Source organism: Akkermansia muciniphila, assembly GCF_018709685.1.
GTDB lineage: Bacteria > Verrucomicrobiota > Verrucomicrobiia > Verrucomicrobiales > Akkermansiaceae > Akkermansia > Akkermansia muciniphila_E.
Genome location: NZ_JABDHQ010000010.1, coordinates 55178 through 110658, shown reverse-complemented (window position 1 = coordinate 110658; position 55481 = coordinate 55178). Strand labels below are relative to the sequence as shown.

Here is a 55481-nt window from a genome sequence, read left to right as displayed (position 1 = left end):
TTAGAGTACGCCCGCGTCCTTTTTTGCCTTGGCATGTGTTTTGACTTTGTTCCCATTTCCGTATACACAGCATTATTTAACTGGACTGTTCTTTTTTTTGTGCTGTTTGCCGTATATCAGGCGGGAACGGGAGGCATCTATTCCCATTCCGCGGCCCGGCTGGACAGTATGGCCGGGATTTTGTTCGTGCTCGCCCTGATCCTGTACATGGGAGCGCGGCCCGTAAGCGGGGAGTTTGGAGACACCATCAATTACGCCGCGGAATTCCGGACCCTTCAGGAGGGGGAAGCCGGGGACTGGAAAGCCCAGCTGACGGGGATGAAGGGGGAATGGCTCTTTGCCGTCATCCTGCATGCATGGGTGCAACACGGCAACGTGCATGACTACTTCCTGACCTGTGCCGCGGTGTATGTGGGGGCGCTGGCGCTGGCCAGTTACAGGATTTTCGGCATCAGGTGGTTCATCCCGTTTCTGATTGCGTGCGCCATGTTCACCTTCTGGGTGTATGGCGTCAACGGCATCCGCAACGGCATGGCCGCCTCCGTGATGATTCTGGGCCTGACGTTCCGGAAAAACCTCAAGATGCTGCTGCTGTTCGCCGTGCTGGCCGTCAGCCTGCACAAGTCCATGATGCTGCTGGCCGCCGCGGGCGCCCTGGCCTGGTTTGTGACGGACACGCGGTATTACGTGGCGGCGTGGCTGTGCTGCATCCTCGCCGTCATTCTGGCCGGGCCCGCCATTGGGGAAATGATCGCCTCCTCCGGCTTTTTCGATGATCCGCGCCTGACCCTTTACATCAACCAGGCTGATGAACTGAAGGCTTCCTCCGCCTTGTTCAGCAGCGTCGGCTTCCGCTGGGATTTCCTGATTTACAGCGCTCTGCCCATTGCCTCCGGCTGTTACTTCCTGTTCAGGGAGGAATACCGGGACGTGATGTACACGTGGCTGCTGAACATTTACATTGCGGCCAATGCGTTCTGGATTCTCTGCATGTACGCGGCGTTCAGCAACAGGTTCGCGCAGCTCTCCTGGTTCCTGATGGGCTTTGTCTTCATCTATCCCTTTTTCAAGCAAAGGTTCTGGGCGGACCAGGAGAAGAAGCTGGCCTGCTTTATCCCGGCGATCTACGTCTTCACCTTTTACATGAATATTTACAACGCATGAAAAAGAAGCTCATCAGGGTGGCGGCGGCCTCCATCTCCCTGGACCTGCTGCTCAGGGGACAGTTGAATTACCTGAACGGGTTCTTTGACGTTCTTGCCGTGGCTTCCCCCGGTGAGGAACATGAACGCATCCGCCGCCGTGAGGGCGTGCCTACCGTGGAGCTTGAGATGGAACGGTCCATTTCCCTGTGGAAGGATTTGAAGAGCCTGTGGCGCCTGTTCCTGCTGTTCCGCAGGGAACGCCCGTGGGGGGTGCACTCCCTCACGCCCAAGGCCGGGCTGCTGAGCATGATGGCGGCGGCCTTTGCCCGTGTTCCGGTCCGTGTGCATACCTTCACCGGCCTGATTTTCCCCTACCGGAAGGGAGCCTTCAAATGCCTGCTGAAGCAGATGGACCGCCTCATCTGCCTGTTTGCCACGCACGTCATTCCGGAGGGGGAGGGCGTCAGGAAGCTCCTGATGGAGGAGAAGGTGACGGGCAAGCCGCTGGAAATCCTGGCCCACGGCAATATCAACGGCATAGATACGGACTATTTCCGCCGTTCCGGCTGCCGGAGGGAAATGAGGGAGCGGCTGGAATTGCCGGAGAACGCCGTGCTGTACGTTTTTGTGGGGAGGATTACGGGAGACAAGGGCATCCGTGAGTTGCTGGCCGCGTTTTCCGCCCTGCGCGCGGAGGAGAAGGGGGCGCCCGTTTTTCTGGCGCTCGTGGGCTGGACGGAGGATTATGCCGGGGAAGAACTGGATGTGCCCGGCGTGTTCCGCCCCGGTTTCCAGGAGGATATCCGCCCCTGGCTGGAAGCTGCGGATGTGTTTGTGCTGCCCAGCTACCGGGAGGGTTTCCCCAATTCCCTGCTGCAGGCGGGAGCCATGGAGCTGCCCTCCATCGCCACGGACATCTGCGGGTGCAATGAGATTGTGAAGGACGGAGTGAACGGCTTGCTGGTCCCGGCCCGGGATGAAGAGGCGCTGCGCTGCGCCATGGCCTCCCTCAGGGATGACCCGGAACGGCGCAGGAAGATGGGCGCGGAAGCGGCCCGGCAGGTGGAAAGCAGGTTTACCTGCCGGATCGTTTGGGAAGCCCTGCTCCATTTTTACGGGAGGGCAGCGGCATGATTTACGGGAAGTGCATCAAGAGGGCGCTGGATTTTCTCATCGCCCTGGCTGTCCTGGCGGTTCTGCTGGTTCCTTTTCTCGCGCTGATGGCGCTTCTGGCCCTGGCGAACCACGGCACGCCGTTTTTCCGTCAAACGCGGCCCGGTCGCCACGGCAAGTTGTTCCGGATTGTCAAATTCAAGACGATGACGGATGAAAGGGACGCCTGCGGGGAATTGCTGCCGGACAAGCAGCGCCTGACGCGCACAGGGCGGCTGGTGCGTTCCCTGTCCCTGGATGAACTGCCGCAATTGTTCAATGTGCTGGCGGGGCAGATGAGCTTCATCGGCCCGCGGCCCCTGCTGCCGGAATACCTGCCCCTGTACACGGCGGAACAGGCGCGCCGCCATGACGTGAGGCCCGGCATTACGGGCTGGGCCCAGGTGAACGGGCGCAACTCCATCAGCTGGGAGCGCAAGTTTGAACTGGACGTCTGGTACGTGGACCACCTGAGCTTCCTTCTGGATGTCCGCATCATCTTTTTAACGCTGGCGAAGGTTGTTCAACGCCAGGGAATCAGCGCTGAAGGAAGCGCCACCATGGAAAAATTCACAGGTTCCGGAAAATGAAGAAAAATATAGCGATTATAGGCGCCGGGGGCTTCGGCAGGGAAACGGCCTGCTGCCTCAGGGCAATCAACGGGGAGTCTCCCTCCTGGAATTTGATCGGCTTCTTTGATGACGGAGTTCCCGCCGGAACGGAAAACGAGTACGGCCGCGTGCTGGGCACGGTGGAAGAGCTGAACGCCTGGAAGGAGCCTCTTTCCGTCGTGATCGCCATTGCTTCCCCCAGGGCCCTGGAACGAATTTCCGGCCTGCTGGACAATCCGTTGCTGGATTTTCCCAACATCATTGCCCCGGACGTGAAATTCTATGACCGTGACCGGGTAGCCATGGGGAAGGGGAATATCATCAGCTTTGGTCACATCTTCAGCTGCCACGTAGCCATGGGGGATTTCAACCTGTTCAGCTGCGGCTCCCTGATCGGCCATGACGTGACGCTGGGGAACTGGAATGTGGTGGCCAACGGCTGCAAGGTATCCGGAGGCGTGACGCTGGGGAATGCCAATTTCCTGGGCGCTGCGTCCGTGGTGCTTCCGTGCCGTACGGTGAAGGAAAACGTGGTTCTGGGCGCCAATTCCACGCTGGTGCGTGACGCCCTGGAGGGCGGAACGTATGCGGGCTGTCCCGCGGCGCTGAAAAAGAAGCCGTCTCCGGCGCAGGAAAAGAAATCCACTATCTGGCTCTCCCTGGCCAGCACGGGGGAGGCGGAGGAAAAGTTCGTGCGTGAAGCCTTTGAATCAAAATGGGTGACGACGGTAGGGCCGAACGTGGACGCTTTTGAACGGGAGCTGGAGGAATACCTGCGGGAAACCCATGTGGTGGCCCTGGCGTCCGGCACCTCCGCCCTTCATCTGGGCCTGGTGATGCTGGGAGTGGGGCCGGGGGATGAAGTCCTCTGCCAGTCCATGACGTTTGCCGCCTCTGCCAATCCCATCATTTACCAGGGCGCTTCACCCGTGTTTGTGGACAGTGAGGAGAGTACCTGGAACATGTCCCCGGAACTGCTGGAGGAAGCCGTCCGGGACCGCATCAGGCAGACGGGCCGCACCCCTAAAGCCATCATTCCGGTGGACCTGTACGGGATGCCCGCCCGGATGGAGGAAATCATGGAGATTGCCGGGAAGTACGGCATTCCCGTGCTGGAAGACGCCGCGGAAGCGCTCGGTTCCGAGTACCGGGGGCGCAAGTGCGGAGTGTTCGGGACCTACGGCGCTTTTTCCTTTAACGGGAACAAGATCATCACTACCTCCGGCGGGGGCGCCCTCTGCTGCCCGGATGAGGAATCCCGGAACAGGGTCAAATTTTACGCCACCCAGGCCAGGGACCAGGCGCCGCATTATGAACACACGCACATTGGCTACAATTACCGCCTCAGCAACGTGTGCGCGGGCATAGGCCGCGGCCAGATGCTCTCCCTGCCTGCCTTTCTGGAAAAAAGGCGCGGCATCCATGAGGAATACCGCCGCCGCCTTTCCGGCGTGCCGGGGCTGGCCCTGCTGGAAAATCCGGATGCCCGCTACCATTCCAACCACTGGCTGACCTGCGTGCAGATCAATCCGGAGGAGGCCCGTTTTGACCGGGAGGAGCTGCGGCTGGCCCTCCAGAAAGCCGGCGTGGAGAGCCGCCCCCTCTGGAAGCCCATGCATTTGCAGCCCGTGTTCCGTTCCTGCCCGTTTTACGGTTCCGGGGTGTCGGACCGCCTGTTTGACCAGGGCCTGTGCCTGCCTTCCGGCGCTTCCCTGACCGGGGAGGACATGGACCGCATCATTCACGTTATTGCCACCCTTTAGATTTCATGCTTATGGACCAGACTAATCACAGTCCCATTGCGCGATTCCTCTATTACGCAAGACATTATTTGTTGAATTCCAGTGAAAAATTCGTTTTCGCGCTGGATTTGGCCGTTTCATCGGCAATGACGATGGCCGCCTGTTTCTACTGCCGTTTTCTATATAGAGGAAACTGGTTGATTCCCAATATTCAGTATGTCTTTTTCATAGATCTGGTGATCACCGGCGTTGTCCTTTGGCATTCGGGCATTTACAGAAGCATGATCCGGTTCACGACCCTGAAGGACATTCAGAAGCTGCTTGGGGCCATCCTGTTGGCATGCGTGCTCGTGAGCCTCACGTATTTTATCCTGTGGCCTTCCTATTACAAGGTGCACTTTGCTGCCGTAATTTTTAACTTCATGCTGTCCAGCCTGGCGCTGATCGGGGGACGGCTGGCCTGCATCGGCGGCAGGAACTGGCTGGAGAATTTCCATGAGGATAAGTCTATTTCTTCCATTACCACCTCTGGGCGTAAAAGAGTCGTTCTGGCCGGGAAGCTGGATGCCTGCCTGCTGAAAGCCTCTCTGATCAGGAGCCTGAAGAGTGAAAATTTTGAAATTGTGGGCATTCTGACGTCTGAAGAGCAGGCGGATGGGAAAGAGATCAGGAATATCCCCGTCCGTTTTGTACAAGATACTTCCGAGGTGGATAAGGCTCTAAATGTATTCAAGGCCTCCGCCATTATTTTTGTGGGGAAAGATGATCTGCTGAAAGATAAAAAACTGGCAGACGTGTGCCTGGAAAAAGGAATTGAACTGATGATTTCCCACGATCAGATCCAATCATTTCACGAGTATTCCGGTGTTGCCGTGGATGAAGTGCAGATTGAAGACCTGCTGGAGCGGGAGGAAATCAGCATTGATATGGAGAAGATTTCCGGAGGCATCAGGGACAAGGTGGTGATGGTGACGGGCGCGGCGGGGTCCATAGGCAGCGAGCTGGTCAGGCAGGTGTGCCGGTTTGCTCCGGGCCGGATCGTTCTGCTGGACCATGCGGAAACTCCCCTGTGGCTGGTGCGCCAGGAGGTGGAAAAGCTGTATCCCCGGATTTCCGTTGCCACTTCCATCACGAACGTCTGCCACCGCCGCCAGTTGGAGGAGTGCATGAAGCTGCACCGTCCGGAGTTGATTTTCCATGCCGCCGCCTACAAGCACGTTCCCCTGATGGAGGAAAACCCGTGCATAGCCGTGGTCAATAACGTGAAGGGAGTCATGCACCTTGCATCCCTGGCCGCCAGGTACGGGGTGCAGCGCTTCGTCATGGTCTCCACGGACAAGGCGGTGAACCCAACCAGCGTCATGGGGGCCACCAAGCGCCTGGCTGAAATGTACGTGCAGAGCCTGGGGGAACACCTGAGGCAGAAGTACGGGAAAGGCTCCACCGTGTTTATCACCACGCGGTTCGGCAACGTGCTGGGAAGCGCCGGTTCCGTGATTCCGCTGTTCAAGGAGCAAATCAAAAAGGGCGGCCCGGTGACCGTCACCCATCCTGAAATGATCCGCTATTTCATGACCATTCCGGAAGCCTGCCACCTGATCCTTCAGGCCAACGCGATGGGGAAGGGCGGGGAGATTTTCGTCTTTGACATGGGAGAGCAGGTCAAAATCGTAGAGCTGGCCAAAAAGATGATCCGCCTGGCCGGGCTCTCCCCGCTGAAGGATATCCGCATTGTCTTTACCGGACTGCGGCCCGGCGAGAAACTTTATGAAGAACTTCTGACGGACTATGAACATACGCTGGAAACCCCGCACCAGCGCATCCGTATTTTCGAGACCCGGAAATATGACATGTCCGAGCTGAAGGAAGCCTTTGAAGAACTGGTGCGCCATGCGGAATCCAACCACCTGGAGGAAACCATCCGCGCCATGAAGCAACTAATCCCCGAATACAAAAGCAATAACTCACCTTACCAGAAATACGACTACCTGGACCTGAAAAAGCCTCTCTCCATCTAACACCTACTCAATCCAATCCAATGAAATACCTTAATATGTTCCGTCATCCCGTCCTCTGGAGCCGCCTTCTCGCAGCGGGCCTCCTGCTGGGCGCGCTTCCCGCCTGCGTCAAGCCTGAAGAAGTCAACTACGTCCAGGACCTGGTGCTGGACCAGAAAGCGGCCATCGGGAAGGAATATAAGATCGTCATCAAAAAAGACGACCGCCTTTTCATTTCCGTCAGCAGCAAGAATCCTACGCTCGCGCAGATGTTCAACAAGGACAGCGGCAGCGTCTCCAGCCCCCGTGATGACGAGCGCGGCTACTTCGTGAATACGGACGGGGACATCGTGTTCCCCGTTCTGGGGAGGATCAAGGCTGCGGGCAAGACCTGCATCCAGCTGGCGACGGATATTGAAAACGAGATACTCAAGGAAGGCTACATCAAGGACCCGGCGGTCAGCGTGCGCCTGATGAACTTCAAATTCTCCGTTCTCGGGGAAGTGTCCAAGCCGGGCAGCTATGAAATCAAGGGGGAACGCCTGACTCTGCTGGAGGCGCTGAGTAAGGCCGGGGACCTGAACATGGACGGCAACCGTGACATTTACATCATCCGGGAGGCAAACGGAGAACGCATTGCGTCCAAGGTGGACCTGCGGAGCAGCAACCTGTTCCATTCCCCCTATTATTACATCCAGCAGAATGACGTCATTTACGTCACTCCGTCAGACAGGAAGGTGAATACCCGCAGCGAGCAACTCCAAATTTATCCCTACCTGATTTCCGGCACCTCCATTGCCATGGTCATTCTGGCCTTCTGCATTTAATCCCATGAAAGCCCTCTCTCAAAAAACGGAATCCCTGGACGGCGGCGGCAGTGCGCCGCCGTCCCTGCTCCCCAGCCCGAAGGTCATCATGGGCCGGATTGTCCGGAACTGGTACTGGTGCGTGCTTTCCCTGGCCGTCTGCCTGCCCCTGGCCTATCTGTACGCGGCCAGGCAGCCACAGGTTTACGGGAAGGCCACCACCATTCTCGTCAAGGAGGATTATCCGAAGGAATCCGTGGCCACCACGGTGCTGGCCTCCACCAATGGGATTGTGAATACGGCCACCACCAATCTGGACAATGAAATCTTCCTGCTCTCCTCCCATTCCCTGCTGGAAACCGTGGTCCGGAACCTGAAGCTGGACGTGACTTACTGGAAGAAGAACAAATTCCGCAAGGTGGAGATTTACCAGGACTCCCCCATTGCGGTGCGGTTCACGCAGGAGGGAGCGGCCCCTGACGCCAGGTTCCAGGTGGTTCCCGTGTCCGGAGAGGAATTCCGGGTGGAGAAAAATGTGGGCGATTCCGGGCATCAGGAGAAAACCGGCACCTTCGGCAAGGAGATTCAGTTTGACTCCCAGACGTTCACCGTGGAGAAAACGCCCCGGTTTAACGACGGCAGCCTGAACGTTCCCGTGATTGTCAGGAGAACTTCAGTCAGGCAGGCGGCGCTGGGCCTGGCGGGCGGCCTGACCGTTAAAAAGGCGAATGGAAAGAACAACCTGATCAATATTTCCATGCGCTGCAATAATCCGGTGAAGGCGGAGCGGATTCTGCACAGCATTGTCCATTTTTACAATGAGGCCTCCCTGAAGGAGAAAAACACGCGCGGAATGAAAACGAACCAGTTCATTGAGGAGCGTCTGGACGTCATCAGTGAGGAAATGCAGAAGAATGACCTGTCCATTGAAGACCTGAAAAAGGAGACCAATGTTCTGACGGACCTGTCCACTGCCCTCACGGAGGAATATGAGAACAGCATTAATGACAAGAAGGACCTGAGGGAGCTGGACCTGGAGATCAAGTCCATTGAATACCTGAAAGATTACCTGGAGCAGGAGGCGGAGCATGATTCCAGGCTGGTGCCCATCAATGCAAAGATAGCGGACATGGGCATCCGGGACCAGATAGGCGTTTTCAATGACACTCTGCTGAAAAGAACGAGCCTGAAGGTGAACGCCGGGGACAACAACCCGATTGTCCGGGAGCTGGAAGCCAACTTGAGCTCCCTGAAGGATGCGCTGAGGCGCTCCGTGAATAATTACTATACGTCCCTGCTGGTCAAGAAGAAGAACGTGGAGGACCAGCATGAAATGACGCGGGAGCATATCAGGACCGTCTCCAGCCGGGAACGGGACGTCAACCACATTGAACGGGAGCAGCGCGTCCGGGAATCCCTGTACGTCTTCCTGCTGAACAAGAGGGAGGAAAATTCCCTGGCCCTGGCCGCTACGGAAGACAATGCCCGGATGGTGGACGCCGTGCGCGGCGGGAACGGACCGCTGGAGCCGAACGTGGCTAAAATCCTGATGGTGGGTTTTCTGGCGGGGATGGCTATTCCGGTGCTCCTGTGCGTGATTGCGGCGGTGCTGGATTCCAACGTGAAGCGCCGGGAGGAAATTGAAACCCTGACCGCCATTCCCGTTTACGGGGAACTGCCCCGCAAGCCGCGGAAGCTGAAAAACCAGGAGATTGTGGTGAATCTGGAAGAGCCTTCCGAATTGTCCGAATGCTTCCCCCTGCTGGCGGAGCGCATGGTGTCCCTTTCCGACGAGAACGGCGGAAAGCCCCTCAGCGTCCTGGTTACCTCCTCCTGTTCCGGGGAAGGGAAAACCTACCTCTCCGTGAATCTGGCCGTGTCTCTTGCCGTGGCCGGAAAGAAGGTCCTGCTGATGGATATGGATTTGAGGAAGGGGACGCTCAGTTCCCTGCTGGGCGGGGCCGGGAAGCCCGGCATGGGCGATCTGGAACAGGCGGGGGAAGGCGGCTGGCGTTCCCTGGTGGAGAAGTCCTCCGTTTCCGACCATCTGGATTATCTGTTTGCCGGAACCCTGCCGGACCATCCCTCCCGGCTGCTGCTGCATGACCGCATCCGGAAGCTGATGGAGGAATTGAAGGAACAGTATGATTTCATCTTCATGGACTGCGTTCCCTATTCCTCCCTGGCGGATGCCCGCATTGCCGCCCGGCTGGCTGACGCCACGCTGTACGTCATGCGGGCCGGATGCGTGAAGAAGCGTGATCTGGCCGGACTCCAGAAGATATGGAAAAACGGGGAACTGAAACGCATGGGCATTGTCCTGTGCGACGTGGAGCCCCAGGGCCGTTCTTCCCGGAAGGCTGCCGTGTACAGGAGCCTGGATACTGCCTCCCCGTGCGAGGAAAATAATTCGCTTTAGGATACCGTTCATGCCGCGCGCCCGTTTAAAAGTCCTGTTTCTGGTGGAATCCCTGGCCGGGGGAGGGGCGGAGAAAATTCTCTCCGGCCTGGTGCGCGGCCTGGACCGGGACCGGTTTGACGTGACGGTGTGCACGGTGGTGGATTGCGGCCCGTACCGGGAGGAAGTGGGGAAGCATGCGCGTTACCGCTCCATCGTAGGGGGCCGGGGATTGCTTTACCGGATCAGGTACGCGCTGGTGTACCGCTTTTTGCCGGCGGCCTGGATTTACAAATGGGGCGTTGCCGGGGATTATGATGTGGAGGTGGCTTTCACGGAAGGGCTGCCTACGCGCCTTCTGGCGGCCGCGCCGGAGGGAAAATCCCGGAAAATCGCCTGGGTCCACGTGGACCTGGAAGCGCGGCCCTGGACGCAGGGGCTGGTATTCCGGTCGCTGGAGGAGGAAAAAAAGGCGTATGCCCGTTTTCAAACCGTGGTGCATGTGTCGCAAACCGTCCGGGAGGCGTTTGAACGGCGCTTTGGGCCGCATGCGGGTTCCGTGGTTCTGCACAACCCGGTGGACCGGGATGCCGTGCGTTCCGGAGCCGCCGCGGGGGACGTGCCGGAAAAGAAGCATTTCCGCTTTATTTCCGTGGGGCGTCTGGAGGAGCAGAAGGGCTTTGACCGTCTGGTTGCCGCGCTGGCCCGGTTGAGGGAGCGGGGATGGCAGGCGGAACTGGTGATTCTGGGGGAAGGGAGCCGGAGGCGGGAGCTGGAAGGCCAGGCTGCCGCCCTGGGCGTGGCGGACTCCGTGCTGATGCCCGGTTTCCTGGGGAATCCCTACCCGTGGATGGCCTCGGCTGATGTATTTGTGTGCAGTTCCCGCAGTGAGGGAATGAGCACCGTGGTCACGGAGGCGCTGGCGCTGGGCGTGCCCGTGCTGGCCGTGGAGTGTTCCGGCGTGCGTGAGCAGCTTGGCATGGGAAGGTTCGGGCGCATCGTGGAGAATGATGAAGATGCGCTGGCTGCCGGAATGGAAGACTTTTTATCCGGCAGGGAATCCTGCGGAGTCTGGCGGGAGCGGGCCGCGCTGGGAGGCGAGGCGGTTGTTTATGAACGCGCCGTGCGGAAGGTGGAACAGGTATTGGAGGGAATGGCATGAAGAAAGTAGCCTTTTTTGTCAACAGCCTGTCTGGCGGAGGGGCGGAAAAGATTCTGCAAACCCTGCTGAACCGCTGGAACGGGGACCAGTGGGAGGTGGTCGTTTATTCCATTAAGAAGGAGGACATTCCGTCCGGCTACCCCCGGAATGTCTCCGTCCGGTTTTTATTTGATGCCCTCCGGGAGGAGGACGGGCCGTGGAGCCGCCTGCGGGTCAAGGTCAGGAACGGGCTGAAATTGCTGGTTTACAGGCATTTTCCCCCCTCCGTCTTCTACCGCCTGTTCATCCGCGGAACCTATGATGTGGAGGCGGCCTTCATTGAAGGCTACGCCACGCGGATAGCCGGAGGCTCCCCCCATGTCGGAAGCCGTAAGCTGGCCTGGGTCCACATTGACCTGGGCGCCAACCACTGGACGCTTCCCGCCTACCGGAACGCTGAAGAGGAAAAAGCCGTCTACCGCTGTTTTGACACGGTGGCCTGCGTCTCCCGGAATGTCCGGGAATCCCTGCTGGAGCTGATGGGGCCTTTGCAGGATGCGCGGGTGGTTTACAACCCCGTGGATGTTCCGCGCATCAGGGATAAAGCCGTGGAATCCGTTCCGGAACGTCCGGACGGGACGGTGCTTTTCTGCGCCTCGGGGCGGCTTGTTCCGCAGAAGGGTTTTGACCGGCTGGTGACGGCCTGCCGCTACCTGGCGCGGGAGGGCTTCTCCTTCCACCTCTGGATTCTGGGAGAGGGACCGGAGAGGGAAACGCTGGAAACCATGATCGCGGAGGGGAATTTGCAGGACAGGATCACGCTGCTGGGGCACCGGGAAAATCCGTATCCCTACGTGAAGGCGGCGGACTGGCTGGTTTGTTCCTCCCGCAGCGAGGGGTATTCCACCGTGATTTCCGAGAGCCTGATCCTCGGCACGCCCGTGGCGGCCACCCTCTGTTCCGGAGTCCGGGAACAACTGGGAGACGGGGAATTCGGGCTGGTTGCGGAGAACCATGTGCTGGGGCTTTACCGTGCCCTGGAAGATATTCTGACGGGAAAGGCTGACCACCGGGACTACCGCGGGCGCGCGCTCCGCGGCGGAAGCCGGTTTGACCTGGATGAACAGATGAATGCCGTGAAACGGCTTTTTGAAGAAACGCGTTGAATAGCCATGCCCTCCGTATCCGTTATTATTCCCGTGTTCAACGCCGCGCGTTTTCTTGAAAAATGCGTGTGCTCCGTGCTGGGACAGACCTTCACGGATTTTGACGTCTGCCTGGTGGATGACGGTTCCACGGACGGAAGCGGTCCGCTGTGCGACAGGCTGGCTTCCGGGGACAGGCGCGTCCGGGTCATCCATCTGGACAGGAACATGGGAGTCTCCGCCGCCAGAAACCGCGGCATGAGGGAAACGGACGGGCGCTGGCTGTGCTTCATTGACGGGGATGACTGGGTGACGTCCACCTACCTTCAGGAACTGGTCTCCGCCGTGGAGGACGGGGCCTGCGACCTGGTGGTGGAGGGGCTGCGCTCCGTCCGCGCCGGGAAGAAGGATGAAGTGACGGTGCCGCAGCCCGTGGAACTGGATGCCAGGCCCGGAGAGGAGGAAGCCTGGGTACGGCTGTTCCGCTCCTTCCTACTCTTTGGCCCGGTGGTGAAGCTGTACAGGCGCACCCTGCTGGCCCGGCACTCCATCTGTTTTCCGGAGGACGTCTCCTACGGGGAGGACCTGATGTTCAACATGGCGTACCTGAAATACATCAGGCGTTTGAGAACGGTGGACAAGGCCGGCTATTTTTACCGCAGGGCGGAGGAAGGAACCCTGTCCACACGGTTTGTCCCGGAAAAATTCATCTGGATTGTCCGGCAGTTCCGCCTGGAACGGAAGTATTTCCACACCCGGAGGCTGGAGGGGGAGAAGGTGGAGAGGTACCTGGCGTTCCGCTGGTGGGGGCTGGTGTACAACTCCCTGTTTGAAATATACCGTTTTCGGGAGCACTACGGCCTGATGGGGCGCATGCGGGCGGTGCGGTCCATTGTAGGAACGCCGGAAAACAACCTGCTGCGCGCTTATCCCGATGTGTTCCACTGCCCTAAGTGGATGAGCGTTTGTTTGTTCAACCGCTGGCCCTTCAGCCTGTTCCTGCTGATGGAAGGGGCCCTGGCCCGGAAAAAATAGATAGGATTGGCATGCATAAGATTCTTTTATATCCCCATGGAGGAAGCGGCAACCACGGCTGCGAGGCGATCGTCAGGTCCACGATGCTGCTGCTCCGGCCTGAAGAGGGCGTTTTGTTTTCCTCCGCGTGCGGGGAAGACAGGCACTACGGCCTGGACCGGACGGTGCGTGTGCTGCCGGAACAGAGGCCCATCCGGAGATGTTCCGCCGGATATGTGGCGGCGTGGATGCGGCGGCATGTGATGGGCGTGCGGGATGCCTTTGACCGGCTTGCCTTCCGCGGCATTGCGGAAGAGGGGCGGGACGCCTCCCTGGCCCTGTGCGGCGGAGGGGACAATTACTGTTACGGGGAGCCCGTGCATATCTATTTGCAGAATGACCTGCTGCGCCGTGCCGGGGCGCCTGCCGTCCTATGGGGGTGCTCCCTGGAACGGGAGGACATGAAGGGGGCCATGCTGGAGGACCTCAAGGCTTTTGACCTGATTGTGGCGCGGGAATCTCTCACTTGTGACGCTCTGCGGGAATGCGGGTGCCCCCGCACGGTGCTGTATCCGGACCCTGCGTTCGCCCTGCCCGTAGGGGAGGCTGCCCTTCCGGAAGGCTGGAGGGAGGGGAGCATGGTTGGCGTCAACGTCAGTCCCCTGGTCATCGGCCATGAGGGACGGGCCGGGGCCGTGATGGAAAATTACGCGCGGCTCATGGAATACGTGCTGGACGCTACGGAGATGAATGTGGCCCTGATTCCCCATGTGGTGTGGCCCGGCAATGATGACCGGAAACCGCTGGAGGAACTGTACGGCCGTTTCCGGCATACGGGCCGCGTCGTGATGGTCGGGGATGCTCCCTGCGAGGAATTGAAGGGATACATTTCCCGGTGCCGTTTTCTGGTGGCCGCGCGCACGCACGCCTCCATTGCCGCGTATTCCACGGGCGTTCCGGCTCTGGTGGTGGGATATTCCGTGAAGGCCCGGGGGATTGCCCGCGATTTGTTCGGCACGGAAGACGGCCATGTGCTGCCCGTGCAGGCGCTGGACGCCCCGGATGAACTGTGTAAGGCATTTGTCCGGATGATGGAACGTGAGGATGAGATGAAATCCGTGTACGCGGAGAAGCTTCCCGCGTACCGGGAACGCCTGAACCGGCTGCCGGAGGAATTGGCAGCCCTGTTGAAACGGCCATGACTTTTTATGTTTCCATAGCATCTGTCCTGCTCCTGCTGGCCCTGGCTGTGGTCTGCGTGGATGCCTGGCGCTTCATGGGAACGCTGGCGGGCCGCGTGCGCATCGGGCGCTGGCAGGACCGGCGCGCGTGGCAGGAGGCCCTTGCCCGGACGGCCTTGTCATGGACGCGGCGCATGCCCGCCGTGCCCCGGAAGGACCAGGGCAGGCGCATCCTGTGGGAAATGGTGCGCGGAACGTATGCGGATACCGCCATCCAGGGATGGCAGGCGGCGGGACTTTTCCTGGGCCTGAATGCCTATGCCGCGGACAGGAAGGATGAGGCGTTGGGAGAAACGCTGCGCCGCAGGCTGGAAGAACATGAACTGGTGAAAAATTATCTGGAGGCCCCGGACCCGGAACGGTGGGAGGTGGACCGCCTGCTGCTGGATTACGCCGTTCTGGAAGCCGGCTGCCGCGGGGCGGCGCAGGTGGCGGAGGCTTCCGCCGCGCTGCTGGAATCCCTCCGGACGGAGGCGGGGACCCTGGCCTACAGGCGCAGGCAGCCCGGCATGCGTTACGTGGATACCATCGGCCTGGCGTGTCCGCTGGCCGCCGCCTGCGCGGTGCGTACGGGGAATGAGGAATACTGGAACCTGGCGGTGAGGCAGGTGGAGGAATATGATGTGGCTCTGCTGCCGGATTCCTCCTTCCCGGCCCACGGGTTTGAGATGGAGCGCGGCTATCCGCTGGGGCTGTATGACTGGTCCCGCGGCATCGGCTGGTATGCGCTGGGTCTGTGTGAGCTGTACCGCCTGATGTCCCTGCACGGCAGGCCGGAGGCGGAAGGAATGGCGCGGCGCATTCTGGCGCTGGCGGAAGAACTGCTTCCCCTGCAGAAAAAGAACGGCGGCTTCGGCTGGATGGCCGCCAGGCCGGAATCCGTGTTTGAATCCTCCGGAACGGCCCTGCTGGGCCTGCTGTTGCTGACGGCCTTCCGCATCTCCGGGGAAGAGCGTTTTCTGGAAGCCGCGTTCCGTGCGGAAAAAGCGCTGATGGGGGTGACGCGCCGCAACGGCGTGCTGGACATGTGCCAGGGGGACACCAAGGGAATAGGCATGTATTCCGACGTGTGGAATCTGATGCCCTTTGCCCAGGGAATGGCCCTGCGGCTGGGCGTGGAACTGAACCGGGAGGAACGCGGGGCATGAGGACGCTGAATTCCGGCAAGAATTTTCTGGTGACCATCAGTCTGATGGTCACCATGACCCTGCTGGGCTTTGTGACGCGCAAGCTGTTCGTCAATGAGATCGGGGTGGAGTACCTGGGCCTCAACGGCTTGCTGACCAACATCCTGGCTGCTGTCACGCTGCTGGAATCCGGTTTTGGAACCAGCGTGGTTTTTCACCTTTACAAGCCGCTGGCGGAGAATGACCAGCCGCGGATTCTGGCCCTGCTGCAATTTTACCGCAAGGTGTACCGCATCATTGCCGCCGCCGTGCTGGTCCTGTGCCTGGGCCTGTATCCGTTCCTGGGCTGCTTCATCAAGGACGAGGGGCACCTGGACTACCTGACGCTGGTGTATTTCATCTTCGTCTTCAACTCCATCCTGCCGTACCTGACGGCGTACAAGAATTCCCTGATCAATGCGGACCAGAAGAACTACAGGCTGGGGACCATCAACTTCGTGTACCAGGTGGGACTGAACCTGTCCAAGCTGGCCATCCTGTACTATACGGCCAACTACGTGCTGTACCTGGTGGTGGAATCCCTGTTCCTGGCGGGGTTCAACGTGGCCATGGTGCGCAAGGTGGACGCCCTGTACCCCTATGTGAAAAGCAGGGCGGCGTATGCGCTGGACGCCGTGACGAAAAGCCAGATTGTGGTCAACGTCAAGGCGCTGTTCCTGCACAGCGTGGGCGGGTACTTCATGCACTCCACCAGCAACATCGTCATCTCCAGCTTCGTGGGGCTGGCGGCGGTGGGCTTCTATTCCAACTACATGCTGGTGGTGGGGACCATCTCCACCTTCATCATGCAGGTGATCAACAGCATGGCGGAAAGCGTGGGAAACCTGATTGCCAGTGAGGACAGGAGCCATGTGTATGAAATTTTCAGAAGGGTCTTCCTGATCAACTTCCTGATTTGCGGGGTGGCCTCCATCGTTCTGCTGAACACGCTGAACCCGTTCATTTCCTGGTGGCTGGGGCCGGACTACATCTTGTCCGGCGCGTGCTCGTTCGTCATCATCCTGAACTTCTTCGTGGTGGGCATGCGGCGTTCCGCCATGGTGTTCAAGACCAAGGCGGGCATCTTCCACCAGGACCGCTACTCCCCCCTTCTCCAGGGCGTGATCAACGTCATCCTGTCCGTTACGCTGGTGCAGTGGTGGGGCATTGCGGGCGTGCTGCTGGCGGCGACGCTCAGCCTTCTTTCCATCGGCGTCTGGCAATTCCCCCGCCTGGTGTACAAGCATGTGTTCCACCAGCCGCTGAGGCGGTACTTCATCACGTACGGGTGGTACCTGCTGCTGGCGGCGGCGGGGTATGCGCTGACGTACCCTCTCTGTTCCCGTTCCTATTTTTCCTCCCCCCTGGCCGATCTGTTCCTGTGGGGGGGCATTTCCGTTGCCGTTCCGCTGGGGCTGTACGTCCTTCTCCTGTTCCGGACGGGGCCCTTCCGCGGCCTGATGGGCCACATGCGCACGCTGGTATGCAGATGAAACGTATCTTTATAGCTATTCAGTACATGGAGCTGGGGGGAGCGGAACGCGCCCTCCTGGGGCTGCTGGACGCGCTGGACGCCTCCCGCTTCCAGGTGGACCTGTTCGTCTACCGCCATTCCGGGGAGCTGATGCCGCTTATTCCGTCCAAGGTGAACCTGCTGCCGGAGCTGCCCGCCTACCGCGCCATTTCCCGGCCTCTGAAAGACATTCTGCTGGAAGGGAGGCTGGGCATTGCCGGAGCGCGCCTGTGGGCCAAATGGCGCTCCGCAAGGTTTGGAAAACGGCTGGACGGCCCGGAAAACTACGCCGTCTTTGACGATGCGGCGGCGGCGGTCTCCCCCTTCCTCCCCTCCCTGAAGAAGCTGGGCGTGTACGATCTTGCCATCAGTTTCCTGACGCCCCACCGCATCGTTCGGGACAAGGTGCGCGCCCGCAGGAAAATAGCCTGGATTCATACGGACTACTCTTCCATAGGCATCAATGTGGAACGGGAACTTCCGGTGTGGCGCGCTTATGACCACATCATTTCCATCTCCCCGCAGGCGGGAAGGGGCTTCCTGTCCCGCTTCCCGGAGCTGGAAGGCAGGCTGGTGCAGATGGAAAACATCGTTTCCCCGGAAGGGGTGCGGGAGCAGGCGGCGCTGGAGGACGTCTCCGGAGTGATGGGCGGCTCTCCCTGCCTGTGCACCGTGGGAAGGTTTTCCCATGCCAAGGGGATGGACCGCGCCGTCAGGCTGGCCGCGCGCCTTGTGGGCCTGGGCATGGAGCGGCTCCGCTGGCATCTCATCGGCTACGGGGATGAAGCGTCCCTGCGCCGGGAAATAAGAGACTGCGGCATGGAGGAGCACGTCATCATTCTGGGGAAGAAGGCCAATCCCTACCCGTATATGGCTGCCTGCGACCTGTACGTCCAGCCGTCCCGGTATGAAGGAAAGGCCGTGGCGGTGAGGGAGGCGCAGATTCTGGGGCGCCCCGTGGCAGTCACCCGGTTCCCGACCTCTGCCGGGCATCTGGAAGACGGCGTGGACGGCCTGATTATTCCGAATGAGGAGGAGGGCGCCGCCGTGGAGCTGTTCCGCCTGCTGAACGACGCCGCGCGTCTGGAAAGCCTCTCTGCGGAATGCCGCAGGAGGGACTACGGCAACCGTGATGAAATCCTGAAACTAGAGGAATTGATCTGACATGGGAAGACGCCTGCTGTACATCACCAATGGAATTGCCGGAGCGGGAGGGCTGGAGCGCGTGCTCTCCGTCCGCACACGCCTGCTTGCGGAAAAATACGGGGATGAAATCCACGTGCTGACGCTGAATGAAGAGGGCAGGGAGCCCTTTTACGACTTTTTTCCGGGCATCCGCCTTCATGACGTGCGCATGCAGGGCGGCCCCGCCGCACGTTTGACGGCCTGGGCGCGCGGAATCAGAGAGGCGGTGCGCAAGGTGAGTCCGGACGTGATAGCCGTCTGTGACGACGGGTTCAAGGGATTCTGGATTCCCTTTCTGGTGAAGGGTTTCCGGTGTCCGGTGGTTTATGAACGCCATGTGTCCCGGCTGATTCAGGCGGAAGGGAAGAAATTCCCGGTCCTCATGGGCGTGGAATTTGCCGCCATGCGCCTGCTGGGGGGAATGTTCCCCCGCTTTGTGGTGCTCACCCCCGGAAACAGGGGGGAGTGGCCCATGGACAATGTGGAGGTGATTCCCAATCCGCTGCCGTTTTATCCGGACGTTCCTTCTTCCGGGCAGGAAAGGCGGGTGATTGCCGTCGGCAAGATTTCTCCCCAGAAAAATTATGGGGCGCTGCTCCGTGCATGGAAGGAAGTGCACGGAAAATTCCCGGATTGGAAACTGGATTTGTTCGGAGCGGAAAAGGACGGAGGAGAGCTGAGGAAGGAGATACGGGCCGCGGGGCTGGAAGGGAGCTTCCTGCTGCATCCGCCCACGCGGGAAATCATGCGGGAGTACCTGGCCTCTTCCATCTGTGCGATGTCTTCCCGCTATGAAGGATTCGGCATGATGCTGGCGGAGGCGATGGCGTGCGGCGTGCCGTGCGTGGCCTTTGACTGCCCCTGCGGTCCCGGGGACATTATCCGCCACGGGGAGGACGGCCTGCTGGCGGAAGCGGGGAACGTTCCGGAACTGGCCTCCGCGCTGGAACGCCTGATGGGGGATGATGCGTTGCGCGCCTCCATGGCCGCGAAGGCGCGGGAGAATGTGAAGCGCTACGCGGCGGAGACGGTGGCGGCCCGGTGGGACGCCCTGTTCACCCGCGTGCTGGAAGAAAAGAAGGGAGGGCGTTCATGATCTCCGTCATTGTTCCCGTTTATAATGCGGAGGCCTACCTGTCCCGCTGCATGGAAAGCATCCTGAACCAGACGTACCGGAACATCCAGGTGATCTGCGTGAATGACGGCTCCACGGACGGCACGGGGAAGCTGCTGGAAGAATTGGCCCGCAGGGATGGACGTGTGAAGGTGGTTTGCCGCACGAACTCCGGGCTTTCCGCCTCCCGCAATGCCGGGCTGGAACTGGCGGAGGGGGAATACGTGATGTTTGTGGACGCGGACGACTGGCTGGACGGGCATGCGTGCGCGGACGCCGTGGAAGCCATGGAACGGGGGGAAGCGGACATCGTCTTCTGGAGCTATGCCAGGGAATATGAAACGGCTTCCTCCCCGGTGCGGTTCTGGCCGGAGGAACGGGTATTTGAAGGGGAAACCATGGTCTGGTTGAGGAACAGGCTTCTGGGACCGGACGGGGCCGAACTGGCTTGTCCGGAACGGCTGGATTCCTACGGCACGGCCTGGGGCAAGCTTTACAGGCGCGCCCTGTTCCGGGAGGGGAAGGCGCCCTTTGTGGATACGGCCCTCATCGGCTCCGCGGAAGACGTGCTGTGCAACCTCTCCCTGTTCGGCGCGGCCCGCAGGGCGGTGTATATCCCCACCACCTTCTACCATTACAGGAAGACGGCGGCGGGAGCCCTGACCAAGCGGTACAAGCCTGCTCTGACCGCCCAGTGGGAGGAACTCTTCCGGAGGATGGGCCGGCATGTGCAGGAAAACGGGGCCTCTCCGGAAGCTGAACGCGCGTTGCGGAACCGCAGGGCCGTTTCCCTCATTTTCCTGGGCCTGAACATCTGCGACGCCCCGGGGTCTGCCCTGGTGAAATGCGGCATGCTCCGTACCCTCCTGAAACGGGACTGGTGCCGGGCGGCGGTGAAAAGCCTGCCCCTGGCCCCCCTGCCGCCGCACTGGAAGGTGTTTTTCCTGAACGCGAAATTGGGCTTTGTGCCCGGTTTGTACCTGCTTCTCGCAGCCATTAAAAGAATCCTGGCAAAATGAATCCTCAACGTGTGCTCATGGTATTCACCATTATGAACCGCGGCGGCGCGGAAACGATGGTGATGAATTATTACCGCCATATTGACCGCAGCAGGCTCCAGTTTGACTTTCTGGTGCACCGGGAGTCTCCCGGCATTTATGAAGAGGAGATACGGAGCTTGGGCGGCAGGATTTACAGGCTGCCCCCCATTACCTTGTCCGGCCTGGCGGAGTACCAGAAGAAGGTGGCGGAGTTTTTTGACGCGCACCCGGAATACAGGCTGGTGCACGGCCATTGTTCCGAGCTGGGGTACTGGATATACCGGGAAGCGGCGGCGCGGAAGCTCCCCTTCATTGCGGCGCATGCCCACAGCTCCCCGCTGGGGGTGGACAGGAACTCGCTTCAGCGGTTCCTGCTGAAGCACCTCATGCGCCCGTACCTGACGCACCGGTTCACATGTAATGAACTGTGCGGCTGCTGGCTGTTCGGGCGGCGGGGCGTGCGGGACGCCATTGTGGTGCGGAATGCCATTGATGCGGAAAAATTCAGGTACTCCCCGGAAGTGCGGGATCAGGTGAGGAAGGAAATGGGGTGGGATGGAAAGCTGGTGGTGGGCCATACCGGCAATTTCTCCTGGCCCAAGAACCATGAATTCCTGCTGCGCGTGTTCCGCGCCCTGCTGGCCGTGCAGCCGGAATCCCTGCTGGTGCTGGTGGGAAGCGGCGGGGAAGGGGAGGAAAAGATACGGGCGGAGGCGCAGAACCCGGAGTGGCGCGGGAAAATCCGCCTGCTGGGCGGCAGGGATGACGTGGCGGCCCTGCTCCAGGGGATGGACGTCTTTGCATTCCCCTCCTGGTTTGAAGGCTTTGGCATTGCCATGTTGGAGGCGCAGGCCGCCGGACTGCCCGTGGTGGCCTCCGACCGGGTGCCGGAAGACGGCGCGGTGGCGCCGGGCCATGTGAACTTTCTGTCCCTCAGGGAATCCCCCGGCGCGTGGGTGGAAAAAATACTGGAAATAACGGACGGCTGGCGCCGCACGGACACCTCGGAAGCCATTCGGGCGGCCGGGCTGGACATCGTCCATAACGCGGAAAAGCTTCAGGAAATTTATCTGGAACAGGGAGGTAGGGCATGAAACCGCTGCTGACGGTTTTTACCCCCGCGTTCAACCGGGCGGATTGCCTGAGCCGTTGTTATGAAAGCCTGCGGAAACAGACGTGCCGTGATTTCATCTGGCTGGTGGTGGACGACGGCTCCTCCGACGGAACCGGAGACATGGTGAAGGAGTGGATGCAGGCCGGGGAACTGGAAATACAGTACCATTACCAGGAAAACGGAGGCATGCATGCCGCTCATAATGCCGCCTATGAATTGATGGCTACAGAGCTGAATGTCTGCCTGGATTCCGATGACCGGATGCCGGAGGACGCCGTGGCCTCCATCCTGGAATTCTGGGAGCGCCACGGAAGTGACCGGGTGACCGGAATGGCTGGGCTGGATGCGGATGCCGTCACGGGGGAACTCATCGGCACGCCGTTTGAGGAAGATGCCGGTGAAACGACGCTGAACGGATTTTACGCGGCAGGAGGGCGCGGGGACAAAAAGCTGGTATACCGGACGGCGCTGATGAAACAGCTGCCGCCTTATCCCGTCTTTCCCGGTGAAAAATACGTGGGACTGGGCTACAAGTACATGCTGGCGGACCGGATAGCCCCCCTGCTGACCATGAACAAGGTGCTTTGCCTGGTGGAATACCGGGAAGACGGCTCCTCCAGGAACATGTTCCGGCAATACGTGCTGAATCCACGGGGATTTGCCTTCCTGCGGAAGGAGGGCATGCAGTACCAGCCCACCCGGCGCAGGCGTTTCATGGAGGCCGTGCACTACGTGTCCGCCTCCCTGCTGGCCCGGAATCCCCGTTTTCTGCGGGAATCCCCCCGGCCTTTCCTGACGCTGGCAGCCGTTCCGCTAGGTGTGGCGCTGATGTGCCTGATTCTGGTAAAAAACAGAACAGGGAAGGGGGCTGGAAAATGAAAATTGCCTACGTGCTGGATGATCTGGACGCGGCGGGCGGCATTCAGGCCGTGACGCGCGCCAAGGCGGCGGCATTGGCCGCGATTCCCGGCAACGAGGTGGTGCTGGTCACCGCCAATGATTCCCGGCAGACCGCTTCCTCCCTCCCGCAGGGGGTCAGGGTGGTTCATCTGGGCGTGAATTATTATGAGGACGACTGGAAGGGATTCCTCTACGTCCTGAAAGGCATTCTGGTCAGGCGCAGAAAGCATGCCGTGGCCTTGCGCAACGTGCTGGACGAACTGAAGCCAGACATTGTTATTTCCGTGGGACAGTCGGAAAAATTCATGATTCCGCGGCTTTCCCGCAACAGTCCCTGGAAAACGGTGCGTGAATTTCATTACTCCGGAACGTACCGGAAGGATTACGCCCGCCTTCAGGGCGGACTGCGCGCCCGGCTGATGGCCGCGGTTTCCGATTTTTATGAATTCGGCCTCGGCCAGGGAAGCTATGATGCCACGGTGGTGCTCACCCGGCAGGACCGGGAGGAAAACTGGCGGGGGAAGAATGGGGTGCATGTCATCCCTAATCCGTGCATTCTGCGTCCGGAACGGTCCGCCGCCCTGGAATGCCGCCGTGCGGCGGCCGTGGGAAGGCTCGTTCCCGTGAAGGGCTTTGACCTTCTGATTCAGGCCTGGGAAAAAGTGGCCGCGGTTCATCCGGACTGGGAACTGGACATCTGGGGGGATGGCCCGGAACGCGGTGCCCTGGAACGGCTGGTACGGGAAAAAGGACTGCAAGGCAAGGTATTCCTGCGCGGCGTGACGGGCGATGTGCAGGGCAGGCTTCTGCAATCCTCCATGCTCGTCTTTTCCTCCCTGTTTGAAGGCTTCGGCATGGTGCTGGTGGAGGCCATGGCGTGCGGCGTGCCGTGCGTGGCCTTTGAATGCCCGTGCGGCCCGCGCGACGTGATTTCCCCGGAGGTGGACGGGCTTCTGGTTCCTCCCGGAGATGTGGAACAGCTCTCCCTGGCCATCATCCGGCTGATGGAGCAGCCGGAGCTGAGGCACAGCATGGGAGCCGCCGCCCGCGAAAAAGCGGCGCACTATGCCCTGGATGCCATGGCTGCGCGCTGGATGGACCTGTTCCGTGAATTAACCTCTACTCAACAACACTAATCTTTTAAAACCATGCCCCTCGTTTCCATTATCATTCCCTGCTACAACGTGGCCGGATTCATGAAAAAATGCCTGGATACCGTCTGCGCCCAGACGCTCCGGGACATAGAAATCATCTGCATCAACGACGGTTCCCGGGACGGAACGCTGGATATTCTGCGGGAATATGAAGCGGCGGATGACAGGTTCATCGTCATTGACCAGCCCAATGCTGGCGTAGCGGCGGCGCGGAATGCCGGGCTGGACGCGGCTTCCGGAACGTACATCGGTTTTGTGGACCCGGATGACTACATTTCACCCGTCATGTTTCAGCGGCTTTATCTGGCGGCGGAGCAGTACGGAGCAGACCTGGCCTGCATGGGGGCCACGGTTGCCGGGGACATGCCCCTTTCCGTGCGGTGGAGCATGCTCAACGGCCTGCAATGCCCGGAATGGCACTGCGGCCACTATGACTTTGCCGCCATGGGGCCGTTCAGTGAACTGTGCTGGGACAAGCTTTACCGGGCGGAATTCCTGAAAAAGACGGGCCTGCGCTTCAGGGCCGGGATGCGTCAGGGAAGTGACGCCCTCTTCAACAACCTGCTTCAGCCTTATGTGCGGAACATCGTGAAAATACCGGACTGCCTGTATATCTACCGGCCCACGCGTCCGGATTCCCTGGTGAACGTGCACAAGGCCCCGGATAAAAAGGGCTCCGGATTCTATCCGGCGCTGGAACGCATTGACCTGATTGGCGCCTCCTACCGGGAACTGGGCTGTCTGGAAAAAGCCAGGATTACGGTGTTAAACTGGCTGAACGGAAGTATTCAGCTATTCTCCTCCAATCTGCTGAACCAGACGGCGGCGGAAAAAAAGAAGGCCCTGGACGCCGTGCGCGCGCTGCTGGACAAATATGAATGGCGGGACTTCGTCAAATCCCCGGAGTCTCCCTTCCGCCTGCTGAGACACATTGCCAAGGGGAACGACCTCCGCGTGCGGTGCGCCCTCTTCGGCATTTACCGGGTTCTGCATTCCCGCATGGGGAACAGGCTGGTGGACCTCTGCACGCGCATCATCAACCTGCGCGGAAGCGCCCGATAGGGCACGGGTGGTGATGGAATGCCCTACTTCCCGGAAGAACAGGCTGCGTCCGGCTGGGGGCGGAGCAGGCAATCATAAAACGGGGTGTAAAGCAGATTGTTGGGAATCAGGTAAATATATCCTTCCCGGGAATCATAGACCATGTTGAAGCGTTTCAGCAGGTTGTTGCCCATGACGCCGTCCATTTCCGCGCTGCTCTGGGTTCCTGCCGTAACGGTGGAAAAAGCTCCGGGGATCAGGGGGAGCTTGCAGCCGCCCAGTTGGATGCTGTCGAAAATGACGTTTTCCAGAACTCCGGTATGGGAATCCGAGCTGGAAATGCGGGAAATGCAAAATGGCTTCTGGCTGCCCAGCAAATGATGTTTTTTGACGAAGGGAGTGTTGAGGTCCAGAACGCGGTCGGACCCGGTATCCACGGACAGCCGGAGCTGGTGGGTTTTTCCGTTGACCGTCACCTGGCCGGGAACGACTGGAATACCCATCACATATTCAATCTTGAGACGGATGGCGTGGGGCGGCGGCGTATAGGAACCGTGCGGATACAGGTAAATCTTCCGGTCCGTGTAATTTACCTCCGTCACCTGCCGATTGATGAACCAAAGGCCCAGCACGCCGTCCCACTGGTCCGGCGAGTAGGGAATGGCAATAAAGGGAACGTGCTCCATGACTTGTTCCCCGATGGTGAATTTGTTCTCCGTGCTTCCGCGTACTTCATCAGACCCCGTGGCGCCATGGTTGACGACGGTCTCGTTAAATTCCATAGGAACGCCTTTCAGGGAATTGGTGCTGATGACCATGGAGGTGGCCCCGGTATCAAAAAGAAAGCGCAGGGGACGGCTGCCGTTGACGCTCCCTTTCACGTAAATCCGGCTGGCTGGCCCCAATTCAAAGGGAATGCTGCCGCTGGGAACGTTGGCCCCCTGTGCATGGAAAAGGGGAAGGAATAGAAAGGCAAAAAATAGCAGAATTTTTTTCACGTGCGTTATTTCCTGAATCATGGGACTGATTTTATGGGAATATATATAGTTAAACATCTTGTGATGTTAATTTGTGGGTCAACCAGCGGCCGCCCGCTCTTATAACAAAGGCTATCGACACTAACAATGTAAAAGAAGTTTTCACCTAAAAGAGATCGGGAACGAAATAAAAAACCGCTGTAAGTATTGAACTTGCAGCGGTGGAAGTAGTCCTTTGACTTATCTTTGGAACATACTTTAGTATTTGATCACAGGCAGGAAAGATATATTGACGGGACGGTTTTCATCAGCTGTCGGAACTGCATCAGAAGCATCAAATATAAGGTTGCTGGTATTTTGGCCGGAGTAGTCCGTATAACCAGCATATCTTTGGTTGCTCCCTTTCGTTTTTGAAAACACACCAACTCCTCCTGTCGAAGCAGCTTGAATATATGTAGGTAAGTTTCCTGTAATATTACGGATAGCATCTCCCTGAATGCTGCCTACAGTTCTCTCTGTAGAAGTGGAACGGATGAACAGACCGCTATCTTTTGTCAAATCGGGAAGGGTGAAGGTCGTCACTCCGTCGCCGCCGTAAGTGGTGCCGATTGCCGCAAATAATTGCTGGTATTGACTGATTTGGAGGGTTGCTCCGTTGCATTCCAGCCAGCCGTTCGGGGCTGTGCTGCCGCAGAACCACATGAAACAGCCTGGAGGCACGCTGGAGCCCTGCGGACCTTCGGGACCAGCGTCACCTTTGTCTCCCTTGTCCCCTTTGGGGCCCTGTGGACCGGCTGGACCTTGGATGCCGGGATCCCCTTTGGGGCCCTGGGGGCCTTGCGGGCCCGGATCTCCCTTGTCTCCTTTAGAGCCTTGACCGCCGGAATTCCATTTTTCCTTTTCCTGCGCGGTGACGTGCATGTTTGCGTTTCCCGCATGGGCAGAAAATTCATTCTGCGTGGCCATGAGGATTCCATTAATTGTGATCATCTCATTCATGATTGTTATTTGCTGGTTCGGGATAATCCCGGCTGGTGACGTGCTGTTTTTACTCAGGGATGTGTCTGCTGATGACTTGGAACCTGTTTCAGAACGGCACCTTGCGGAAGGAGTTTGCATGTATTTCAAAGAGAGGTCATCCCGCGTGCAACGTCAGGCGGGAGTGGGCAAGGAGAGGATACAGTGATTCCATGTGCTTTCTCTTTTTTTCGAATTCTTCTACATTTACGCAGGCGCGTGAATATAAAGAGCCGGATCACTGTGATGCGGAAAAAGCCATGAACGGGCTGCCGATTATATTCAATATGCCGGAAAGCAAAAACCGCTGTAAGCTTTTCAACTTATAGCGGTTAAAAGTGGTTGGGTTGACAGGATTCGAACTTGCGTCCCCTTGCACTCCATGCAGATATTGTCATTAAAGCAAACTAAAGTGTTTTCATATATCGTTGTATCATAAGCAAAATAGAAAATAGATATTGAACCGTTTTAGGAGGTTTTAATCATCATGACGTGTGGCTGGCGTGTGGCTTTCAGTTTTCGCACGAATCGAGCGGAGGACAATTTCACCAGGCGGCTATCTCCTCGCTTGCCGTGCTGGGTCAGAATCCATGGCATGGAAAGAATCTCCTGTTCATAAGAGAGCAAGTACCCAATGGTCCCCCGCCAGAAAATGCAGATGCCAGGCATCGCATCGTTCCGATTCAAACCGGCAACGGACATCGACCATCTGACGGAAGGAGGCGGAGGAGCCCACCCGGCGCGCCATCAGGACAAGGTGCGGCGTAAAGACGCATACGTCCTGATGGTGTCCGTCTTCCTCCATCTCCTCCTTCCTCCTGCCCGCGGCCAGGTAGTAGGCAACGGCAGCTGATAGAGCATTTTTCCTCATATCAAAGAGCAAGCGAACTGGTAGGCGCGTTCACTGCGGCTCAACCATCCCTTTCCGAAGACGGGGAACTGCTTGCAGGAACGGTAAAACGCCTTGCGCTTTTCCTGCAGGCCAACCAAAAATACCGCTTCATCCGTGCCGCCCAACTGGTCCTGTAGTTCTTGTCTGGTCTTGGGGCCAACAATGCCGTCCACCGTGAGCCCGGCACCGTGGATGTTCAGCGCCCGCTGAAGGATTTTCCCGGTGTTCCTGCTGCCGGAGTTGAAATGATGGTCACGCAGGATGAATTCCGTTGCCGGGTGGACGTCAGAGCCCATCCAGGAGCGGGCGGCGGCGGTATTGTCCAGGACGTACTGAAGGCAGCCCTCCCAGGCTTCTTCCCGCTTCCCGGCATCCAGCAGGGCTTTCAGGCGGTTGAATACCGCGGGTTCAATGCCGTCGCAGATCCCGCAGATTTCCCATTTGCCGCCCTTGTCCGCGGCAGGAAGGCGGGAAACGCGCAGGGAATCCGGCCCGGTTACGCGGCTGTCTTCGAATCGGAGGATGGCCGCAGCCATGTTTCTTTCAATGGTGTTCATGAGTTATAAGTTGTTTTTGATAGAACTGGTTAGAACTTACGAGGATTCCTCGGTAGTTGAACTGTTTCCAAAATAGAAACAGTTCATTTCCTGGCGTGTTGTTCAAGGTTGGAGAGGCGCATGTTGATCTCCGTGAGGGCCTTCGTCTGCGCATTCATATAGGCGCGCATGTCGTGGTAGAGGAAGCCACAGGCAATAAAGCCCACGAACATGACCAGTTCAGGCTTGTACTCCCTCAAGAGGTTCAGGTATCCGCGGGCTTTAGTGCACATAATAAGAGTGGTATTAGAGTTTTAAGCCGTCCGCCGTGGGTTTCACGACTGCATTTTCAGGATTGTAGGATTTCGGATAGGGAGTAGGGGTGCCCATTTCCTTGAGCATCATCCCCACCCACATGACAACCTCCTGCGCCTTCGTGATTACCAAGGCAGATTCCCGTGTTTTCGGGAGAGCTCTGACAGTCTGGATAAAGGCATCACCCTGGACGCGTGCCGACTTGATTTCTCGAATGCGATATTCTGTTTCAGTCATGTTCATGGTCTTACTTCTTGAGAGCTTGAACGACGGGCGGCGTGTCCGTGGTGGGCTGGGCCTAGCTGTAGGACAGGTGGCCCGGCTCCAGCACCAGGCAGGAACCGTCCTTGCAGACTTCCGTGCGGTCCGGGGTAATGTCCACGTTATGCCCGCAGCCGGTTACGGTGATGTAGCCAGCAGTGGCCAGAGCGCCGATAATGGCGCCGATCGCGTACTTGATCCAATTCCCCCAGCGGGCAGATGCCGCCTGCTGGGCCTTTTCAATGTCTTGTTTATTGATGTTCATGGTTTATTGTTTAGTGGTGAAGTACTTGAAGAAAGCCACAGCAGCGGGGTCTGTGAGGATAAAATCCGGGTAGTCTACAGCGGTGAAGATCCGGCGTCCGCCTTGGGGATTGATGGCCTCGACATCAAGCGCAACCTCGTCTTGCTGTCCAACGGGGGTGTAAGGATCATCCTCACCGTAGATCGTCGCCGTCATTAGATGCGCCCACACCTGAGACGCCTGCCAAGGCTCCGCCAGCCCTACTAAAGCGGACACCACCGCGGCCAGAGCCGTGGCCTGATCAGCGGGGATGTCGCTCGGTGTGTAGCGGTCGGAGTGGGTGTACCCCTCTGCGTCCCAGTATACGGCTGTCAGGGTAAATTCTCCCCAGTTACCGGGTTGAGGAAATCTAAATTGAAGTTCAGAGTTATTCATTTGTCCATGGGATGTTTATATCGACAAAGTCTGTGGTTTCCTCGCTGATGATGGCGTTGCTGGACAATGCGTCCAATCCATAATAAACAGGATTAACCAAATCAGCCTGATAGAAGGTGTATTCCCCACCCCCGAAAGATACATCTCCCCTGTTGCTTGAAGGAGACGCAATGTCAGTGCACCACTGAGCAGGAGGGGCGCCTTCGAAGGTGCCTACTCCACGGCAGGTGGCAATCTTCCACAATGTTTTTGTAGCGCCCCCTGTAAGCAACAACCACAATGCGCCATCGTTGGAATATTCCTCATCCCACGTACGAGTTGCCTTGCGTTGCTGGTAGATAATTTTGTGGACCAGACGCGGGATGGGCTCGTTGTGAGATGCAGGAATAAAGCTCGAAGTAGTCTTGAGCTTCCATTTCAGCTCTGTGATGCTCCAATAAATCTCGCGCACCATGATGACATGGCCTTGCCTGCCTGCGTCGCGCACGCTATTTAATGTAATATCCAACACTTCCCCAGTGTTTTGCTCCAGTCCATTGCCCGGAATCATCGTAAAGGAATCTATGGATAAGTCCTTCCTTGTTGTTTTTGAGCCTCTCCCTATACCCAGCGTAAACTTGCTGGTGTAATTTGCGCTCCAGATATACGACACCCCGCACCAAGAGGAATAATTCCACTGTGCTACTAATCTTTCAAAGCTGGCAATCAAGGTCGTGTGCCCTCCTACAGAGGTAGATACACCTACAAGCTGATTAGGAATAAGCACATTAATTCTGGCTGAATTAGTGGCAGTAATTGCATCCGATTTCAGAAACGCCGGAGAAGTATAGATATTAGTGACGGCGGCCAGTCCTCCGGCATACATCCGATTGACGGCAGATGTATCCGTCGGTATACCGGTAGCCACAGGAATATTGACGCCGCCGTTGGCGTTGATGGTGGCGGACGTCGTCAGACCACCGGTCAGCGTCATGTTGCCTGCTTCATCCATCAGCTTGTCCTGCTTGCCGTTCCATGTTTCACGCTCTTTCTCCGTTATGTGGACTGCGGCATCATTCTTGTGTGCGTCAAACACAGACGTGTCGGTTTTTGTAGAAAGGGCGGAAGCATCAGCTTTAGCGCTCCACGCAGTGCGCTCCTCTTCCTCCACATGGATGGCCTTGTTTCCGGTATGTTCATCAAGGTCTTCCTGGGTGGCAATTAGAATCCCCTTGGCCTTAACCGTGGCTTGAGTATTCCAGGCAGTACGCTCATCCTCCGTAACATGTACGGTTCCATTTTCCGTATGCTCCTTCAATTCATTCAGAGAGGCCAGGAGAGTTCCGTTGATAGAAGTAATTTTATTCATGATTGTTATTCTTTGTTATTGTTTGTCGTGAAGTGGTTGAACAACGCCACTGCCGCCCCGTCCACCATCGTGAACTCCGAATAGTCCTGACTGGTGAAAAGCCTGCCTTCTCCCCGGGCATTGACTGCTTCCACGGTCAACGCAACCGCATCCCTGGATTCCGGAATACTTCCCCTTTCTCCGGGAGTGGGCTGACGGTGACTTGTTCCAGTCGCACCCAGACTTGAAGCGCTTTCCAATTGTCGGATAAAACGGCAAGGTGTGATGCCACTTCATTGAAAGTTTCTGCCTGTTCCTGGGAAATATCATCCTGCGAAAAGCGTCGAGATTGAACGAAACCATTGGCATCCGGGAATACGGCTGTCAGGATAAACTTTCTCCAGTTGCCGGGTTCGGGGAATTGAAATTGTAATTGTGCGTTATTCATAAATTATTCTGCTGATTGGTATTCGGTATAGGGATATTCCGTCTCCGTGGTAATCCAACTGCGTTGATAAGGTTCCAATCCATAACGTACATAGGTATTGTTGCCTATACCGTTGAGAATCGTAGGAGACTCCATCTGGATATACCCGCCGTAGCTGGGTGCTTGAGCATCCAAATACAAGGTAGGTGCCGAGGGGGCATGATAAGTATCCCACCCTCGGATATCCGCCAGCTTAGGGACCGTATCATCAGCCGCGCCTCCAATGATCGGCCATACTCCGGCGGCCAGATCATGAGAGTAAGATAACGCAGACTGGGCAATCACCAGACGGTAAGCCCCCGCGCTTATGCCCGTATTACCGTCGTAATTCAGGCTGGATTCAGTGGTGCGGACAACGTAACTTTGGGGATTACCGACGCCGATGAGTTCACGCACACGGGATTTGCACCCCTCATGATAGTAGAGGGTTACCTCAACCAGTCGGGCAATAGCGGGAGCGCTCCCTGGAACAGGGCGGATTCAAGAGCCCTGGGCTTGAGATTGGGCCGCATCTTCTGGTGAGCAATATAGTATCTACCGCCACATACCAGGAGATATTTCCGATGGCCGGGGTATTCGCCCCCATCTCCTGCAAAAAGGCCGCCATTTTGGCGATAGCCTCATTCAGTTCCTTTGTTTTGAGCGAACGTCTTATTGTTTTTCGGCCGCTTTGTCTGGAATCCACACGAGCATAGTAAATGCCGGAATTCTGTTCCCGGTACAGATGGGATAATCGGTGGGTTCGAAATACTGGCGCATGTCCATCTCTTGCCATTCCTGCGGCCCCAACACAACATTTTTCCACATTGACGTGTGGCTGTTCTAAAAATGAGGAGAAACAAAAACCGCCGTAAGCTTTTCAACTTACAGCGGTTAAAAGTGGTCGGGTTGACAGGATTCGAACCTGCGACCCCCTGCACCCCATGCAGGTGCGCTACCAGACTGCGCTACAACCCGATAAAATCGGACCGACCGGGGCCGTGTCTTGCGACGGCGAGGTGTATATAGGAAAACTTTAGTGTTGGCAAGAGTCTTTTTTCATAGCATACCTTTTTTGTCATGAAGCAAGTTCAAGTAGCAGTCGTCGGAGCCAGTGGCTACACCGGGCAAGAGTTGTTGCGCATCCTGTTGAATCACCGCGGGGTGAAGCTGGTGTGCGCTACCTCCCGCCAGTACGCCGGGCAGCCGCTGTGGGAGGTGTTTCCCCGTTTCCGGCAGGTTCCGGGTTCCGACTTGAAGTTTACGGATTCTGATGTGGAGGCCATTGCCGCCACGGGGGCGGAGGTGGCCTTTCTGGCGCTGCCTCACGGCGTGGCCGCTTCCTATGCCCGCGGCCTGGTGGACCGGGGTGTGCGCGTGATTGACCTGAGCGCGGATTTCCGCCTGGATTCTCCGGACGTGTATGAGGAGTATTACGGGAACGCCCATCCGGATACGGCCCTGATGCAGGAGGCCGTGTACGGCCTGCCGGAGTGGCGCCGGGCGGAGATAGCCGGAGCGCGCATCGTCGCTTCTCCCGGCTGTTACCCCACCAGCATTCTTCTTCCCCTGATTCCCTTGTTCAAAGCTTGCCTTCTGGAGCCGGAGGACGTGGTTGTCTGTTCCGGCAGCGGCGTGAGCGGCGCCGGACGCAAGGCTTCCATTCCCCTTCTGTTTTGTGAGTGCAATGAAAGCTTCCATGCCTACGGCGTGCCGAAGCACCGCCATTTGAGCGAGATTGAGCAGGAGCTTTCCCATGCTGCCGGGGAAACGGTGGTGATGTCCTTTACTCCGCACCTGATTCCGGTGAATACGGGCATCTGCTCCACTATCACGGCCAAGGTGAAGAAAGGGGCGGATGCCGAGTCCGTGGGCCGGCTTTTGGAGGAAGCTTATGCAGATGCTCCGTTCGTGCGCCTGCTGGGGCGCAACCAGCCTGCGGATACCAAGAATGTGACCCGCACGAATTGCGTGGACATCGGCTGGGCGTATGACCCCCGCACGAACCGTGTGATTCTGATGAGCGCGGAGGATAACGTGGTGAAGGGCGCCGGCGGCCAGGCCGTCCAGTCCTTCAATATCATGTGCGGGTTTGATGAAACGGAAGGCTTGTGGGTCCTGTAGTTTTTTGATACGCTGAAAGGTACTTCAAGACGATGAATGATTCATCCTATATTCCGGTTGACGGGGGCGTTTGCGCGCCCCAGGGTTTTTTGGGAAGCGCCGTAAGCTGCGGCATCAAGAAGCCTACGGCCACGCGCCTGGACCTGGCCCTGATTTATTCCACGGAACCCTGCGTTTCCGCAGGCACGTTCACGACCAACCGCGTGCAGGCCGCTTGCGTAAAGGTGAGCCGGGAGCACCTCCGAAAGGGGGATATCCGCGCCATTGTGGCGAACAGCGGGAATGCGAACGCCTGTACCGGAGCCCAGGGGGTGGAAGACGCGGAGGGGGAATGCCGGAGCATCGCGGAACTTCTGGGGCTTAAGCCTGCGGAAGTGGCCGTGTGCTCCACCGGGGTGATCGGCTTGCCGATGCCCATGATGCGCATTTACCCTAAGTTCCCGGAATTGGCGGAGGGCCTTTCACGCGACAAGGGCCATGAAGTAGCCCAGGCCGTGATGACCAGCGATACGAAGGAAAAGATCATCGCCATTGAGTTCATGGTTCAGGGTAGGCCCGTGCGCATCGGCGCGTGCTGCAAGGGCGCGGGCATGATTAATCCCTGCATGGCTACCATGCTGTGCTTCATTACGACGGATGTGGACATTTCCCGCGACGTGCTGGAGCTGTGCGTGCAGTCCGGCGTGAAGGGTTCCTTTAACTGCATCACCATTGACGGCGACATGAGCACGAATGACACGGTCCTGGTGATGGCGAACGGCGCGTCCGGCGTGAAGCTGGAATCCCCGGAAGACATTTACGCGTTCCAGCAGGCTCTGGCCCATGTGATGCTGGAGCTGGCCAAGCACATTGTGCAGGACGGCGAGCGCGTGACCAAGTTTGTGACCGTGCGCGTGACCGGAGGCCGCACGGAGGAGGAAGCGAAGAAGGCGGCGGAAGCCGTCGCCAAATCCTCTCTGGTGAAGAGTTCATGGAACGGCAACGACCCGAACTGGGGCCGTATCATCCATGCCGTGGGTTACTGCGGCGCGAAGGTGGATGAAGAGAGAATCGACATCGACATAGCCGGACTTCCCGCGTGCCGCGGCGGCATGCAGGCGGATACGCCGTCCGACGACCTGCGCCAGGCTGTGCAGGTGCCCGCCTTCCTGGTGGAGATTAATTTGAACCGCGGCGAGTTTTCCCACACGGTGTATACCACGGACCTGTCTCCGGAGTATGTTGATTTCAACCGCTCCGAGTACGCGTATTGGAACCAGGCGAAGGCTGACGGCCTGACGCGGTAAGGAATCATTGATCATGGCGTCCGGCAAGTGCCGTCATGGAAAGGCGGAGGGGTGCGCCCCCTCCGCTGAATTGTTAACGGAGGTGCGCCGTTTGCTGGGGGAAGGGTCTGCCCGAGCCTCCGGGGCGCTGCGTTCCTGTACGGGAACGGCGGATTGCTGCCGGTTCCGCCTGACCGGGGAGACTCCCCACGTGACGCTGGGGGAGGCATGGGTGGCCTGGAAGGCATGGCGTGCCGCCGGACGTACGCGCGTGGAATTGTCCCCGGACGGTAACTGCCCGTTTCTGAACGGGCAGGGAAGGTGCATGATTTATGAGGGCAGGCCCCTAGCTTGCCGCACCCATTTTTGCGTGGCTGCCGGGGGAGCATTGCCCCGGCGGGAGGTGATTGACCTGATTCACGCGCTGGAAGATATTGATGCGGCGCTGGGCGGCGGCGGTGCGGCCCGGCTGCCGGAGGCGGTGGAAAGGCTTTCAAGGTTTGGCACAACTAAAAATCGGAAAAAACAGTAATTTGAATATTAAATTGTTTATGTGATTCTATTTTACTATCAGGACTTGGAAAGATAAATGACTCGAAGTTGAGTGACAGAATCAATCTGTATTGATATAATAGAAAATATCTGATAAGGAGGTGTATTTTGATTTGGATCGAAATGAGCAGGGATAATATTCATGGCGGTGGTGAATGGGGTTTCACTAAATGTCTCTGGGCGCCTGCATATAAATATTGTCCGAAGGAAAGCCGGAAAATTCCCTGGCTTTATTGGAGCAATATATTAAAGGTCCAGCAAGGTGATATTGTTTTACATTTACGAGGTAAAAATCATTCGGCTTCATTTGTTGGATATTCTATAGCTGCTACTGATGGACATGAGACATTGGAAAGACCACCTCAAGGGGGCAAATGGAATTATGCGACCAGCTATTTTCGTGTATTGCTTAAAGATTACTACCCTTTCAAAACTCAAATTCAGTTAGACGATTTTTTCTCTATTCATAAAAATGAACTGATAAAATATCTTAAAGAGCTTGCTGAAACACCGATCAATCGATTTTTTGTGTATCAGAATAATAGGTTACAATGTTTGAATGGGGCATATCTTTCCAAGTGTGACGAGAGATTATTGTCCTTGATTTTAAGGGAAAATAATGTACTAAACACTTCGAGTGATATAAAAGAAGCAATATCTACATCTGAAGTATGGAGGAGTGTAAAACAACGCATTGGACAAATTCAATTTTCTGAAAGTGTTAAGAAAAATTATGGATATAAGTGTTGTTTTCCAGAATGTAAAATTGATGATCCAAAATTTTTAGTTGGTTCTCATATTGCGCGCTGGGTCGATAATTCTACCAAACGCGGTAATATTTCTAATGGGTTATGTTTGTGCGTTTTGCACGATAAAGCGTTTGAACACGGATACTTTGCATTAGATGATGAATATTGTGTGATACTTAGTTGTAAGTCCGAAATTCAAAATAGTAAAATATTTGTAGAACATATCAAGCCATTTGACCATAAGGAAATTAATTGTTCCCAAATTCGTCCGGATAAGAATTCCTTAAAAGAACATCGTTACAGGTGTAAATTCTTTAATAATTAATATTACTAAAATGATTTTACAGTATCGGTTTCTCTTTCAATAAACCATTAGGCATATTTCATAAAATATTTAAAAATAACCAATTTTTCAAAATATTCTCTTGGCCTAACGCGTCTATCTCTATTTATGCCAGTTTTTAATCTGCGGAGGAACGCGTGAAGAAAGAGAATTTAAGCCTGGGCGTCCGGGCTCTTTTCTTTTTCCTGCTTGGAGGCAAGGTGGCGCAGGGCGCTGGCTGCTTTTTTATTGCCGTGTTTGACGGCTTTCTGGTACCAGGCCGCCGCCTGTTTGTCATTCTGCTCAATGCCGTAGCCGTGGGCGTAGCAGTTGCCCACATTGAACATGGCGGTGGCGTTGCCCTGTTCCGCCGCCTTAAGATACCATTTCAAGGCTTCTTCCCGGTTGACGGGCGTTCCCTTGCCGTTGAGATGGCACCATCCCAGATTGAGCTGGGCCGTTGTGTGGCCTTGTTCGGCGGCTTTGGTGTACCAGTAGACGGCCTTGGCCATGTCCACTTCCATGCCCCGGCCGTTGCCGTAGCACCAGCCGAGCGTGTATTGGGCCGTGATCTGGCCCTGAAGGGCTGATTTGTGGTACCACACCAGCGCCTTGTCCAGATTGGGCTGCACGCCGAATCCGTTTTCATAACACCACCCCAGGTTGTACTGGGCCGTGGCGTGGTTCTGCGTGGCCGCCTCCTCATACCAGTAGGCCGCTTTTTGCGGATTTTTGGGGGTGCCGCTGCCGTTGCCGTAGCACCAGGCCAGGTTGTACTGGGCGCGGGGGTCTCCCTGTTCCGCGGCCTGCTGGTACCAGTACACGGCCTGTTCCCAGTTTTTCTGGCTGTTGCTGTTGGCGTAAATCCAGCCGAGGTTGAGCTGGGCCACCGCATGGCCCTGTTCCGCCGCTTTTTTGTACCAGCTGATGGCCTGGTGTTCATCTTTTTCCACGCCCAGCCCGTTGATGTAGCAGAACCCGAGGTCGAATTGCGCGGTGGGGTGCCCCTGTTCCGCGGCTTTCTGGTACCAGTAAAAGGCCTTGTCATTATCCTGCGGAGCGCCTATGCCGTTGGAATAGGCCCAGCCGAGGTTGAGCTGGGCCGTAACGTGGCCGAGCTCCGCGGCCTGCTGGTAGCAGTAGAAGGCTTCCTGCTGGTTTTCCACAACCCCGCGCCCCTGTTCATAACTGATCGCCAGCTGGAACAGGGCCTGCGGGTCACCTTTCAGGGCTGTTTGCTGGAGTGTTTCTATATCGACGGAGTAAGTCGAGACGGTATTTTCCAGCTCGCCGCGGTTGTTGGAAGCGTCATTCATTTCACAGGTACCGCACTGGGAGGGCATGGGAACAATTCATGCTCTCCTGAACCGTGCGTTTGACAATTCTGCACATTTTCCCAGCAATAATCAAGGCTCGTTTTGAATGGGCGGGAGTTTAAGCCTGCCCTGTTCACAGGCGCCGCCTGCGCCGCCACAGTGGAAGGAACAACCCGCAGAGGGCCAGAACCCCGGTGGCGGGCTCCGGAATTCTGAGGTCCCCCAAAGGCGCCGTGAAGCCCTGGATTTCCCCCACCTGGCACCCGGTCAGTCCCAGCTCCTCATAGGAATAGCCGTACACATTCTTTTCTCCGTCCAGGCTGGTCAGATAAACGTACTTTTGATCGTCCACCACCACTTTCTGGCGGAACATGCCCACGGCGTAGTCATCGGAGTCCGTCAGGTAGACAATCAGATTGCCGTTCGCATCCGTATCGTATCCCCACATGGTGATGGCGTGGCCCCTTCCTTCCTGGCCGATGGTGAGCGTGGTTCCCCAGTTATTGTTGATGTTGTTTTTCAGGATTCCATAGACTCCGTCCCTGTCGTCATGGTTGTAGAAGGTGTAGGAATTGAACAGGGGAGTATCCGCCACGCCTCCGCCATCCGGAGTATAGGTGACGTTCATATCCAGCCCCTTCCAGTATCCGCCCGGGGAAGCTGGTGAAAAGACGGGCTTGTCTCTGATCTGGGAGTCGGTGGGGAAGAAGACGGAAGGAAGCGTGCTGCCGTTGAACCACCAGTTGTAGGCCTGTTCCACGGAGCCTCCGGCGTCCGTCCAGTTGTTCGCGATGGTGTAGTAGATAGCAAGCTGGCCGACTTCCGGCATGGCCGCATAAGTGGCGGATTTTCCGTTGGGCGTGGCCGGGTCCCGGTCGCTCCGCGTATCCTGCCACCATTGCAGGACGTTGGACGCCGCGGCCGCCCAGCAGAGCTGGCTGTCCAGAGGCAGCTTATAGTATTCGGACGGACGGTTTGAAGTACTGCCCCAGTCCCATTTGGTTTTTTTGTTGCAGTCATACCAGCCGGAGGATTCAGAGACATTTTCAAGGAATACCGGAACGGCGCTGGCCATTTCAGGAGACAGGCACACGGCAAGAAACGCCACAGGGAGGTAACGGAGGTTCATAAGCGGACAAAAAGAGAGATTCCCCTACCGTTATAGAAGAATCGGAGCCAGGTCAAGATCAGAGTAGATTTTCCCAATTTTAATGGGAAGAAAGCCAGCGGGAAGTAGGCGCTTCCGGCATGGCCGCCACGGCGGCGGGGGAGCCTTCCGCCACAATGTTCCCGCCATGCCTTCCGGCTCCGGGCCCCATGTCCACCAGGTAATCCGCCGCGTTCAGCAGATCCTTGTGGTGTTCTACGCAGAGGACGGTATGCCCGGCGGCCCTCAGGCGGAAAAGGGCTGTCAGGAGAAGGGCCACTTCATTGAAGTGAAGGCCGCTGGTAGGTTCATCCAGAATGAACAGGGCGCGCTTGCCGTCTTCCGCCAGCTTCCAGGCCGGGGCCTTGGCTAGTTCCGCCGCTATTTTAATGCGCTGGGATTCCCCTCCGGAGAGCGTATCCGCCCGGCGGTTGAGGTTAAGGTACCCCAGCCCTACGTCCTGCATGCTTTTGAGAATGGCGGTGGCTTTGGGGAGGGAGGAGAAGAAGTCCGCCGCTTCATCCACGGTCAGCGCCAGCGCCTGGGCGATGGATTTTCCTTTCCAGGTAACTTCCAGGGTTTCCCGGTTGTAGCATTGGCCCTGGCAGGCGTCGCAGGGCATCGTGACGTTGCCCAGGAAATTCATGTCCACTTCAATCATGCCCGTTCCCAGGCACCGTTCGCAGCGTCCTCCGCGGATGTTGGGGGAAAAGCGCGCCGCCGTATACCCCCTCTGCTTGGAAAGGGGGAGCTGGGCGTAAAGGGGACGCAGCACCTGGAGCAGCCCCGTGGCCGTGGCCGGCGTGGAGCGCGGCGTTTTGCCAATGGGGGACTGGTCAATGACGACGAGGCGGTTGAGGTGTTCCGATCCCTGCACAATGCGCGGAACTCCCCTTTTTCCGGCCAGGTCCTGTTTGACGGCAGGAATGAGGCAGTCCCGGACAAGGGTGGATTTTCCGGACCCGGAGGGGCCGGAGATGCAGGTCAGCGTGCCCACTGGAATGTTCAGGGTGACGTTGTTGAGGTTGTGTTTGGACGCTCCCGCCAGGATCAGGCGGCTGGCGGGAAGCGCGCTGTGCGCGGAGGCGGGCATGCTCCGTTTGCCGGAGAGCCATGCCCCGGTGGGGCTCTCCGCGTTTTCCAGAATTTCCGGGAGGGTTCCCTGGGCCAGGATGCGCCCTCCGTTGGCCCCGGAGCCGGGCCCCATGTCCACCAGGTGGTCCGCCGCGTTCAGAATTTGTTCATCGTGCTCCACCACCAGGACGGTGTTGCCCTGGTCCCGGAGAGACCGGAGCGCATGCAGAAGGCGGTCCGTATCGGAAGGGTGCAGCCCCGCGGTAGGCTCGTCCAGAATGTAGAGCACACCGGAAAGGGCTCCCCCCAGCTGGGAGGCCAGGCGCGCCCGCTGCAGTTCCCCGCCGGAGAGGGTGTTCGCCTGACGGTCCAGGGAGAGGTAGGAAAGGCCCAGTTCATTCAGAAAGCGGATGCGCTTGTTGATTTCCGCCATGAGCGGGTTCAGGGCCGCTGCCAGGGAGGCCGGCGTTTCCAGCCGCTCCACTTCCCCGGCCATGTCTTCCAGCGGCAGGGCCGTCAGTTCCGCCAGGTTGTAGGCCCGGCTGGGGGTGCGCATGGTCACGGCCAGCGCCAGCGGGGAGAGCCTGAGGCCTCCGCATGCCGGGCACGGGGCGTCTTCCCGGTCGTTAAGCCCGGACCCCTGGCAGGCCGGACAGGCGCCCAGGGGGGAGTTGAAGGAAAAATGGCGGGGCGTAAGCTGGGGGAGCAGGAAGCCCGTTTCCGGATTGCGGTAACGGGTATGGAAGGCCTGTACGGCTGGTTCCCCTCCCGGGCGGGTAATGATGGCCCGCACCTCGTCCGGGTTGATGCGGAGAGCCGTTTGCAGGGAGTCCGCCACGCGGGAGGCCGTGCCTTCGCCTCTGACGATGATGCGGTCAATGACCAGGGCGGCGTCCGGCGGGGACGGGGAGGGGGACTCTATTTCCTCAATATCCCGCATTTCCCCGTTCCAGTAAACCCGCAGAAAGCCCTGGCGCTGAAAATCCCCCAGCGTGGCCGCCGGGTCCTGGGCCAGCAGGGCTTCCGCCGGAGCCGCCAGCACCAGGCGCGTTTGTTCCGGCAGGGAGACGAGTTCCTCCGTGATCCGGTCCGGGCTTTTCCGCACCAGTTCCTTGCCTGTTTCCGGGTCATGGGGCGTGCCCGCGGCGGCATACAGGATACGGAGGTAATCCAGAATTTCCGTGATGCTGCCCAGCAGGGTGCGGGAGCTCTGCTGCCGGACGGATTGTTCCAGGCACAGGGCCGGGGGCAGCCCGGTGATGCTGTCCACCTCCGGTTTTTCCGGCTGCTCCATGCCCTGCCGCGCGCGGGCTGAAAGACAGTCCAGAAAACGCCGGCGGGATTCGGAGAACAGCGTGTCGAACGCCAGGGAGGATTTCCCGGAACCGGAAGGGCCGCTGAACACGATCAGCTTGTTGGACGGAAGGTCCAGGTCCAGGTTCCGGAGGTTGTGCTGGCGTGCGCCGCGGATGGAGATGGGGAGGTTCATGTCACGTAAGCCGGGTGAAAGAGCCCTGGTGGGCGCCCCCTTCCTCAATGATGAGGCGGCGCGCCGTGATGTCCCCCAGGAATTTGGCGTGCCGGTGGATGGTAACGGTTTCATCCGCCGTAAGCGTTCCTTCCATGGACCCCTGTATCCAGATGTTTTCCACGTGAATGGCTCCTGTGACCAGCACCGTCGTCTTCTTCTCCACCACCAGCCTGCGGGCAGAGATGGAGCCGGAGATGTGCTGGTCCGTTTTGATCTTGCAGACGCCCCGGCACAGAAAGTCGCCGGACGCCCTTCCGTATAAGACCAGGTCCCGGCATTCCACGTTCAGTCCCTTCAGGTCTGCATTGGCCTGCACGGTGACACTTCCGCAGGTCTGCACCCTGGTCCTGTGCGTCCTGCTGTGCAGAATGACGTCGTCCAGCTTGATGTAGGCGGAGCAGTGCCCGCATCTGGCGGAAACGGCGGTGACGGGAACGGATGTGTTCCGGCGGCAGGAGAAGCACTCCACTTCCCGCGTGGGGGCGGGCCGGGTTTCCGCCGCTGCCGGGAGGGTCCACGGCGGAGCCGGGGCAGGGCGCGTGATTTTTCCGGAGGGCGCGCTGCTGGTTCGCGGAACGGGCTGGAAGGGTGGGTTCATGGAACAAAGAGGGGCGGCAAAAGAACGGTCCGTTCCCTTGGCGCCCCTGAAGATGGCTGGTTAAAAGTTTTTATTCCGCGTCAATGTCCAGCGTGCTCTGGCTGGCCGGAGCGACGGCTTCCGGTTCCGGGGCGAACGTATGGACGGGGGCTGCCTTTTTGGCGGCGGAAGCTCCGGCGGTGCCTACCGTGGGGGCGCCTACGGTGGAGTGGCCAATGAAGATGGCGCCGCCTTCAATGGCGAGGGACGCCGCCTGGATGTCGCCCACCAGTTCCGCGGTGCTTTTCAGTTCCACGCGGTCCGTGACCGTAACGTTGCCGATGACCTTGCCGTGGATGATGACGGACTTGGTGTTGATTTCCGCACGGATGACGGCATTCTGGCCTACGGAGAGCACGCCTTCGGAGGAGATGTCGCCTTCAACGGTGCCGTCAATCAGCAGGTCGTCGGAAAAGCGCAGGGAGCCTACCACCTCCACATCGGAATTCAGCACGTTGCGGGTAAGCTGCTGAACGCGGGTGGTGGGGGCATAGGAGGCGGGGGAGGGAACGGCTTCCGCAACGGGTTCGGGAGTGTCCTGGCTTTTGGCTACGTCCATCCAGCTGGGGGTGGATTCAGGATTCTTGTTGCCCTTGGGGGCCGGAACGGTAGTAAATGATCCAAACATGGCGTTAAAAAAGAGGGGGGTGAAAGGTAAGGCGGGAGCTCTTGAAACTCGTCCGGTTTAATGTACATCACCGTCCTGTGGATGTGAAACAATTTTCTCCGGAACGGATAAAAAAATGTGTCTGTTTTTTATCGTTGCGTTGCCTTTGGCGTTCCGGTAGTGTTTGACCATCCTTCCGCAGTTGTTTTCTGTGGACATTTTCGTTTTAAAATGAGTGATTTATCTGAAAATAGGCCGCCCCTTTCCCCTTCCGCGCGCGGGAACGGCGGAAAAGCGGGCGGCGCGCTGGGCCGCATTCTTTCCGTCATCTTCTTCATGATGGCGCTGGGCCTGTTTTTCGGCGGTCTTTTCTTCTGGCTCCAGAAGCGCCAGGCGGCCCGGGATTCAGGCGCCGCCGCGCGGATTTGCGCCACTCCGGAGATGTTGTCCGGGGGATTGCAGGCCGCTCTGAAGGACAAGGTGGACTACAGTTTCTGGCCTCCGCATTACATACCCCCCATGGAGCGCCAGGACCTGTTGAAGAACTGCCTGGTGGAGGCGCAGAAATATTTGAGCGCCAGTGATGTGGTCCAGAAATCCTCCTTCGTGTGGAATTCCCTGAAATCCCTCCCGCTGATGGTCAGGCATTACGCCGTCTCCCCCCCGGAAGTGATCTCCAGCAAGCCCACCGGGCCTAAAAGCTTTGCCGTGCTGGAGGTGGAAGGCATCCCCTGCGCCCAGCTCCTGATCGGGTTTGAGAGAACGCCGGACATGGAGTTCTGCTTCTTCAAGGATGAACAGGACGGCTCCTGGAAGCTGGACTGGCAGCAGTTCGCCCGCTACCAGCCGGTGGACTGGGAGGATTTTGTGCGCGGGAAAGGTGAAGACATTGCGGAATTCCGCGTGTGGATGGTCCGTGACCGCGTGTCTGAAAACAAGGATGATTACGCGTTCAAGCTGATCGCTCCCGGAATGAACGGCTCGGAGGAACGCAGCATTGCGCGCCCCATGGTGCATGTTCCCAGGAAATCGGAGATGGGCAAGCGCCTGTTCATGCTGTTCAGGATTAATGAGGAAATGGAGCACTCCCCCTACCGGGTGCTGAACGCCAATGACGGGCTGGAAATGCTCCGCATGCGCGTCCTGCTTTCCCGCAGCAAGGAGCCCAACCGCAAGGGGGAATATTCTTTCACGCTGGTGAAGCTGATCGGGGAAGGGTGGTACGGCCTTTCCTTCCCGGAATAACGGAACTCCGCCTCCCTTCCTTGCATGGGGAGGTGTGACGGCTCATGGCTGTTCCTCCCTGCTTCCGCATCTCTTCGGCAGTCCGTTGTTTTACCGGTGGCGGTGGAAACGGGGCGGGCGTCCGCCATACGGTCGCCGGGGGCGGCAGGGGCGGTAGTGCAGCCGGGGAGGCGGGCACGCCATTCCGTAACGGGGATGCGCCGCATGATGCCCCCGGCAGATTCCGGCGGGCCAGCAGGGGCCGTGGTAGTGCGGCCTGGGATTCCACGTAGGTACGTAGCACCCCCGGTAAATGCCTCTGATGGCATAAATGGGCGCGCCTCCGGGGGAATAGGCGTAAACGGGGCGTCCGCACGGAGCGTAGCCCCAGATGGGGAATCCGGCGGAATCATACAGGAAAGTGGCCTGTCCACCCGCTGGGAGGCAGATTTCTCCGTGGACATGGATTCCGGCCTCCGCCACGGAGGCGGAAAAGGCCAGGAGGGTAAACAGGGCGCTCCCGGCGCAGTAGGAAAGAATGTGGTTTTTAACGGGGTTGTTTTTCATGGTCTTTTGGAACGGTGTTCAGGGGAGGTTACCCGGTAGAGCGCATACCCGGGCCGGTTTTGTGTAAATTTCCGCGCCCGTTTCTCCTGGGGGAAGGGAGGGGAATCCCTTCTTGACGCGGGGGAGCCGTCCGGGCAAAGTGGCCGGGTGACGAGATTCAGACCATGCATTGATTTACATGACGGGCGGGTGAAGCAGATCGTGGGCGGCTCCCTGACGCAGGATGCGGCCTCCCTGCGCACCAATTTCGTTTCCGACCGCGGCGCCGCATGGTATGCGGAACTGTACCGCCGGGACGGCCTTGGCGGCGGCCATGTGATCAAGCTGGGGCCAGGCAATGACCTGGCGGCGCGGGAAGCTTTGGCGGCGTGGCCGGGCGGCCTTCAGGTGGGCGGCGGGATTGTGCCGGAAAATGCGGAGGAGTGGATTTCCGCCGGAGCCAGCCACGTGATTGTCACCTCCTGCCTGTTTGACGCGGAGGGAACGTTTTTGCAGGATAAGCTGAAGGACCTTGTCTCCGCCGTGGGGGCGGAACATCTGGTGCTGGATTTGAGCTGCCGGAGGGTTCCGGGCGGCTGGGCCGTGGCCATGAACCGGTGGCAGACCCTGACGGAGCTCCGGGTGACGGCGCAGACGCTGGACATGCTGGCGGAGCACTGCGCGGAGTTCCTCATTCACGCCGCGGACGTGGAGGGCCTCTGCACCGGGATTGACCGGGAACTGGTGAAGCTGCTGGGAAGCTGGCGCCGCCGGCCCATGACCTATGCCGGGGGAATCAGCCATATCCGGGATTTTGACGAGATAGACGCCCTGAGCGGGGGCGCCATGGACGCCACGGCGGGGAGCGCCCTGGACCTGTTCGGCGGAGGGCTGATCAGGTACGCGGACCTGGTAGCCAGGCAGCACACGGAATCCGGACCGGAAACGGCATGAAACTGGCCCTGAAAGTCATCCCCAACGCAAAAAAGAGCGGGGCCGCGGGCTGGGAGGATGATCCCCGCGCCGGGCGCGTGCTGAAACTCCGCATCGCCGCCCCTCCCGTGGAGGGAAAGGCGAACAAGGCCGTCATTCTTTTCCTGTCTTCCTGGCTGGACGTTCCCAGGTCTTCCGTCTCCCTGCTGCGTGGAGAGTCCGCACGGCTGAAGATGGTGGAGCTGCCGGACGGGTGCGCGGAAAAGCTTGCCCGGCTGCTGCCTGCGGCGGACGCTCCGGAAGCCTGAAACGGCTGGCGGAAAGGCCGCCATTCCCTTTTCTGCATAGATGAGTTGTATCAGGTTCCAGTCATCACGCGTCAAACGTCATCCATGTCTTACGGGGCCGTTGACGCATTCGGTAAAAGTATTTACATTGGCCGCATGAGCAAGGAAGAAAAGGAAAAGAAGAACGTGGATGAGGAAGAGAAGGAAATTCCGGAACAGGTTCAGGACGCCCCTGCAGAACAGAAGGATGCGGAACCGTCCCTGGAAGATGAATTGATGAAGTGGCGGGATACCGCCATGCGCACCGCAGCGGAGTATGATAATTACCGCAAGCGCATGGTGAAGGAAAAAGAGGAATGCGCCAAGTTCGCCAACCAGCGCCTGCTGGAGGAGCTGCTTCCCGTGATTGACAATTTTGAAATGGGCATGGCCGCCGCCAGCGCGGACACCGGTTCCATGATTTACATCGGCATGAACATGGTGAAAAAGCAGCTGGACGAGTTTCTGGCCAGCAACGGCGTGACTCCCGTGGAGCCCGTTGTAGGCAGCATGTTTGACCACGCCACGGAGGAGGCACTCCAGCGCGAACCTTCCGACCAGCCTGAGGGCACCGTCCTGCGCGTCATCCGCAAGGGGTACAAGCTGAAAGACAGGCTCCTGCGCCCGGCGAACGTCGTGGTGGCCCAGACTCCGGAACCCGAACCGCAAGTTTGACCGTTTTTTTAACATTCACGCCACATGGCTAAGAAAGATTATTACGAGATCCTGGGCGTTTCCAAGGACGCTACCGATGATGAGATCAAGAAGGCCTACCGCAAACTGGCCTTGAAGTACCACCCGGACCGCAATCCGGACGACCCTTCCGCGGAAGAGAAGTTCAAGGAGCTGGGAGAGGCCTACGAGGTGCTCTCCGATGCGGACAAGAAGGCCGCCTATGACCGCTTTGGCCACGCTGCCTTTGAACAGGGCGGCCCCGCTGCGGGCGGCGGAGGTTATTCCGGTGGAGGGTTCCAGGACCCGATGGATATCTTCGCCCAGATGTTTTCCGGCATGGGCGGCTTTGCGGACATGTTCGGAGGTGCCGGCGGCCACGGGGGCCAGAAAAGGTCCTCCAAGAGGCCAGGCTCCGATCTGCGCTACGATCTGGACATTACCCTGGAAGAAGCGGCCAAGGGCTGCACCAAAAAGCTGGAAATTGAACGCCTGGTGACCTGCAAGGCCTGCCATGGCTCCGGAGCCCGGGACGGGAAGGAATCCTTCAAGACGTGCCCGACCTGCCAGGGGCGCGGCATCATCACCCAGCAGAGCGGCTTTTTCGTCCAGCAATCCACTTGTCCCACGTGCCACGGCACCGGGGAAATCATCTCGGACCCGTGCCCCGTCTGCCGCGGGGAAGGCCGTGTGAGGGAAGACTCCCACATCACCATCCGCATTCCCGCGGGCGTCGCCACGGGCAGCCAGCTCCGCATTGCCGGGGAAGGGGATGCCGGCGTGCACGGGGGACCCACCGGGGACCTGCACGTGTTCATTGACGTGAAGCCGCATGATATTTTCCAGCGGGAGGGCAATGACCTGAGCTGCACGGTTCCGGTGCCGCTCTCCCTGGCCGTTTCCGGCGGCAAGCTGAAAGTCCCCACGCTGGAAGGAGCCGCCACCATCAAGCTGCCGGAAGGCACGCAGAACGGCATGATCTTCCGCCTGCGCGGCAAGGGGATGAAGGCCCTGCGCGGCTCGGACGTAGGAGACATGCTGGTGGAAGTGGAGGTGGAAGTTCCCACCAAGCTTACCAAGGACCAGATGGACAAGCTGAATGCCTTCTCCTCCACCTTGGATGAAAAGCGCAACCAGCCGGCCTGCGTGGCGTTTGCCGACAAGGCGGCGCGCTATCTGAAGAGCAAGTAAGGCCCGTTTTCCATTTAACACATGGCCCGCTTTTATCTCCCTGCTTCTGAATGGACAGCCCCCTCCTGGGAGCTGCGGGGGGATGAGGCGCACCATGCCGCCAAGGTCCTGCGCCTGAAACAGGGGGACTCCTGCATCGTTTTTGACGGCTGCGGCCGCGCCGCCCATGCCGTGGTGGCGGAGCCTCCCCGCAGCTCCGGCGTGCTGCTGGTTCCGGGTGAGGAATGCCCTCCCTCTCCGGCGGTGGCCCATCTGACCCTGTGCCAGGCCGTCCCGAAGGGGGCCAATATGGACCTCATCATCCAGAAGGCCGTGGAACTGGGTGTTTCCACCATCGTTCCGCTCCTGACGGACCGTACGATTGTGCGGTTGAATGCCCGTGAAGCCGGGGCTAAAAAGCAGAAATGGCAGCGCATCGCCATGGAGGCCTGCAAGCAGTGCGGCCAGAACACGCTGCCTGAGGTGGCGGCGCCCGTTCCTTTTGCGGAATGGCTGAGGCACGGCGCACCGGAAGGCCTGAATGTAATTGCCTCCCTGGTGCCCGGCGTGCGCCCGGTCAGGGACGTGCTGGAGGAAGCCCGTGCCCGCTCCGTGCGGCGCGCCTCCCTGCTGGTGGGGCCGGAGGGTGATTTTACGGACCGGGAAACGGTCCTGGCCCTGGAGGCCGGATTCGCCCCCGTCACGCTGGGGCCCATCGTCTTGCGGGTGGAGACGGCCGCCTTCTTCGGCCTGGCCGCCATGCGGTACGCTCTGGACTGATTTTCACCCGATACCATTCCCATGTTCAAGAATCTCATTTTCGACTGGTCCGGCACCCTGGTGGACGACCTTGCCCTGACGCTGGACGCTTCCAACTACGTTTTTTCCCAGTACGGAAAACCCTGCATGAACAGGGATGAATTCCGTGCGGAGTTCCAGCTTCCCTACCCGGACTATTATGCCCGCGTTTTGCCCCAGGCGGACCTGAATGAACTGGAAGACCATTTCCGGTACGCCTTCCGCGTCTCCAATGCTCCGGTGGAAGTGCTCCCCCATGCGCGGGAATTCCTGGAATTCTGCCGCGCGCGCGGCGTGCGCTGTTTTATTCTCACCAGCGTGGACGCCAAGGAATTTGACATCCAGTGCCGTGACCTGGGCATGATGGAATATTTTGAAGCCATTCATGCGGGCATCCGCCACAAGGACACCCACATCCACACCCTGCTGGCCCAGCATGGCCTGCATGCCCATGAAACGGCGTTTATCGGGGACATGCAGCATGACGTGGAGACGGCCCACCATGCGGGCATCACGTCCATTGCCGTGCTGACGGGCTACAATGACGCGGCCCAGCTCTCCAAGGTCAGGCCGGACATCATTGTTCCGGACCTGCTTGTCCTGCGCACGCTGATGCGCCGTTATGCTCTGCCGTCCGATACGCAGGATTCCATCAACATCAACGGCCTGGAACTGGATACCTTCATCGGCGTGCCGGAGGAGGAGCGGGCTTCCATGCAGACCCTGAAGGCGGACATCACCTTTTACCCGGATGAAGCCCTTTCCGGCCTGAATGACGATTTTTCAAAGACCGTCTGTTATGATTCCATCGCCCGCGCCCTCAGGGAGGAGGCCCTGGCGCACCCCCGCAAGCTGGTGGAAACACTGGCGGAGGACATGGGGAAGGTTTGCCTGCATGAGTTCGGCGCGCGCCATGTGGTCGTCACCCTGCACAAATTTATTCTGCCCCGCACGGACAGCGTCTCCGTGACCGTGCATGTTTCCCGGCACCGTTGAAGACTCCTGGGCCGGGATAATTTTCCGGCTCTTTCCGGCTGGAATGGCCTTTTTCTGCCCCTGCCTCCGCCGGAACGGAAATTTGGTTGAATGGGGGGCGAATCGGCAAATCCGGCTTCCTGTAGCGGGAGGAAGGGAAAGGTGGCGTTCCTTCTCATGGCGTATTCACGATGCCGAGAAGCTCTTATTGTTATTTTTTATGAAAAAATGCCTCTGCCTCACTCTGCTTTCTCTCCTGAATTCTTCGGAAATAATGACGTTATATCCAAAGAGTCAATCAGTTAAATTTTTCAACGGATTTGGAATCCGGAGTCAAAGGAAAAATCTGGGGGAAAGTTGTTTAGGGGTAATAGGGAATATAAGGATGATAGGGATAATAGGGATAATAGGGGACGGCAAAATTGCCCTCTTGCTCCTATTATCCTTATGGTCCCTATCATAGGCATCCTTGATGGCGGCTCTGACTGATCACGGATTCCAAATCCGGCAGTATGCAGTTATCCACTTATTCAGCAGGATATGAAGAAGCTACTATACATGATCTGCACGGCCGCGGCCGCCTTGACGGCTATGGCCGCCGCAGCAACCATTGAACTGGTTCCTGAAATCGACACGATTACGGGCCAGGGCTACAATTCCGCAGGCCGGCTGTCCGGCAGCGGAATCACGGGAAACGACGTCAAGAGCTGGCTCGGTTCCCGCAATGACGGCTGGTATACCACTACCGGGAACGGAGACATGCGCTGGGGCAGCGCTTCCGCCAATCCGGAAGACCAGACCATCAGCCTTCCCAGCATGCCCGGTACGGCGGGGGTATGCTTCGGCTTGAAAATGACCATTGAAAACATCCAGGATTATTCCGGCCTGTCTTTCAGCATGAACCTTTCTCCCTCCGGAACGGGAGGTACGTATACGTACTCCGTGTGGTATGAGACCAGGGACGGCGAGATGGTGGAATTATGCCGGGGTACGAAAAACAATGACGGCAATCCGTGGGACGTCCATTACGACCTTACCCCGGAACAGCTGGAGGACATGAAAAAGAACGGCAATGGAAAACTCTATGCCGTAGTGGGCGCGGGAGGAGGAAACAATAATAATAACGCCAGGGTGGGCATTTCCGTGGACGGGGAACTGATGGTTCCCGAACCGGCGGCGGCCTCGCTGGGCCTGCTGGGTTTGGCCGGGCTCCTGTTGAGACGCCGAAGGGCGGCATGATGAGGAGCGCCTCACGATGAGGAGAATGGGGCTGTTTCCCTGGGGGGAGGCAGCCCTTTTTCATGTCTTATTCTCCGGAAACCGGAACACGGCGGCTCCATAAACCGGGAAGATTTTCCCGCGCCTTTTCCCTTTACGTCCGTCTTCTTCCCGCCGGGGCGGGCAGGGAATTTCTATTTCTCATCCTTCCTGATAGGCTTGGAGAGGAAGCCCACGAGCTTGTCATAGTACGCCTTGGACTTGTCGTAATAGGATTGGGGGTCAATGTCCAGCTTGATGCGGAACAGAAGCCAGAGCTTGTGGAAGGTATTGACGTGGTAGCGGATGTCAAAGACGCGGAAGCCTCCCGCCTTCATTTTATCCAGGATGGTGTGGTAAATGAGCGCCATGGCCTGGGCGGGAACGAGCGCCGCCTTGTCCTCCGGGCTGAGGCGGTTGTATTCCTCCTCCGCTTCCGTGAAAAACTTTTCCGCCAGGTCCGCTTCATATTGCAGCAGTTCCCGGAGCTGGGGGGAGTACACCCGGGCGCGTAGGTCTTCCAGGGAATAGCCGAAGCGGTCCATGTCTTCCCTGGGCAGGTAGATACGGTTGGATTTGTTGCAGTCTTCCGCCACGTCCCGGATGATGTTCACCATCTGGAGGGCATGCCCCAAGGCGATGGCGTACGGGTAGGAGGCTTCCCCCGCGCCCATGATGCGGGCGGAGGTGAGGCCCACGCAGCAGGCCACGCAATAGGTATAGTCCAGCAATTCGTCGCGGTTCAGGGGCTGCTGCTGGCAGATGTCGGAACGGCAGCCTTCAATCAGGTGCAGCATGGGGGTGGTGTCCAGCTCCAGGTCCTGAATCAGGGCGATGATGTCTTCCTCCAGCTCCGTCAGTTCCAGGCCTTCCCCTCCGTTGATGACCTCTATCCAGCGGTTCAGGGCGTCATGGCGTTCACGGGGCGTCATGCCCGGTTCGTCCACGATGTCGTCCACAGTGCGGCAGAAGGCGTAAAATTCCGCCATATGGCGGCGTTCTTCTTCAGGAAGGTCAATGAGAGCGAAGGCCAGGTTGGATTTGGCCTTGCTGGTGATAGTCTGGGCTTGAGTCATGTCTTGACGGGGAAAGCGTGCCTGCGGAAGGGCGGGGAATCAGGGGATAAGCCCCCAATGGGAGGTAAAGGGCCACAGGCAGAAACTGGCGGGGCCTACGATGTTGTATTGATGAACGGGCCCCCAGTACCGGGAGTCAAAGGAATTTTCACGGGTGGAATTGTCGCCCAGGGCCACGTATTCGCGCAGGTAGGGGCGTTTTTTGTCATTGGAAAGGTGCACGGTACCGCCTTCCGTGATGTAGGCCCTGCCGTCCAGCAGGCTCAGCGGGGCGGGAAGGGCCACATAGCCGCAGGGCTGGTAGGGGGGCTGCCCGGAGGCCACCCTCCGGATGGTCCATTCCGTGGCCGGCTTTCCGTTCACGATCAGCTGGGAATCCTGGATGGACAGGGAATCCCCCGGTACGCCGGCGAGGCGTTTGACGTAATGGGTGCCGCCCTCCTGTCCGGTGCTGCTGCCCTTGTTGGCAATGCCTTCAATGCCGCGCGTGTCAAAGACGAAGACTTCCCCGCGTTCCGGCTTGCGGAAGTGGTAGGCCATCTTGTTCACCACAATCAGGTCCCCGGCGTCAAAGCGGGCGTTGACGATCGTATCCCCCGGCAGGTAGCTTCTGAACGGCGTGTGACGCTCGGACTCGAAACGCGGTTCCTGGTTGAGGAAATAGCGGCGTGTTTCCGCCTCCGCCGCCGGAATTTCCAGCCTGGAGCCGTCGTCAAACACCACGTTGGTGACGGTGAGAAGAAGGTATTTGGTGGCGGGTTCAAAACGGACGATCTTCTTTTCCTTGGAAGCCGTTTCATGCACGTAGGAGCCGCCGTACATCACCATGTCCCCTATTTTCTGCATCAGGGTGGGGTCTCCTTCCTGTGGGACGGCCCGGATGCCGTTCAGGGAGGGTTGCATGGAGCCGGTGGGGATGCGGAAGGGCTGCACCACGTAACAGCGCAGGCCCAGGAAAATGGCCAGGATCACGAACAGGACTTCCACGTTTTCCGCCAGGCCGGAGGGGAGCGCGCCGGGGATGGATTCCAGTGTGGATTCCAATTTTGAGGTGGTGGTTTCTACCTGCTGCCTGTCCCCCCTGCGGAGGGCCGTTTTCAGCAGGTTGCGGCTTTCTTCAAACTCCGCCAGGCGTTCGGGCGGCAGAAGGTCGCGGTTGTAATTGATGTAGCGGCGCACCGCTTTCAGGGCCATGCGGCCTTTCCTGCGCCATTTGGGCGTAAACCAGGCCAGGGGATGGTCCAGAATAAACACTAGGACGGCGTTTGCGGCCGGAAAACGGTCGTAAAGGGCTGCTAGGATGGACTTGTGCGGGCTGTTCATGGAATGCGGTGGCCATGATGCCCCGTCCGGGAGCATCTTGGAAGCCTATTTTACGTTACGGGAGCCCCATTTTTCCCGGATTCAGCAAATTCCGGGGGTCCAGGGCGGATTTCACCAGCTCGTGCAGATGGAAGGCGCCCTCCCCCACGGCTTCCCGGAACCATTTGGCCTTCGCTAGGCCGATGCCGTGCTCCCCGGTGATGGTCCCCCCGTGTTCCAGCACCCAGTGGAACAGCCTGTCCACGCAGGCGTCCGCCAGGGCCTTCTTCCCCGGGTCCGTGTAATCGTCCACCATGATGTTGGTGTGGATGTTGCCGTCCCCGGAATGGCCGAAGCACGCGATGTCCAGCCCGGTCTCCCGGTTCATGGCCTCGCAGAACTCCACCAGGTCCACCAGGCAGGACCGGGGAATGACGATGTCTTCATTAAGCTTGGTCATGCCGGTGGCTTTCAGGCTGTAGGAAAATTCACGCCGCAGCTGCCAGACGGCTTCCGCCTCCGCCTCCGTGTCTGCGCGCAGGATGTCCGTGGCGCCGCACTCCTCCAGCAGGGCGCACAGGGAATCCAGCTCCTCCTTCACGGCGGCCTGCCTGCCGTCCACTTCCACAATCAGGTGGCCGCGGCTGCCGGAGGGCAGGGCGCTGTCCCCCAGGTAGGCTCGGGCGGCGCGGAGGGTGAAGCTGTCCGTGATTTCCAGCGCGGAGGGAAGGTGCCCGCTGTTCAGGATGCGCTGCACGGCCGCCGCGGCCATGGGAAACTGCGGGAAGCTGGCGCTCAGCGCGCCGAACGCTTCCGGATGGGGGATGATGCGCAGAATGGCCCGGGTAATGACGCCCAGCATCCCTTCCGAGCCGATGAAAAGGTCCCCCAGGTCAAACCCCGTTTTATTCTTGTGGGTGCGTCCGCCGCATTCCACCACTTCCCCGCTGGCCAGGACTACGGTGAGGCCCAGCACATAGGCCTTGGTGACTCCGTATTTCAGGCACCGGGGGCCTCCGGCGTTCGTAGCGATGTTCCCGCCCAGGCTGCATTCCTTCCTGGAAGCCGGGTCCGGGGGGTAGAACCACCCCAGGGCGCGGACTTCCCGCTGAAGGTCCGCCGTGATGACGCCGGGTTCCACCACGGCCACGCCGTCTTCCGGGGAAATTTCCAGAATGCGGTTCATCCGTTCCAGGGAAAGGCTGATGCCGCCGCGCACGGGAACGCAACCCCCCACATATCCCACGCCGCCGCCGCGGGCCGTGACGGGAATGTTCATGGAGGAGGCGTAGCGCAGAAGCAGGGAGACGTCCTCCGTGCTCTCCGGGAAAACGACCGCTTCCGGAAGCACGGAGGCATACCATTTGTCCCCGGCGTGCGCGGCCAGCACCTCCGGATCTCCGGAAACCTTTTCAGGCCCCAGGATGCGGGAAATGTCTTCTTCCAAAGACATGCAGTTACTTGAGAATGGGGGTGCAGAAGCTGTCCGGGCGGTGGAAATCCGGCGTGCCGGAAAGGTCGTCCGCGGTGGTCAGGAAAATCTGGTCCGGGGTGTCCAGAATGAACGTGGCTGCCAGCTTGCAGTCACGGACGTCCACGCCGCGCAACTCGTTCAGCGGAATGCGGGCCATGGCGCACCAGCCTTCATCCGTCAGGATGCACTCGGTATCCACGGCCAGCGGGGCCGGAATATCCTCATTGGCGCGGCGCGTGTCGGAAAAGGCGCAGGCCCACCAGGCGCCGTTGGGGGCAAGGTTGAATTCCCAGTAATTGGTGCCGTCCCCGGCGGCCATGAACCATTCAGCCAGGTCATACCGCCATAATTCCGGCTGGAACTGGCCGGGCCGCGCGTCCGGATGCACGGTAGCTTCCTTGCTCCGGGAAGCCAGGAACCAGAGGTACTGGCCGTCCGTGGCAAAGGCGAACTCCGCGCTTGGCTCCACGTCGTATCCAAACCAGTCGTTGACGAGTTCCTGGCGGGGCAGGGAGGCAAGCTGTTCAAAGCTTCCGTTGAAGGCCCATTGGTGAATGATTACTTGCATACCATCACATTTGGACAGTTTTCCGGTTTTATCAAGCCAGAACGTCCTATGGGCTTGGATATTGACGTGATTTCTCCATCATGGCGCCAGCCATGCATGCTCAAAGGACGTTAAACCTGCTTCCGCGCGGAAGCGTTCCCGGTTATCTGGCCGTGTTCATCGGCGGTTTCGGGGACGTGGTGGCGGGCTGCCTGAGCCGTGTGGAACGGAGGTTTTCCGGCTTTCTGCCGGGGGTGGCCCATGCTACGGCCTATTACCACTGGGACGGTGGAGGCTGGGGCGTGTTCCGGGACAGGTGCGGGAACATTGCGGAGGAGCTGGAAGCGCTGCGCCGGGAGCATCCCGGGCTGCCCGTGGTGCTGGTCGGGCACAGTTACGGCGGCTCCTGCGCGGTGGAAGTGGCCCGCAGGCAGTCCGTGCAGGCCGCTCCGCTCTGCCTCCTGACGATAGACGCCGTGGCGCGGCGGCAGAAAAGCGTGCGCCCGGCGTGCGTGGAATGGTGGGGAAATGCCTACCTGCGGGACGGCGGCGGTTTCATGGACGTGGTGCCCAGGATTGGCGGCCGCTGGGGCCATTGCGCCGGAGCGGACGTGAACCTGGCCTTCTCCGGATACCGGCGGGACCTCTCCGGGCATCTTTACTCCCACCGGCGTCCCGCGCCCATGCTGTATGAAGCCCCCGCGGAAGAAATGCCCAGCCTTTTTCAGGCGGCTTCCGCATGGCTGGAAGGCAGGCTTGCGGACTGAC

General features: G+C 58.8%; 54 protein-coding genes, 1 tRNA gene and 1 pseudogene. 35 read left to right on the top strand and 21 right to left on the bottom strand.

Annotated elements, in window-relative coordinates:
* Nucleotides 1–168 precede the first annotated feature (168 nt).
* The 21 genes and pseudogenes from HHJ06_RS08215 (at nucleotide 169) to HHJ06_RS08120 (ending at nucleotide 24640) form a co-directional block, all read left to right on the top strand.
* The gene (locus HHJ06_RS08215; protein ID WP_215428860.1) at nucleotides 169–1164 is read left to right on the top strand and encodes an EpsG family protein; all 996 of its coding nucleotides are present in this window, start codon (nucleotides 169–171) and stop codon (nucleotides 1162–1164) included.
* Nucleotides 1161–2279 carry a glycosyltransferase family 4 protein gene (locus tag HHJ06_RS08210; protein WP_215428859.1) on the top strand — a complete coding sequence of 373 codons (1119 nt, stop codon included), beginning with the start codon at nucleotides 1161–1163 and terminating at the stop codon, nucleotides 2277–2279. Before HHJ06_RS08215 ends, HHJ06_RS08210 begins: the two co-directional genes overlap by 4 nt.
* On the top strand, nucleotides 2276–2887 hold the full coding sequence (locus tag HHJ06_RS08205; RefSeq protein WP_251841467.1) for a sugar transferase: 612 nt from the start codon (nucleotides 2276–2278) through the stop codon (nucleotides 2885–2887). The genes HHJ06_RS08210 and HHJ06_RS08205 overlap by 4 nt, the downstream gene beginning before the upstream one ends.
* Nucleotides 2884–3114 (top strand): annotated as a pseudogene (locus tag HHJ06_RS11940) (serine acetyltransferase); the annotation flags it as partial. The gene HHJ06_RS08205 and the pseudogene HHJ06_RS11940, both read left to right, overlap by 4 nt.
* Before the next feature lie 441 nt (nucleotides 3115–3555).
* Nucleotides 3556–4671 (top strand): DegT/DnrJ/EryC1/StrS family aminotransferase, encoded by a 1116-nt coding sequence (locus HHJ06_RS11935; protein WP_343206611.1) that lies wholly within the window; start codon nucleotides 3556–3558, stop codon nucleotides 4669–4671.
* A gap of 260 nt (nucleotides 4672–4931) precedes the next feature.
* Nucleotides 4932–6668, top strand: a complete 1737-nt coding sequence (locus HHJ06_RS08195; protein ID WP_215428857.1) for a UDP-N-acetylglucosamine 4,6-dehydratase family protein — start codon at nucleotides 4932–4934, stop codon at nucleotides 6666–6668.
* 35 nt (nucleotides 6669–6703) lie between these two features.
* A complete protein-coding gene (locus HHJ06_RS08190; RefSeq protein WP_215428856.1) occupies nucleotides 6704–7474 on the top strand; it encodes a polysaccharide biosynthesis/export family protein in 771 nt (256 codons plus the stop codon).
* 4 nt (nucleotides 7475–7478) lie between these two features.
* Nucleotides 7479–9872: a GumC family protein gene (locus tag HHJ06_RS08185; RefSeq protein WP_215428855.1), complete on the top strand. Its 2394-nt coding sequence runs from the start codon at nucleotides 7479–7481 to the stop codon at nucleotides 9870–9872.
* Between the two features lie 10 nt (nucleotides 9873–9882).
* Nucleotides 9883–11013: a glycosyltransferase gene (locus tag HHJ06_RS08180; RefSeq protein WP_215428854.1), complete on the top strand. Its 1131-nt coding sequence runs from the start codon at nucleotides 9883–9885 to the stop codon at nucleotides 11011–11013.
* Complete coding sequence (locus HHJ06_RS08175) at nucleotides 11010–12158, top strand: glycosyltransferase (protein ID WP_215428853.1); 1149 nt, start codon at nucleotides 11010–11012, stop codon at nucleotides 12156–12158. The genes HHJ06_RS08180 and HHJ06_RS08175 overlap by 4 nt, the downstream gene beginning before the upstream one ends.
* Before the next feature lie 6 nt (nucleotides 12159–12164).
* Nucleotides 12165–13172, top strand: coding sequence for a glycosyltransferase family 2 protein (locus HHJ06_RS08170; protein ID WP_215428852.1), 1008 nt, complete (start codon nucleotides 12165–12167; stop codon nucleotides 13170–13172).
* 11 nt (nucleotides 13173–13183) lie between these two features.
* On the top strand, nucleotides 13184–14353 hold the full coding sequence (locus tag HHJ06_RS08165) for a polysaccharide pyruvyl transferase family protein (RefSeq protein ID WP_215428851.1): 1170 nt from the start codon (nucleotides 13184–13186) through the stop codon (nucleotides 14351–14353).
* Nucleotides 14350–15540: a glycoside hydrolase family 88 protein gene (locus tag HHJ06_RS08160; protein ID WP_215428850.1), complete on the top strand. Its 1191-nt coding sequence runs from the start codon at nucleotides 14350–14352 to the stop codon at nucleotides 15538–15540. Before HHJ06_RS08165 ends, HHJ06_RS08160 begins: the two co-directional genes overlap by 4 nt.
* On the top strand, nucleotides 15537–17051 hold the full coding sequence (locus HHJ06_RS08155) for a lipopolysaccharide biosynthesis protein (protein WP_215428849.1): 1515 nt from the start codon (nucleotides 15537–15539) through the stop codon (nucleotides 17049–17051). The genes HHJ06_RS08160 and HHJ06_RS08155 overlap by 4 nt, the downstream gene beginning before the upstream one ends.
* Nucleotides 17048–18235 (top strand): glycosyltransferase, encoded by a 1188-nt coding sequence (locus tag HHJ06_RS08150; RefSeq protein ID WP_215428848.1) that lies wholly within the window; start codon nucleotides 17048–17050, stop codon nucleotides 18233–18235. Before HHJ06_RS08155 ends, HHJ06_RS08150 begins: the two co-directional genes overlap by 4 nt.
* Before the next feature lies 1 nt (nucleotide 18236).
* Complete coding sequence (locus tag HHJ06_RS08145) at nucleotides 18237–19352, top strand: glycosyltransferase family 4 protein (RefSeq protein ID WP_215428847.1); 1116 nt, start codon at nucleotides 18237–18239, stop codon at nucleotides 19350–19352.
* Nucleotides 19349–20389: a glycosyltransferase family 2 protein gene (locus HHJ06_RS08140; protein ID WP_215428846.1), complete on the top strand. Its 1041-nt coding sequence runs from the start codon at nucleotides 19349–19351 to the stop codon at nucleotides 20387–20389. Before HHJ06_RS08145 ends, HHJ06_RS08140 begins: the two co-directional genes overlap by 4 nt.
* The gene (locus HHJ06_RS08135; protein ID WP_215428845.1) at nucleotides 20386–21504 is read left to right on the top strand and encodes a glycosyltransferase; all 1119 of its coding nucleotides are present in this window, start codon (nucleotides 20386–20388) and stop codon (nucleotides 21502–21504) included. Before HHJ06_RS08140 ends, HHJ06_RS08135 begins: the two co-directional genes overlap by 4 nt.
* Nucleotides 21501–22403 carry a glycosyltransferase family 2 protein gene (locus HHJ06_RS08130; RefSeq protein ID WP_215428844.1) on the top strand — a complete coding sequence of 301 codons (903 nt, stop codon included), beginning with the start codon at nucleotides 21501–21503 and terminating at the stop codon, nucleotides 22401–22403. The genes HHJ06_RS08135 and HHJ06_RS08130 overlap by 4 nt, the downstream gene beginning before the upstream one ends.
* Nucleotides 22400–23560, top strand: a complete 1161-nt coding sequence (locus HHJ06_RS08125; RefSeq protein ID WP_215428843.1) for a glycosyltransferase family 4 protein — start codon at nucleotides 22400–22402, stop codon at nucleotides 23558–23560. The genes HHJ06_RS08130 and HHJ06_RS08125 overlap by 4 nt, the downstream gene beginning before the upstream one ends.
* 12 nt (nucleotides 23561–23572) lie before the next feature.
* Nucleotides 23573–24640, top strand: coding sequence for a glycosyltransferase family 2 protein (locus tag HHJ06_RS08120; RefSeq protein WP_215428842.1), 1068 nt, complete (start codon nucleotides 23573–23575; stop codon nucleotides 24638–24640).
* Nucleotides 24641–24663: 23 nt separating this feature from the next.
* Here HHJ06_RS08120 and HHJ06_RS08115 read toward each other — a convergent pair whose 3' ends face one another.
* Both HHJ06_RS08115 and HHJ06_RS11870 read right to left on the bottom strand, forming a co-directional pair.
* On the bottom strand, nucleotides 24664–25638 hold the full coding sequence (locus HHJ06_RS08115) for a retropepsin-like aspartic protease (RefSeq protein ID WP_215428841.1): 975 nt from the start codon (nucleotides 25636–25638) through the stop codon (nucleotides 24664–24666).
* Between the two features lie 216 nt (nucleotides 25639–25854).
* The gene (locus tag HHJ06_RS11870) at nucleotides 25855–26715 is read right to left on the bottom strand and encodes a phage tail protein (protein WP_286010598.1); all 861 of its coding nucleotides are present in this window, start codon (nucleotides 26713–26715) and stop codon (nucleotides 25855–25857) included.
* Between the two features lie 556 nt (nucleotides 26716–27271).
* On the opposite strand from HHJ06_RS11870, the gene HHJ06_RS08105 reads away from it, so the two are divergent.
* The gene (locus HHJ06_RS08105; protein WP_215428840.1) at nucleotides 27272–27466 is read left to right on the top strand and encodes a hypothetical protein; all 195 of its coding nucleotides are present in this window, start codon (nucleotides 27272–27274) and stop codon (nucleotides 27464–27466) included.
* Nucleotides 27467–27480: 14 nt separating this feature from the next.
* On the opposite strand, the gene HHJ06_RS08100 is transcribed toward HHJ06_RS08105, so the two are convergent.
* The 9 genes from HHJ06_RS08100 to HHJ06_RS08060 form a co-directional block, all read right to left on the bottom strand.
* Complete coding sequence (locus tag HHJ06_RS08100) at nucleotides 27481–28062, bottom strand: putative peptidoglycan-binding domain-containing protein (protein WP_251841466.1); 582 nt, start codon at nucleotides 28060–28062, stop codon at nucleotides 27481–27483.
* A gap of 83 nt (nucleotides 28063–28145) precedes the next feature.
* Entirely contained in the window at nucleotides 28146–28334 is a 189-nt protein-coding gene (locus HHJ06_RS08095; protein ID WP_215428839.1) for a hypothetical protein, read from the bottom strand.
* A gap of 13 nt (nucleotides 28335–28347) precedes the next feature.
* A complete protein-coding gene (locus HHJ06_RS08090; protein ID WP_215428838.1) occupies nucleotides 28348–28599 on the bottom strand; it encodes a hypothetical protein in 252 nt (83 codons plus the stop codon).
* Nucleotides 28600–28654: 55 nt separating this feature from the next.
* Nucleotides 28655–28882, bottom strand: coding sequence for a hypothetical protein (locus HHJ06_RS08085; protein WP_215428837.1), 228 nt, complete (start codon nucleotides 28880–28882; stop codon nucleotides 28655–28657).
* Between the two features lie 3 nt (nucleotides 28883–28885).
* Nucleotides 28886–29296: a hypothetical protein gene (locus tag HHJ06_RS08080; protein ID WP_215428836.1), complete on the bottom strand. Its 411-nt coding sequence runs from the start codon at nucleotides 29294–29296 to the stop codon at nucleotides 28886–28888.
* Nucleotides 29289–30644, bottom strand: a complete 1356-nt coding sequence (locus tag HHJ06_RS08075; protein WP_215428835.1) for a hypothetical protein — start codon at nucleotides 30642–30644, stop codon at nucleotides 29289–29291. The genes HHJ06_RS08080 and HHJ06_RS08075 overlap by 8 nt, the downstream gene beginning before the upstream one ends.
* 136 nt (nucleotides 30645–30780) lie before the next feature.
* A complete protein-coding gene (locus HHJ06_RS08070; protein WP_215428834.1) occupies nucleotides 30781–31071 on the bottom strand; it encodes a hypothetical protein in 291 nt (96 codons plus the stop codon).
* A 3-nt stretch (nucleotides 31072–31074) separates the two neighbouring features.
* Entirely contained in the window at nucleotides 31075–31506 is a 432-nt protein-coding gene (locus tag HHJ06_RS08065; protein WP_215428833.1) for a hypothetical protein, read from the bottom strand.
* A 484-nt stretch (nucleotides 31507–31990) separates the two neighbouring features.
* Nucleotides 31991–32067: transfer RNA gene (locus tag HHJ06_RS08060), tRNA-Pro, on the bottom strand.
* 102 nt (nucleotides 32068–32169) lie between these two features.
* Between HHJ06_RS08060 and argC the strand changes: the two genes are divergently transcribed.
* The 4 genes from argC (at nucleotide 32170) to HHJ06_RS08040 (ending at nucleotide 36104) form a co-directional block, all read left to right on the top strand.
* Nucleotides 32170–33213 (top strand): N-acetyl-gamma-glutamyl-phosphate reductase, encoded by a 1044-nt coding sequence (argC, locus tag HHJ06_RS08055; RefSeq protein ID WP_215428832.1) that lies wholly within the window; start codon nucleotides 32170–32172, stop codon nucleotides 33211–33213.
* Between the two features lie 32 nt (nucleotides 33214–33245).
* Nucleotides 33246–34499 carry a bifunctional glutamate N-acetyltransferase/amino-acid acetyltransferase ArgJ gene (gene argJ, locus HHJ06_RS08050; protein ID WP_215428831.1) on the top strand — a complete coding sequence of 418 codons (1254 nt, stop codon included), beginning with the start codon at nucleotides 33246–33248 and terminating at the stop codon, nucleotides 34497–34499.
* Nucleotides 34500–34512: 13 nt separating this feature from the next.
* The gene (locus tag HHJ06_RS08045) at nucleotides 34513–35010 is read left to right on the top strand and encodes a YkgJ family cysteine cluster protein (protein WP_215428830.1); all 498 of its coding nucleotides are present in this window, start codon (nucleotides 34513–34515) and stop codon (nucleotides 35008–35010) included.
* Between the two features lie 128 nt (nucleotides 35011–35138).
* The gene (locus HHJ06_RS08040) at nucleotides 35139–36104 is read left to right on the top strand and encodes an HNH endonuclease (RefSeq protein WP_215428829.1); all 966 of its coding nucleotides are present in this window, start codon (nucleotides 35139–35141) and stop codon (nucleotides 36102–36104) included.
* Between the two features lie 170 nt (nucleotides 36105–36274).
* On the opposite strand, the gene HHJ06_RS08035 is transcribed toward HHJ06_RS08040, so the two are convergent.
* The 5 genes from HHJ06_RS08035 to HHJ06_RS08015 form a co-directional block, all read right to left on the bottom strand.
* Nucleotides 36275–37444 carry a tetratricopeptide repeat protein gene (locus tag HHJ06_RS08035; RefSeq protein WP_215428828.1) on the bottom strand — a complete coding sequence of 390 codons (1170 nt, stop codon included), beginning with the start codon at nucleotides 37442–37444 and terminating at the stop codon, nucleotides 36275–36277.
* Nucleotides 37445–37550: 106 nt separating this feature from the next.
* Complete coding sequence (locus HHJ06_RS08030) at nucleotides 37551–38546, bottom strand: IdeS/Mac family cysteine endopeptidase (RefSeq protein WP_215428827.1); 996 nt, start codon at nucleotides 38544–38546, stop codon at nucleotides 37551–37553.
* 79 nt (nucleotides 38547–38625) lie between these two features.
* Entirely contained in the window at nucleotides 38626–41127 is a 2502-nt protein-coding gene (locus tag HHJ06_RS08025; protein ID WP_215428826.1) for an excinuclease ABC subunit UvrA, read from the bottom strand.
* A gap of 1 nt (nucleotide 41128) precedes the next feature.
* Entirely contained in the window at nucleotides 41129–41767 is a 639-nt protein-coding gene (locus HHJ06_RS08020; protein ID WP_215428825.1) for a polymer-forming cytoskeletal protein, read from the bottom strand.
* A gap of 70 nt (nucleotides 41768–41837) precedes the next feature.
* Nucleotides 41838–42434: a bactofilin family protein gene (locus tag HHJ06_RS08015; RefSeq protein ID WP_251841465.1), complete on the bottom strand. Its 597-nt coding sequence runs from the start codon at nucleotides 42432–42434 to the stop codon at nucleotides 41838–41840.
* Nucleotides 42435–42644: 210 nt separating this feature from the next.
* Between HHJ06_RS08015 and HHJ06_RS08010 the strand changes: the two genes are divergently transcribed.
* Complete coding sequence (locus HHJ06_RS08010) at nucleotides 42645–43658, top strand: hypothetical protein (protein ID WP_215428824.1); 1014 nt, start codon at nucleotides 42645–42647, stop codon at nucleotides 43656–43658.
* 90 nt (nucleotides 43659–43748) lie between these two features.
* Here the strand turns inward: HHJ06_RS08010 and HHJ06_RS08005 are convergent, their stop codons facing one another.
* On the bottom strand, nucleotides 43749–44204 hold the full coding sequence (locus tag HHJ06_RS08005) for a hypothetical protein (RefSeq protein WP_215428823.1): 456 nt from the start codon (nucleotides 44202–44204) through the stop codon (nucleotides 43749–43751).
* Nucleotides 44205–44351: 147 nt separating this feature from the next.
* On the opposite strand from HHJ06_RS08005, the gene hisA reads away from it, so the two are divergent.
* The 7 genes from hisA (at nucleotide 44352) to HHJ06_RS07970 (ending at nucleotide 50296) form a co-directional block, all read left to right on the top strand.
* Nucleotides 44352–45137: a phosphoribosylformimino-5-aminoimidazole carboxamide ribotide isomerase gene (gene hisA, locus HHJ06_RS08000; protein ID WP_215428822.1), complete on the top strand. Its 786-nt coding sequence runs from the start codon at nucleotides 44352–44354 to the stop codon at nucleotides 45135–45137.
* The gene (locus tag HHJ06_RS07995) at nucleotides 45134–45424 is read left to right on the top strand and encodes a DUF167 domain-containing protein (RefSeq protein ID WP_215428821.1); all 291 of its coding nucleotides are present in this window, start codon (nucleotides 45134–45136) and stop codon (nucleotides 45422–45424) included. The genes hisA and HHJ06_RS07995 overlap by 4 nt, the downstream gene beginning before the upstream one ends.
* 135 nt (nucleotides 45425–45559) lie before the next feature.
* Nucleotides 45560–46117 (top strand): nucleotide exchange factor GrpE, encoded by a 558-nt coding sequence (locus HHJ06_RS07990; protein WP_215428820.1) that lies wholly within the window; start codon nucleotides 45560–45562, stop codon nucleotides 46115–46117.
* A gap of 24 nt (nucleotides 46118–46141) precedes the next feature.
* The gene (gene dnaJ / locus HHJ06_RS07985; RefSeq protein ID WP_215428819.1) at nucleotides 46142–47305 is read left to right on the top strand and encodes a molecular chaperone DnaJ; all 1164 of its coding nucleotides are present in this window, start codon (nucleotides 46142–46144) and stop codon (nucleotides 47303–47305) included.
* 21 nt (nucleotides 47306–47326) lie between these two features.
* The gene (locus HHJ06_RS07980; RefSeq protein WP_215428818.1) at nucleotides 47327–48064 is read left to right on the top strand and encodes a 16S rRNA (uracil(1498)-N(3))-methyltransferase; all 738 of its coding nucleotides are present in this window, start codon (nucleotides 47327–47329) and stop codon (nucleotides 48062–48064) included.
* A gap of 21 nt (nucleotides 48065–48085) precedes the next feature.
* Entirely contained in the window at nucleotides 48086–49078 is a 993-nt protein-coding gene (locus tag HHJ06_RS07975; protein WP_215428817.1) for an HAD hydrolase-like protein, read from the top strand.
* 519 nt (nucleotides 49079–49597) lie between these two features.
* Nucleotides 49598–50296, top strand: coding sequence for a hypothetical protein (locus tag HHJ06_RS07970; protein WP_215428816.1), 699 nt, complete (start codon nucleotides 49598–49600; stop codon nucleotides 50294–50296).
* 173 nt (nucleotides 50297–50469) lie between these two features.
* On the opposite strand, the gene HHJ06_RS07965 is transcribed toward HHJ06_RS07970, so the two are convergent.
* Genes HHJ06_RS07965 through HHJ06_RS07950 form a run of 4 tightly spaced genes read right to left on the bottom strand, consistent with a single transcriptional unit; the run spans nucleotide 50470 to nucleotide 54734 of the window.
* Nucleotides 50470–51390 carry a phytoene/squalene synthase family protein gene (locus tag HHJ06_RS07965; RefSeq protein WP_215428815.1) on the bottom strand — a complete coding sequence of 307 codons (921 nt, stop codon included), beginning with the start codon at nucleotides 51388–51390 and terminating at the stop codon, nucleotides 50470–50472.
* 39 nt (nucleotides 51391–51429) lie between these two features.
* Complete coding sequence (gene lepB, locus HHJ06_RS07960) at nucleotides 51430–52713, bottom strand: signal peptidase I (RefSeq protein WP_215428814.1); 1284 nt, start codon at nucleotides 52711–52713, stop codon at nucleotides 51430–51432.
* Nucleotides 52714–52768: 55 nt separating this feature from the next.
* Complete coding sequence (locus HHJ06_RS07955) at nucleotides 52769–54145, bottom strand: FAD-binding oxidoreductase (protein WP_215428813.1); 1377 nt, start codon at nucleotides 54143–54145, stop codon at nucleotides 52769–52771.
* 4 nt (nucleotides 54146–54149) lie between these two features.
* Nucleotides 54150–54734 (bottom strand): DOMON-like domain-containing protein, encoded by a 585-nt coding sequence (locus tag HHJ06_RS07950; protein WP_215428812.1) that lies wholly within the window; start codon nucleotides 54732–54734, stop codon nucleotides 54150–54152.
* A 92-nt stretch (nucleotides 54735–54826) separates the two neighbouring features.
* Between HHJ06_RS07950 and HHJ06_RS07945 the strand changes: the two genes are divergently transcribed.
* Complete coding sequence (locus HHJ06_RS07945) at nucleotides 54827–55480, top strand: thioesterase domain-containing protein (protein ID WP_215428811.1); 654 nt, start codon at nucleotides 54827–54829, stop codon at nucleotides 55478–55480.
* The last annotated feature ends 1 nt before the right edge of the window (nucleotide 55481 follow it).

What these genes read in the sequence shown, in the direction of transcription:
- HHJ06_RS08215 (WP_215428860.1), top strand. Translation starts at nt 169, where the DNA reads ATGGCCGGGATTTTGTTCGTGCTCGCCCTGATCCTGTACATGGGAGCG.
- HHJ06_RS08210 (WP_215428859.1), top strand. Translation starts at nt 1,161, where the DNA reads ATGAAAAAGAAGCTCATCAGGGTGGCGGCGGCCTCCATCTCCCTGGAC.
- HHJ06_RS08205 (WP_251841467.1), top strand. Translation starts at nt 2,276, where the DNA reads ATGATTTACGGGAAGTGCATCAAGAGGGCGCTGGATTTTCTCATCGCC.
- HHJ06_RS08195 (WP_215428857.1), top strand. Translation starts at nt 4,932, where the DNA reads ATGATCCGGTTCACGACCCTGAAGGACATTCAGAAGCTGCTTGGGGCC.
- HHJ06_RS08190 (WP_215428856.1), top strand. Translation starts at nt 6,704, where the DNA reads ATGTTCCGTCATCCCGTCCTCTGGAGCCGCCTTCTCGCAGCGGGCCTC.
- HHJ06_RS08185 (WP_215428855.1), top strand. Translation starts at nt 7,479, where the DNA reads ATGAAAGCCCTCTCTCAAAAAACGGAATCCCTGGACGGCGGCGGCAGT.
- HHJ06_RS08180 (WP_215428854.1), top strand. Translation starts at nt 9,883, where the DNA reads ATGCCGCGCGCCCGTTTAAAAGTCCTGTTTCTGGTGGAATCCCTGGCC.
- HHJ06_RS08175 (WP_215428853.1), top strand. Translation starts at nt 11,010, where the DNA reads ATGAAGAAAGTAGCCTTTTTTGTCAACAGCCTGTCTGGCGGAGGGGCG.
- HHJ06_RS08170 (WP_215428852.1), top strand. Translation starts at nt 12,165, where the DNA reads ATGCCCTCCGTATCCGTTATTATTCCCGTGTTCAACGCCGCGCGTTTT.
- HHJ06_RS08165 (WP_215428851.1), top strand. Translation starts at nt 13,184, where the DNA reads ATGCATAAGATTCTTTTATATCCCCATGGAGGAAGCGGCAACCACGGC.
- HHJ06_RS08160 (WP_215428850.1), top strand. Translation starts at nt 14,350, where the DNA reads ATGACTTTTTATGTTTCCATAGCATCTGTCCTGCTCCTGCTGGCCCTG.
- HHJ06_RS08155 (WP_215428849.1), top strand. Translation starts at nt 15,537, where the DNA reads ATGAGGACGCTGAATTCCGGCAAGAATTTTCTGGTGACCATCAGTCTG.
- HHJ06_RS08150 (WP_215428848.1), top strand. Translation starts at nt 17,048, where the DNA reads ATGAAACGTATCTTTATAGCTATTCAGTACATGGAGCTGGGGGGAGCG.
- HHJ06_RS08145 (WP_215428847.1), top strand. Translation starts at nt 18,237, where the DNA reads ATGGGAAGACGCCTGCTGTACATCACCAATGGAATTGCCGGAGCGGGA.
- HHJ06_RS08140 (WP_215428846.1), top strand. Translation starts at nt 19,349, where the DNA reads ATGATCTCCGTCATTGTTCCCGTTTATAATGCGGAGGCCTACCTGTCC.
- HHJ06_RS08135 (WP_215428845.1), top strand. Translation starts at nt 20,386, where the DNA reads ATGAATCCTCAACGTGTGCTCATGGTATTCACCATTATGAACCGCGGC.
- HHJ06_RS08130 (WP_215428844.1), top strand. Translation starts at nt 21,501, where the DNA reads ATGAAACCGCTGCTGACGGTTTTTACCCCCGCGTTCAACCGGGCGGAT.
- HHJ06_RS08125 (WP_215428843.1), top strand. Translation starts at nt 22,400, where the DNA reads ATGAAAATTGCCTACGTGCTGGATGATCTGGACGCGGCGGGCGGCATT.
- HHJ06_RS08120 (WP_215428842.1), top strand. Translation starts at nt 23,573, where the DNA reads ATGCCCCTCGTTTCCATTATCATTCCCTGCTACAACGTGGCCGGATTC.
- HHJ06_RS08115 (WP_215428841.1), bottom strand. Translation starts at nt 25,638, where the DNA reads ATGATTCAGGAAATAACGCACGTGAAAAAAATTCTGCTATTTTTTGCC.
- HHJ06_RS11870 (WP_286010598.1), bottom strand. Translation starts at nt 26,715, where the DNA reads ATGCAAACTCCTTCCGCAAGGTGCCGTTCTGAAACAGGTTCCAAGTCA.
- HHJ06_RS08105 (WP_215428840.1), top strand. Translation starts at nt 27,272, where the DNA reads ATGCCAGGCATCGCATCGTTCCGATTCAAACCGGCAACGGACATCGAC.
- HHJ06_RS08100 (WP_251841466.1), bottom strand. Translation starts at nt 28,062, where the DNA reads ATGAACACCATTGAAAGAAACATGGCTGCGGCCATCCTCCGATTCGAA.
- HHJ06_RS08095 (WP_215428839.1), bottom strand. Translation starts at nt 28,334, where the DNA reads ATGTGCACTAAAGCCCGCGGATACCTGAACCTCTTGAGGGAGTACAAG.
- HHJ06_RS08090 (WP_215428838.1), bottom strand. Translation starts at nt 28,599, where the DNA reads ATGAACATGACTGAAACAGAATATCGCATTCGAGAAATCAAGTCGGCA.
- HHJ06_RS08085 (WP_215428837.1), bottom strand. Translation starts at nt 28,882, where the DNA reads ATGAACATCAATAAACAAGACATTGAAAAGGCCCAGCAGGCGGCATCT.
- HHJ06_RS08080 (WP_215428836.1), bottom strand. Translation starts at nt 29,296, where the DNA reads ATGAATAACTCTGAACTTCAATTTAGATTTCCTCAACCCGGTAACTGG.
- HHJ06_RS08075 (WP_215428835.1), bottom strand. Translation starts at nt 30,644, where the DNA reads ATGAATAAAATTACTTCTATCAACGGAACTCTCCTGGCCTCTCTGAAT.
- HHJ06_RS08070 (WP_215428834.1), bottom strand. Translation starts at nt 31,071, where the DNA reads ATGAATAACGCACAATTACAATTTCAATTCCCCGAACCCGGCAACTGG.
- argC (WP_215428832.1), top strand. Translation starts at nt 32,170, where the DNA reads ATGAAGCAAGTTCAAGTAGCAGTCGTCGGAGCCAGTGGCTACACCGGG.
- argJ (WP_215428831.1), top strand. Translation starts at nt 33,246, where the DNA reads ATGAATGATTCATCCTATATTCCGGTTGACGGGGGCGTTTGCGCGCCC.
- HHJ06_RS08045 (WP_215428830.1), top strand. Translation starts at nt 34,513, where the DNA reads ATGGCGTCCGGCAAGTGCCGTCATGGAAAGGCGGAGGGGTGCGCCCCC.
- HHJ06_RS08035 (WP_215428828.1), bottom strand. Translation starts at nt 37,444, where the DNA reads ATGCCCTCCCAGTGCGGTACCTGTGAAATGAATGACGCTTCCAACAAC.
- HHJ06_RS08030 (WP_215428827.1), bottom strand. Translation starts at nt 38,546, where the DNA reads ATGAACCTCCGTTACCTCCCTGTGGCGTTTCTTGCCGTGTGCCTGTCT.
- HHJ06_RS08025 (WP_215428826.1), bottom strand. Translation starts at nt 41,127, where the DNA reads ATGAACCTCCCCATCTCCATCCGCGGCGCACGCCAGCACAACCTCCGG.
- HHJ06_RS08020 (WP_215428825.1), bottom strand. Translation starts at nt 41,767, where the DNA reads ATGAACCCACCCTTCCAGCCCGTTCCGCGAACCAGCAGCGCGCCCTCC.
- HHJ06_RS08015 (WP_251841465.1), bottom strand. Translation starts at nt 42,434, where the DNA reads ATGTTTGGATCATTTACTACCGTTCCGGCCCCCAAGGGCAACAAGAAT.
- HHJ06_RS08010 (WP_215428824.1), top strand. Translation starts at nt 42,645, where the DNA reads ATGAGTGATTTATCTGAAAATAGGCCGCCCCTTTCCCCTTCCGCGCGC.
- HHJ06_RS08005 (WP_215428823.1), bottom strand. Translation starts at nt 44,204, where the DNA reads ATGAAAAACAACCCCGTTAAAAACCACATTCTTTCCTACTGCGCCGGG.
- HHJ06_RS07995 (WP_215428821.1), top strand. Translation starts at nt 45,134, where the DNA reads ATGAAACTGGCCCTGAAAGTCATCCCCAACGCAAAAAAGAGCGGGGCC.
- HHJ06_RS07990 (WP_215428820.1), top strand. Translation starts at nt 45,560, where the DNA reads ATGAGCAAGGAAGAAAAGGAAAAGAAGAACGTGGATGAGGAAGAGAAG.
- dnaJ (WP_215428819.1), top strand. Translation starts at nt 46,142, where the DNA reads ATGGCTAAGAAAGATTATTACGAGATCCTGGGCGTTTCCAAGGACGCT.
- HHJ06_RS07980 (WP_215428818.1), top strand. Translation starts at nt 47,327, where the DNA reads ATGGCCCGCTTTTATCTCCCTGCTTCTGAATGGACAGCCCCCTCCTGG.
- HHJ06_RS07975 (WP_215428817.1), top strand. Translation starts at nt 48,086, where the DNA reads ATGTTCAAGAATCTCATTTTCGACTGGTCCGGCACCCTGGTGGACGAC.
- HHJ06_RS07970 (WP_215428816.1), top strand. Translation starts at nt 49,598, where the DNA reads ATGAAGAAGCTACTATACATGATCTGCACGGCCGCGGCCGCCTTGACG.
- HHJ06_RS07965 (WP_215428815.1), bottom strand. Translation starts at nt 51,390, where the DNA reads ATGACTCAAGCCCAGACTATCACCAGCAAGGCCAAATCCAACCTGGCC.
- lepB (WP_215428814.1), bottom strand. Translation starts at nt 52,713, where the DNA reads ATGAACAGCCCGCACAAGTCCATCCTAGCAGCCCTTTACGACCGTTTT.
- HHJ06_RS07955 (WP_215428813.1), bottom strand. Translation starts at nt 54,145, where the DNA reads ATGTCTTTGGAAGAAGACATTTCCCGCATCCTGGGGCCTGAAAAGGTT.
- HHJ06_RS07950 (WP_215428812.1), bottom strand. Translation starts at nt 54,734, where the DNA reads ATGCAAGTAATCATTCACCAATGGGCCTTCAACGGAAGCTTTGAACAG.
- HHJ06_RS07945 (WP_215428811.1), top strand. Translation starts at nt 54,827, where the DNA reads ATGCATGCTCAAAGGACGTTAAACCTGCTTCCGCGCGGAAGCGTTCCC.